The organism is Polaribacter sp. 2405UD43-2, assembly GCF_058147125.1.
Map to the genome: position 1 here is coordinate 1 of NZ_JBYVJX010000013.1, position 57671 is coordinate 57671.

The window sequence follows — 57671 nt, forward strand, 5'->3', positions numbered from 1 at the left end:
AAACAGCTGTTTGTTGAGAGATTTTTATAACTTTAATCCTAATAAAAACTGTAACGGTTATTTAGGACTAGTCAAAAACTTTTGAAACTTTATTTTCACAAAGAAATAAGCCAACTTCGTTATAATGTTAAATATAAGTCACTTGTACTAAACCAGTTTCAGTATTTAAAAACGAAATATATTCAGACCCACATTAAACGAACCTACTCCAAGATTTTTACAAAATCATCAAAAGCAACATAATAAGGTTGATCTTTAAAAACTGGGTTTTCTACACTTTCTGCATTGGCTAAACCAACACCAGCAAACCAAACTTTAGCATTTTGTTTTTTAGCGTGGTTTTTAAAAGTTTCCATCCAAATGGTGTCAAATTCATTGGGGCTTTGTAAATTACTAGTAGCTTTTACCAATACAAAAATGGTAGGTTCTCCTTTTTTAAACAACACAAACTGAGGATATCTTTTTAACTGACTATTTATTGCCTGAAACTCATAACCCATTTTAACAAGCTTTTCTCCTACTATATTCATTGCCAAATTATGCAATTCTTGTTCTGTTAAAACCTGCATTATTTCTTCTTATTTCTACGGTTGTAATTTTTATCTCCTCTTGTTTTAGGCTTCTTATATTTCTTCGCAATTTCTCTTCTATAAGAACCACCCAAATTTACTTTGCTGTTTTTTTCGCTTTTTTCGTGAAAAGCAGGACCAGGCACATATTCTAATTTTGTTCTGTTTTTAGATTGCTCACTATCTTCTTTAGGGCGTTCATCTTCTGTTAATAATTTAGAAATTTCTACTTCCTCAGGAAATTTTAAAACAGGAATTTGATAATCCATTAAAGTTTCAATATTTTCTTTAGCAACTTGTTCTTTTTCTGTTGAAAACAAAATAGTTTTTCCTGCTTTTTCTGCACGCCCAGTTCTACCAATTCTATGCATATAATTTTCAGGAAAATCTGGAGTATCAAAATTGATAACGTGAGAAACTTCATCAAAATCTAAACCACGAGCCATTACATCTGTAGCTACTAAAATTCGATTATTTCCTTCATCAAACTGTTTAATAGAACGAATTCTATAATTCTGTGTTTTGTTAGAATGAATCACACAAGTATCGCTACCAAATACTTCTTCTAAATGTTTAAATAACAAATCTGCACTTCTTTTAAAAGCAACAAAAATTAGTACTTTATGAAACGTTTGTTGATCAACCAACAAATGATTTAACAAATTTACTTTGGTAAAAAAATTAGGAACATTGTAAGAAACTTGCTCTATATTATCTAAAGGGGTTCCACTAACTGCAATCGATATTTTCTTTGGATTTTTAAAATAATCGTAAATCAAAGCATTCACATCTTGGGTCATAGTTGCAGAAAACAAAATGTTTTGTCTTCTTTCAGGAATTACATCAAAAATATTCATCAATTGAAAACGGAATCCTAAATCTAACATTACATCAACTTCATCAATTACCAGTTTCTGAATCGATTTTAGCTTTAAAGTATTGCTCAAAGCCAAATCGTACAAACGCCCAGGAGTTGCCACAATGATATCTTGTCCTTGTAAAATAGCTTGTTTTTGAGTGTTGATGTTGGTGCCACCATAAACTCCTAAAACTCTGGTATTAATATATTTTGATAGTTTTTCAATCTCATCTACCACTTGTATCACTAACTCGCGAGTTGGAACTAAAACCAAAACCCTTGGATGCTGTTGTTTAGAAAACTTTAAATCGCGCAAAATTGGCATCATATATGCAAAGGTTTTTCCTGTTCCTGTTTGCGCAATTCCCACAACATCTTTACCAGACCTAACCACAGAAAATGCTTGTTCTTGAATTGGAGTTGGATTTTCGAAACCCAAATCTTCAATAGCATAATTTAATTGATTAGAAAGGTCTAAATCTTTAAAAGTCATTCTACTAATTTTTTGCAAAGGTACGTTTTATAAAATGTTGTACAATATCACTTTACTTAAAGTAATGAGGTCGTTTAAAAAAAAATTTTTTAGACGACCTCGAACAAAAAATCAAAAAAAGTTAATAAAACTAATCCTTTTTACATAACAAACAACTATATCTTTTCCTTTCTTAAATATACGTTGTATAGTTATTGATTATATTTTTTGGGGAATCTTTTTTATATGTATCTAACATAAAAGTCAACATTTTACATCATTTAATCTCCTATTTATGTATAGTTTGTACTCTTTTCTGTATAGTTTACATAAATTAATATTTTTTTGCTTTAAGCAAACTATATATTCTTAATTTTGTTGATGAAAATCAACTTAAATAATGATTACAGATACGCATACACATTTATATTCTAGTCAGTTTGATGAAGACCAAGCAGCAATGATACAACGTGCTAAAGATGCTGGAGTTTCGCGTTTTTTTATTCCTGCAATCGACTCTACATATACAAATAGAATGATGCAGCTTGAAAAAAATTATCCAGATAATGTGTTTCTAATGATGGGATTGCATCCTACCTCTGTAAAAGAAAATTATTTAGAAGAATTAGCACTCGTAAAAAAATGGATTGATGACCGTAATTTTTATGCCATTGGCGAAATTGGGATTGATTTGTATTGGGATAAAAGTTTTTTAAAACAACAACAAGAAGCTTTTAGAACTCAAATTCAATGGGCAAAAGAAAAAAAATTGCCAATAGTAATTCATTGTAGAGATGCTTTTGATGAAATTTTTGAAGTTTTAGAAACCGAAAAAAATAATGATTTATTCGGAATTTTTCATTGTTTTACAGGAACCAAAGAGCAAGCAGAAAAAGCAATTTCTTACAATATGAAACTAGGAATTGGTGGTGTTGCCACTTTTAAAAATGGTAAGATTGATAAATTTTTAAATAAAATTGATATAAAACATATTGTATTAGAAACTGACGCACCCTATTTGGCTCCAACTCCATATAGAGGCAAAAGAAATGAAAGTGCATACATTACCAATGTTGTTGATAAATTAGCAACTATTTATGAAGTTTCTTTTAAAGAAATTGCAGAAATTACAACTCAGAATTCTAAAGAGACTTTTGGTTTTTAATGCAAAAAATAGGATTAACATACCACAAAACCCCAATTGGCACAACAAAAATTCTGGGTGATAAAAACGGAATTCAATCTATTACTGTTTTAGATGAAGATACTATTGCTGATGAAATTCTTAATCAAGAAACTCCAATTTGTTTACAAGATTGTGTTACACAATTAGATGAATATTTTGCAGGTAAAAGAACCAAATTCGATGTAAAATTAAATCCAAAAGGAACTGATTTTCAGAAAAAAGTTTGGCAAGAATTATTAAACATTCCATTTAATAAAACCAGAACCTATTTAGAACAAAGCAAAGCTTTAGGAAATGTTAAAGCCATAAGAGCAGTAGCATCAGCAAATGGTAAAAACCCAATTTGGATAATTATTCCTTGCCATAGAGTTATTGGTTCTAATGGTTCTTTAACGGGTTATGCTGGCGGAATTTGGCGTAAAAAATGGCTGTTAGCACACGAAAATCCTGTAAAACAACAATCTCTTTTTTAATTTTACGTTAGCTACCTATAGTTTCTAGATGTATAAAAAATATCTTTTTTTCTTCCTTTTATGTATTGGATTTTCTATCCAATCTCAAATAATATCTAAAGATTTTAAAGTAAAAAAAATCTTCGTTAAAAAAGATACTATTCAATTAGATTCAGTTGCAATCAATTCTCAGAAATTTAAAGTTTTAGATCGTTTTTTAAAACCAATTCCATCATCAAAATATACCATTGATTTTAGCAATGCAATCTTAATTATCAATTCAAAAAAATATTCAGAAATTACGGTTGAGTATTTTAAACTCCCCCATTTTATAACCAAAATTTATACGCCTTTTAATGAAAAACTCATACTTCCAAACGAAACAAACACTGGTAAACTTTACAGTTTAACTACCAACAAAAAAGCATCAGAAATTAAATTATTTGATGGTTTACAAACCAAAGGTTTTATTTCTAGAGGAATCACAACAGGAAACAATCAAAACGCAGTTACAAATTCTGCTTTAGATTTAGAAATATCTGGCAAACTTTCTAAAAATGTTACGTTAAGAGCTAATATTTTTGATACAAATATTCCTATTCAACAAAATGGATATTCTCAAAACTTAACCGATTTTGATCGCGTTTTTATTGAAATGTTTACAGATAATTGGCGTGTAAGAGCAGGAGATATTTCGCTTCAAAATCAAGAAAGTTATTTTATGCCAATTAGTAAACAAGTGGCTGGTTTACGAGTAGCAGCCAACATCAATAAAAATTTAAAAGTTGCCGCTTCTGGCGCAGTTGTTAGAGGTAAGTTTAACAGCTATAGAGTTACTGGTAGAGAAGGAAATCAAGGTCCGTATAAAATATATGGCGTAAATAACGAGCCTGCCATTTTAATTATTGAAGGTAGTGAACAAGTGTATATTAATGGTGTTCAAATAAAACGTGGAGCAGACAAAGATTATGTAATTGATTATAACTTGGCAGAAATTAGGTTTAACACAATTTTTCCTATTACAAATGATATGAGAATTGCTGTTGAGTTTCAATATGCAGATAAAAATTACACTCGTTTTTTAACTTATGAAGAAGTAGAATATAAAAGTGATAAATGGAATTTTAGCGGATATTTTTACAGTGAAAACGATGCTAAAAATCAACCTTTGCAACAAAGTTTAACAGAAAATCAAAAACAAATATTAGCAAATGCAGGTAACAATACCGATTTAATGGTTGCCCAAAGTGCGTTTTTAGATCAATTTGATGAAAATAAAATTCTTTATAAAAAAGTACTAAAAGGAGCTGTAGAAACTTTTGAATATTCTAAAAATCCAAAAGATGAGTTGTACTTTGTAACTTTTACCAATGTTGGGCAAAATAAAGGCGATTACAACCTAGATAAAGGTACTGCTGTAGGAAATATTTTTGTGTATGTGGGCGCAAATAAAGGAAGTTACAAACCTATTATAAAATTAACGGCTCCTAATAAATTTCAAACTTTTGTTTTAAAAACAAATTACGATTCTAAAAAAAGAACAAAAATAAATTTAGAAGTGGCTGTTAGTAATAACGATGCCAATTTGTTTTCTACTAAAGATGACGAAAACAATGTTTCGCCAGCTGTAAAACTAGATTGGCAACAAATTTTAATTGATAAAAAATGGCAGTTAAAAAGTAAAATTTCGCACGAGTTTGTGCAGAAAAATTTTAATACAGAATTAGGTTGGGAACCTGTTGAGTTTAACAGAGATTGGAATTTACTAACCAACAATGCTACTAAAAATTATTTTCAGTCAGAAATAGCACTTCAAAATAAAAAAAACAATTTTGTTTTATACAGATTCAATCACCTAAATTACTCGAATTCGTTTCACGGAAACAAACACGAGTTTCAGTCTAAAATGAATATATATAAAACTACTTTCTATGTAAATAGTAGTTTTTTAGAAAACACATCTGCTTTAGAAGACAACTCCTTTTTTAAAGCAAAAGCTAAAATTGAACAAGATTTAAATAAAAAATGGTTGGGTGGTTTTATCAATTTCGAAACCAATAGCAGGCAAAATATTAACACAAAAAAATACATCAATACAAGTCATCGATTTAAAGAATATGAAACCTTTTTTGGTGTTGGAGATTCAACCAAAGTATTTGCAAAATTCGGTTTTAATTACAGAAATAACGACAGTATAAAATCGAACTCTTTTACAGAAATAAATAATAGAAAAACACTTTATTTAAACAGTAAATTAATTAAAAACAGGAACACAAACTTAAGTGTTTTTGCCAATTACAGACTTACAGAAAATAAATTTACTGAAGATGAAAAATCATTAAACTCTAAAGTTATTTTTAATCAAAAATTATTTAAAAATTTTATGAACTTAGCAACAGTTTATGAAACCTCTTCTGGTAATATTGCTAGGCAAGAATACATTTATGTAAAAACAGAACCTGGTTTAGGGTATTATACTTGGATTGATTACAATAAAGACGGTATTCAAGATTTTGATGAATTTGAAATTGCAGCGTTTCAAGACCAAGCAGAATATTTGCGTTTGCCAAAACCTAACCTACGTTTTATTGCTACACAAAGAGCAAAATTTACGCAATCTGTAACGTTAAATCCAAAATTTTTATTTTCAAAAAAAGCAAACCAAAAACTACTTTCTAAACTTTACAACCAAAGTTTTTTGAGTGTTGAAAATGAGCAAGAAAGAATTGGAAATACCTTTAATTTTAATCCTTTTAATTTTGATGAAAAAAAATTAATTGGACTCAGTTTTAATTTAAGAAATACGTTGTATTTTAATAGAAATCTTCAAAATTATAGTGTGGCTTACACGTATGGTAAAAACAGAAATAAGCAACAATATTTTATTGGCAGTCAAGAAAATAACACTAAATTACATCAAGTAGATTTTGCTCATAAATTTAAAATCTTTTGGTTATTTGAGTTGATGGGAAAAACATCTAAAAACAACTTAGAAACTGAGAATTTTAACAGTAGAAACTACACTATTTCTGCTAACGAAATTCAGCCAAAAATTAGTTTTTTATATAATAATAACAATCGATTTACGGCTTTTTATCATTTTAAAAATAAAGAAAATAAGTTACAAAATTTCGAAAAACTACAACAACAAAAATTTGGTTTAGAGTATTTTTACATCAGTAATAAAAAGAACCAAATAACTGCCAATGTAAATGTATTTTTAAATAATTTTACAGGAAACACTAACACCCCAGTGGCTTATCAAATGTTAGAAGGTTTACAAGCAGGAAAAAACTATACTTGGAATGTTTTGTTTCATCAAAAGTTAAATTCTTACTTACACCTAAATTTAAACTACTTGGGCAGAAAAAGCGAAAATGCGAAAATAATTCATACAGGAAGTGTACAATTAAGAGCTGTTTTTTAGTTTTTTGGTTCGTTTTTTGATACGTTTGTATAAACAACCTAAATATTTAAAGATGAAAAGAATTACAGCATTACTTTTATTTAGGACTTGGAAGAAATTTAATTAAAAGTGATTACAATTCTGCTTTTGGTAGAATTGGAGTTTCATTAGGATATAGATTCTAAAATAAACTGTAAAATTAGTATGTTTGCATAATCTTTTACAAGAATAAAATTAGTATTAAAATAAAATAAATGAAAAAATTACTATTCGCTTTTGGGCTTTTAATTAGCTCTTTAAACTACGCACAGCAAGAAATAAAACTAGATATTGCAGATGCTTTAATTATACGAAATTTAGAGTTTTCTTATGAAAATTATCTTTCTGAAGATTCTTCTATTGGTATTTCTGCTCAATTTAATTTAGCAAAACAAGATGTTAGTTTTAGGTATAATGAAAACACAATGATTACACCTTATTACCGTCATTATTTTACCACAAACGAACAATGGAACTTTTTCGGTGAAGGTTTTGTAGGTATAAACTCTGGAAAAAAAGAATCTGACCCCGACACAAAACCAGGTATTTATGATATAAAATATACTGATGGTGCTTTAGGCGTTGCTGTTGGTACAAAATACATTTCATCTGGTGGTTTAGTTATAGATTTATATGGAGGTCTTGGAAGAAATCTATTTGGCACAGACTCACCTACTATTGTTCCTAGATTAGGTTTAAATGTTGGTTGGAGGTTTTAAAAAAACTCATAAAAAATCAAAAAATCCTCATCAAAATTGATGAGGATTTTTTGATTTTAACAAATTTAAGAACGTGAGCAAAGTGCATCCCAAGTTGTCCAAAATTTTGCATTTGCACCACCCAATAATGGTTTTTCATCTGCAACAATACCTACAAATGAAGAACAATTAGAGTTACATCCAATTACATTTTTACTTCCAGCTTGAGCTGGAATGTTAATTCTTGTTGGCGGATTTGTAGAATAATTTAGTTCTGTTACTTCTATATTAAAAGTACCAGAAAGTCCTGGAGTTTTAATTTGTTTTGTTGGGTTTTCTGAAGTAATAGAATCACTCCAATTACCTTGTGTAAATTTTACTGACCATCCTTTTACAACGTTTGCTGTGTTATTTTGAGGTGATAAATAAACCCAAAATTGAGCACCACCACCAAGTTTAATATTGTTTTCTGTGTTTGCTAATCCTAACATTTTAATCTGTTTTAAATTTTTCTTACTCTATTTTTAGGTTTTTCAGATATCACCTTTTATTGATGATAAATCTCTTTAAAAAACAGTTCTAAATTAAGAGTAATTCTACCATTTTATAAAAACAGGTACTTGTACTCAAGAGAAAACCCCATCAAAAAGATGGGGTTTTATACTTAAAATTAAAAAAAATTACATTTTTTGAAGCCAAGTCTTTACATCAACTTCTGCTTTTATAATATCTTTTAGATCTGAAATTGCAACACGTTTTTGTTCCATTGTATCTCTATGTCTCATAGTTACACAATTATCTTCTAAAGTGTTATGATCTACTGTAATACAAAATGGAGTACCTGCTGCATCTTGACGTCTGTAACGTTTACCAACTGCATCTTTTTCATCATAAAAAACATTGAAATCCCATTTTAAATCGTCCATAATTTTTCTAGCAATTGCTGGCAAACCATCTTTTTTAACCAAAGGTAAAACTGCTGCTTTAAATGGTGCTAAAACTGCAGGTAATTTTAAAACGGTTCTTATGGTTCCGTTTTCTAATGCTTCTTCTTGTAAAGAATTAGAAAACACTGCCAAAAACATTCTGTCTAAACCAATAGAAGTTTCTACAACATAAGGCACATAACTTTTGTTTTCTTCGTGATCGAAATATTGTAATTTCTTACCAGAATATTCTTCATGGGCTTTTAAATCGAAATCTGTACGAGAATGAATTCCTTCTAATTCTTTAAATCCGAAAGGAAAATTAAACTCAATATCTGCAGCTGCATCTGCATAATGTGCTAATTTATCGTGATCGTGAAAACGATAATTTTCTGCACCCATTCCTAAACTTAAATGCCATTTTAAACGGGTTTGTTTCCATTGTTCATACCATTCTTTTTGCGTTCCTGGTTTTACAAAAAATTGCATTTCCATTTGTTCAAACTCACGCATTCTAAAAATAAATTGTCTTGCAACAATCTCGTTTCTAAATGCTTTACCAGTTTGTGCAATTCCAAACGGAATTTTCATTCGCCCAGTTTTTTGAACATTTAAAAAGTTTACAAAAATACCTTGAGCAGTTTCTGGACGTAAATAAACTTGTGTAGCATTTTCTGCTGATGCGCCTATTTGTGTTCCAAACATTAAATTGAATTGCTTTACTTCTGTCCAATTTTTAGAACCAGAAACTGGGCAACCAATTCCTAAATCTTCTATTAATTGTTTAAATCCAACTAAATCACTATCTTCTTGAACTCTTGTTAGTTCAGCAGTAATTTCATCAATTTGTTTTTGACGACGAATTACATTTTGATTTGTAGCTCTAAATTCTTCTTCATTAAAAGCATCGCCAAATCGTTTTTTTGCTTTGGTAATATCCTTATCTATTTTCTGATTTATTTTCTCTCTAAAATCTTCAACTAAAACATCTGCTCTATATCTTTTTTTAGAATCTTTATTATCAATTAATGGATCGTTAAAAGCATCTACGTGACCTGAAGCTTTCCAAGTTGTTGGATGCATTAAAATTGCAGCATCTATACCCACAATGTTTTCGTGCATTTGCACCATTGCTTTCCACCAATAATCTCTAATATTTTTCTTTAGCTCAACTCCGTTTTGAGCATAATCGTACACTGCACTTAATCCGTCATAAATTTCTGATGATTGAAATACATAACCATATTCTTTTGCGTGCGATAAAACTTTTTTAAACTGATCTTCTTGTTTTGCCATAATGAGCGCAAAGATACACGTTTAGGCACATTTTTCAATAAAAAATAGTTCTAGTTTTTAGGCTACTATCACAATTGTAAAATATGAAAATTTTTATGTATATTTAAAGTAAAATGCTAAGAAACTATGAAAATTTTAAAAGATTTTTTTGAATTGTTCTATCCAGAATTGTGTGCAAATTGCGAAAATCTACTAACACAAAACGAAAACATATTGTGTACATTTTGCAGACACGATTTGCCCTTAGCTCATTTTTCTAATTATTCTGAAAATAAAATTATAAGATCTTTTTACGGAAAAGTTTTGATTGAAAAAGCAAATGCTTTATTACTCTTTAGAAAAGAAGGAATCACTAAAAAGTTAATGCATCAGCTTAAATATAAAGGAAATGAAAAAATTGGCGTTTTTATTGGCAATTGGTGGGGAGATATTTTAAAGGAGAATAATGAATTTTCAGAAATTGAGGCTATTATACCTGTACCTTTACATCCAAAAAAATTAAGACAAAGAGGTTATAATCAAGTAACAAAGTTTGGAGAATGTTTAAGTTATCACTTAAAAAAACCTTTTATAGAGAATGTTTTGATTAGAACATCCACTTCTAAAACGCAAACTTTTAAAGCTCGTTTTGAGCGTTTTAACAATATTGATACTAAATTTCAGTTAAAAAATGCATCCATCTTAAATAGCAAACACGTTTTATTAATTGATGACGTTATTACAACTGGAGCTACACTAGAGGCTTGCGCCAAAGAATTGCAAAAAGCAGCAGGTGTAAAAGTTAGTGTTTTAACAATGGCGTATACTGAGTAAAATTTATGATTTTAATGTCAAAAATATATTGTTAATTTGTAGAAAATTTACTTTTTGTGAAACTTTTTTTTAGATTTCTTTTTTTTAGTATTTCAGTTTTAATTTTATCAAACTGTGCCAGAACTGGCAATCCAGAAGGTGGTCCAAAAGATGAAGACGCACCTTTGTTTGTAACTTCTAATCCACCTTATGAATCATTAAATTTTGATAAAAAAGAAATAAAACTGAATTTTAATGAGTATATAAAATTAAAAGATTTAAACAAACAGTTAGTGGTTTCTCCTCCTTTAAAAAATCCGTTAGTGATTTCTCCTCAAGGTTCTGCAAGTAAGTTTTTAAATGTTAAAATATTAGACACTTTAGCTAAAAACACAACGTATATTTTTAATTTTGGTGGAGCAATTGAAGATAATAACGAAGGAAATAAATTAGAAAGTTTTAAATATGTTTTTTCTACAGGAAATTACATAGATTCTTTAACCACAAAAGGAAGTATTAAAGATGCTTATCTAAATGAAACTCCCAAAAATGTTAACGTTTTATTGTATAAAATAGATAGTTCTTTTACAGATTCTATCATTTTTAAAAAGAAACCTAATTATGTGGCTAACACATTAGATACAACAAACTTTAATTTTACCAATTTAAAAGGTGGTAAGTATTTAATGATTGCCTTAAAAGAAAGTTCTAGCGATTATATTTTTAATCCAAAATCTGATAAAATTGCTTTTTATTCAGACACTATATCCTTACCAAAAGATAGTATTATACAAAAACCTCTTGTATTATTTAAACAAACTCAAGAGTATAAATTTAGAAGAGGCAAAGAAGTTTCTAAAGGTAAAATTATTTTTGGTTATGAAGGTGATGCAAAAGACCTAAAAGTAAAATTACTATCTAAAGTTACTAAAGATTTTAAAAGTATTTCAAAATTTGAAATGGGTAAAGACACACTGAATTATTGGCACACACCTATAGAAGCAGATTCTTTAAATTTTGAAATTACTACTGCCAATTTTGCTGATACTGTTACTGTTAAACTCCGAAAGAAAAAAATAGACAGTTTGCTTTTAAAGCCTTCTGTTAACGGAACTTTTCATTTAAGAGACACTTTTTATTTAAAATCTAACAACCCTATTATTAAAATTGATACTAGTAAAATTTCTTTGTTTAATAAGGATACAATTCCAGTAAATTTTAAAACCACTGTATTAGAAAAAGAAAATAAAATTGCTTTTTTGTTTGATAAAAAACCTGAACAAAAGTATACTCTTAAAATATTACCTTCTAGTCTTTCAGATATTTTTGAGCATAAAAACGATACCTTAAACTACAATTTAAGAACTAAAGAATTAGAAGATTATGGTAAAATTACTCTCAATGTTATCAATCCTGATGCAAAAAATCTGATTATTGAACTTTTAGAAAACAATAAAAATAAAGCACTAATAGAAAGAAGGTTTATTACCAAAACAGAAACCTTAATTTACAACCTTCTTGAACCTAAAGAATACATTATAAGAGCTATTATAGACAGTAACAAAAACAATAAATGGGATACTGGTAACTACCTAAAAAAAGAACTTCCAGAAAAAATAATTTACTACTCAGAAAAGTTAAAATTAAGAGCAAATTATTACCTCAATCAAACTTTCAATATTAAAAATTGATATAAAATTTTGTCGATAAAATAATTTTACCATATATTTGAAGGACATACTTTAAGACCCCTAATCTTGAAAACCCCTATAACAATTCTTTTTGTAATTGTTTTCTATCTAGATTTGCAGGCACAACATTACACCCATGATATTGGTACTTTTGTTGGCTCAACTAGTTTACAAAGCGATTACGGACAAAGAGGAAACTTTGCGAGTAACTGGAATAACAATGGAATATCATATTCTGTTGCACATTATCTAAGTTTTTATAACCGAACTTTACGTTGGGATCCTCATAATGTATTACACCAACATTTAATGGTTAAAACAGAATTACAATATTTAAGTAATACTGAGTTAGTACACCATGGAAAATGGGCTAAAAAAAAATCAAAGGCTGGTAAAAAACTCAAAGCTATGAAAGGTTCTCTAAGGATGTTAAGTCTTGGTGTAAATCTAGAATACTTTTTACATCCTTTGGGAGAATTTGTGTATCCTTATACAGATTTGTGGTTTAATCCCTTTTTTAATTTTGGTATAAAATATTCATCTTTTACCAATGGATTAAGTTCTGATCTTGGAGATTGGCGAAAAGACATTTCTGTTTTACCTGAAAAATATACTTTAAAAAATGCTCTAGATATAGGAACAACACAAGCATTCTCTCTTGAAGTTGGCTTAGGTGCCAGATTTAAAATAGCACCTAAATTAGACATCGTTACTCAGTTTTCTTATCAATATTTCTTTTCTGATAAAGTTGAAGGTTTACAAGCTGAAGTCTTTGAAAACAAAAATAATGACTGGCTATTAAATATACAGTTTGGGTTGGTTTATCACCTAAACTATAGCACACCATTATTCTATTAAAAACCCCCTAAAAGAATTTAAATAACGTGTGTTCGATATAACATAGAATTATGTTGAGATGCTATGTTTCTTATTATCAGTGTTTTGTCATTTCAAAAGAACGAGTTACGAGTGATGAGAAATCTTAATCTTAATGAGATTCTTCCTCATTCTTCGTCTGAATGACATCTGCGTACCAAAAAAATAACGAACTTATTGATTATCAATAATTAATATCATAGAAGTCACCATATTTATTTTAAACCTAAAAAGCTAAAGAAATCTATAGATTTCTTTAGCTTTTATATAAACTTTAAATAGTTAAACTTATTATTAATTTATTTCCAGAAAGCTGCATAAAGTGCAACTAGAATAATCATTATTGCAAATGAACCAATATTAAATAAAGGAGATGTTTTAAATGTTTGTTTATTTAAAGGTATCCCTTTTGCATCATCAGCTCCTTTGTGCTGTATTAAACTAACAATAATTATAACAATTGCTGTAAGAATTGTTGTATATCCCATTTGATCCATCCAAGGAACGTCTACAAAAAATGAACCTTTAAACCATCCTTTTGGAGCTACTTTAAAGTACATAGCAATTGGTATTGAAGATAAAGCTCCTATAATAGCTGCTTTGTTGGTTGTTTTTTTCCAAAATAAACCTAATAAAAATACAGCTAAAATTCCTGGACTTACAATCCCTGTGTATTCTTGTATAAACTGAAATGCTTGGTCTAAACCACCTAATAACGGCGCCATAATTGCTGCAATTATTAATGCAATACCAGCAGATAATCTACCTACATTAACGGTTGCTTTATCGCTTGCATTTTTATTGATATACTGTTTATAAATATCCATCGTAAAAATGGTTGATGTAGAATTTAACATTGATGCTAAAGATGAAACTATTGCTGCTGTTAATGCCGCAAAAGCTAATCCTTTCATACCTGTTGGTAGTAATTGTAATAACCAAGGATATGCTTTATCTGCTTGCCCCGAAGTTGGCAAATTTTGTTGACCAATTTCTCCTAAATTTGCTAATAACTCAGGATTGTTAACTATTACATAAGCAGCGATTCCTGGAATAACAACAATTAATGGAATTAATAATTTTAAAAATGCTGCTAACAATATTCCTTTTTGAGATTCTTTTAAAGATTTTGCAGCTAAAGTTCTTTGTATAATATATTGATTGAATCCCCAGTAATAAAGATTGGCAACCCAAAGCCCGCCAACTAACACTCCTATTCCTGGTAAATTCTTAAACTCTGGATTCGCTTCGTCTAAAATCATAGCAAATCTATCTGGCGCTGCATCATACACAGTTTTTAAACCCGCTAGAACACCTTCTCCTCCTGAAACAGTGTTTAAAGCTAAGTAGGTTGTTACAAGCCCTCCTAAAATAAGAAATACTACCTGTATAACATCTGTCCAAGCAACTGCAGAAAGTCCACCATACAAAGAATACGCTGCTGCAAATAATGCCAAACCAATAACACCATACGCCATTGGAACTCCTAAAATAGTTTCTAAAGCTAAAGAGCCTAAATAAAGAACAGAAGCTAAGTTTACAAATACATACAAGCCAATCCAAAAAATGGCTAGAATAGTTTTTAAGTTTGTAGAATATCTTTTTTCTACAAATTCAGGAATTGTATACAATCCTTTTTCAATAAAAATAGGCAAAAAATACTTCCCTACAATTATTAATGTTAGTGCAGCCATCCATTCATAAGAAGCTATGGCTAAGCCTAATGCAAAACCAGAACCAGACATTCCTATAAATTGTTCTGCAGAAATATTTGCCGCAATTAATGAGGCTCCAATTGCCCACCAAGGCAAAGATTTACTTGCTAAAAAATAATCTTCAGCGTTTTTTTGATGTCCTTTTTTATCACGAGAAACCCATAAACCTACCCCTAAAATTAGTACAGCGTAGACAATGAATATTAAATAATCAAGAATTTCGAAGTTTGATGACATAATAATATTAGTTTAATTAATTAATTTTTTTAAAGTATTAGCAGCTATTTCTGCGGTAATATCTCTTTGAGGAGAACCAAACATTTCGTAACCCACCATAAATTTCTTAACAGTAGCGCTTCTTAACAATGGAGGATAAAAGCTCATATGCCAATGCCAATGATTGTTTTCTTTTCCGTTTGTTGGTGATTGATGAATACCACTAGAATATGGAAAAGAAGTGTTAAAAAGTTTATCGTACGATTTTGTGATTTTAGAAATAGCATCAGCAAAATTTTTGGCTTCATTATTTGACATAAATGTAATGTTTTTTTGATGCTTTTTAGGAACAATCATAGTTTCATAAGGCCAAATTGCCCAATAAGGAATTAACACTACAAAATCGTTGTTTTCATAAACAATACGTTCTTTTGCTTGTAATTCTTGTTGCAAATAATCTCCTAAAAGACTGCTATTTTTTTTCTTAAAATACTGTAATTGTTGTTGGTCTTTTTTATCAACTTCATTTGGCAAGGTAGATTGACTCCAAATTTGTCCATGAGGATGGGGATTGCTACAACCCATTACTGCACCTTTGTTTTCAAAAATTTGCACATAATTTATACTTTCATTTTTACCTAAAGAAGTATATTCTTTTTGCCAAGTATACACTACTTTTTTAATATCTAAAACATCCATATCTGCTAAACTTTTAGAATGATCTGGACTAAAACAAATTACCTTACAAATACCTGTTTCGCTTTGTGCTTTTAACAATCCGTCATTTACATTAAAAGAAGGTGTGTCTTTTTGAAGTGCAGCAAAATCGTTGGTAAAAACAAAAACATCTTTATAATCAGGGTTTACTTCTCCATTAATTCTTGTATTTGTGGCACACAAATAACATTTTTTATCATAAGTAGGTCTTTTTTCTTTTGATATTTCTTCGTTTTGACCTTGCCAAGGACGTTTTGCTCTATGAGGAGAAACCAAAACCCATTCACCCGTAAGTATATTAAACCTTTTGTGAGAATAATCTTGCAGATTTGTATTTTTCATTTTTATTATTTTGATAAATGTGTACCTTGAGAAAGCTCTATAAAATACACAGAACAATCTTTTTTAAATTTGTTTTTGTAGGCTTTAGAAACCGATTCTGAAAACGGTTGCACTTCACTTCTTCTAATGAGATTAATTGTACAACCTCCAAAGCCACCACCCATCATTCTTGCTCCTAAAACGTGTTTGTTCTTTTTGGCTTGATCTACTAAAAAATCTAGTTCATCACAACTAACTTTATATTGATTTTTTAATCCATTATGAGAGGCATAAATTAAAGCTCCTAATTTTTCTAAATTATTTTCTTCTATGGCTTTTGCTGCTTTTTGAGTTCTCTCTATTTCTTGAATTACATACAATGCTTTTTGATAGTTTTCTGGAGTAACTTTATCAATAATTTTCTCTAAATCGTCTAAAGTTGCATCTCTTAAAGTATCAACTTTTAGCAATTCTGCAATACTTTCGCAAGCAGAACGTCTATCATTATAAGCGCTATCAGACAAACTGTGTTTCACATTTGTATTGATTAATATTAATTGGTAATCTTTAAAGTCAATTTCGTAAGGTTTCGATTCTATGGTTCTACAATCTAATAACAAAGCGTTATTTTTAATGCCAAACATACTTGCGTATTGATCCATAATTCCACATTTTACACCTACATAATTATGTTCTGCTTTTTGTGAAATTAAAATCATTTCGGTTTTAGAAAGTCCTAAATCAAACAATTCATTTAAACCAAAAACAACACTATTTTCTAATGCTGCAGAAGAAGACATACCTGCACCTCCTGGAATATTTCCTCTAAAAATGATATTAAAATCGCCCACTATTAAATTTCTATTCTGAATTTCTGAAACAACACCAAACACATAGTTTTCCCAACTTCCTACTTTTGATGGTTTTAATTTATCAAGTTCAAACGTAATTGTACTATCTAAATCTAAAGCAATTGCAGTACAATTTCCTGTATCGCTTTTTTGAATGGCAGCTGCAATGCCTTTATCTACTGCAGCCGGAAAAACAAAGCCACCATTATAATCTGTGTGTTCTCCAATAATATTTATTCTACCTGGCGAAAAAACAAGTAAAGGTTCTATTTTAAATGTTTTAACAAACTCCTTTTTAACTTCTTTTAATAATGTTAAGCTCATTTTAAATTTTATTTAAGCTGTTTTGATATTTACTTTCCAAGCAACTAAATATTCCTTACCCTGTTCTAAAACTTGTAATCCTATCTTGTTATTAAAACTGTTAGAAATTCCTGTCATTGGTTCTATTGCAATTACAGGTTTATCTTTTGGTGTGTAAACTTGCAGAAAGTTTTCTTTAGTATCTGTTGTTATTTCTAATTGATAATTTGGCGTTGTAAACCCAACTTTATAATCTTCTAAAACAAAACAATTATCAAATTGTTTGTCTTCGATTTTAAGAGGATTTTCGGTAGTAAAATCGATAATTTCTTTTGTGATTAAATTCTTGTCAAACTCAATTTTTTTATCACTTTTAAAAGATAAAAAACTGTTAAAAATATCTTCACTTACAAAATACGGATGCCATCCCAAAGTAAAAGGAAAAGGTTTTGTATCTGTATTTTTTATTTTAACAGCCAATTCTAAACCCTTTTCTGAAAGCGTATATTTTAAAACAACATCATAAGTAAAAGGAAATCCTTTTGATTTATTTTTTTCTTGGTAACGTAATTTTATGGAAGATTTTTTAGCGCTAATATTTTTTTCTATCAATTCAAAAGTTTTATTATAAATTAATCCATGAAGTGCATTTTTTCTTGAAGATTCATTACAATTAAACTGATAATTTTTACCTTTAAAAGAATATTTTCCTTCTTTAATTCTACTTCCAAAAGGAAACAATATTGATGATGCATAAGAATCTGCATATTCAAAATTTGGTTGTTCTTTAATTATAAAGACATTGTCAAGTTTTAAATCACATATTCTTGCGCCTTCATTTAAAGAAATCTTTGCTTTTGTAGATGCATTTGCATTTGAAATTTCTATATAGCTTAAACCTCTGTATTTAGTTTTTTTAATGTTATACATTCATATTGAATTTCTTACAATTAATTTGCTTGGGTTTTCAATTTTTTCTTGCTTATTATTCAAAATCATTTCTGCCAATTTTTGCCCCATCAACTTAAAATCGGTAGAAATGGTGGTAATCCCGTTTTCTACAATTTCTTTTAACATTGTATCATTAAACGAAATAATGCCTATATTTTTTGCTAAAATTAGCTGTTGTTCTTTTATTTTTTTTATAATTCTAATCAGGTTTCTATCATCTAACAATAGGTATATTTCTCCTTTTTGTGGTGTTTTATTATTTAATGTTGATATAACTTGGTTCTGAATTTTATACTGAAAACAAAATTCTTTAAATCCTTTTAAAATTCCTTGAGGTTGTTTTTCTTCGGAAAAATTTAGAATTAGTTTTTTATATTTTTTTAGGGTTGGTAATATTTCTAACAATCCATTAAAAATATCTTTTTCGAAGTTTTGATAAATAGCCGCGTAATTTTTTAATTCTTTTGGTAATTGATCTAAAATATACACCTTTTCAGCTGGTAATTTTTTAATGCTTTTTTCAGTACCCACAAGATTAGCAGGCATAATTACATAATAACTGTAGTTGCCAATATTATCGTTTATTAACTTATTAAAAATATTATTATTAAAGTGATGAAAGAAAATATCTACCTGTACATTATCTCCTAAATTCTGTAAAAATGAATTGTACAAGTCTTCTTTAAACGAATTTAATTCATCGAAAAGTAAAAATATTTTTTGTTCAACTTGTATGTCTTCGCTAGAAACATAATACCCTTTGCCAACTACAGAATGAATAATTCCTCTGTTTTTTAATTCGTTAAAAGCAGCTAAAACAGTATCTCTAGATAATGCATTTTCTTTTTTTATAACATTTAAAGAAGGCAATTTATCTCCTTTTTTTAACACCCCGTTTACAATAGCTTCTTCTATAGAAGCAACAATTTGTTTGTATTTAGGAATTCCAGATTGTTTTTGTAGTGTTAAAATTTCCATTTTACAAATGTATAAAATTTCAACTTAAAAAACAACTAGTACGAACTGGTACGGTTTTAATTATATTTATGAATCTTTATCAAAAAAAAATTGAAAGATAAAAGATTGTTATTATTCTTTGTAGAATGAAGAAAAATATAGTCTGGTTCTGCTTTTTTATTCTGAAATAGAAAGGAAAAAAATGCGTTTTTATTACGGTTATTTTAAATGAGAAATGGTATAAATAATAAAAACAAAAAACTTAGTTAAACAAAAAAAGAGTCAATTTTAAAAAATCGACTCTTTTTATTTCAATCTATAAATCCCCCAACTTATGATTGATTATTTTTAACCTAAACTAATTAATCTCTTGCTATTAATTATATATCAAATTTACATCTGATATAACTATTTTAGAAAAAGTTTCGATAAAAGTGTTTAGAATATCGTTAAAAAGTAATTTTTAACAGATAAATGGTAAGCTAAATTATAACAAGTTTAATCTTTTCATTAATTCACCTTTATTAGACCTACTAATAGGAATTACACTTTTCTGAATTAAAACGCTATTATCTTCTATATCAATAATTTCAGAAATATTAATAATATAAGAGCGATGTATTCTTAAAAATAATGAAGATGGTAATTTATCTTCAATCTTTTTTAATGTAGAATGTACTATATAATTTTTTTGTTCTGTTTTTATGCTAATATAATCTCCTTTTGCTTCAACAAAACAAATGTCAGCAATACTAATTTTAATAAGCCTTCTATCTACACTTACATAAATAAAGCTAGCTTCAGTTTCATTTTTAGAAGTTTTATTACTATTATTAGAAGTGCTTTTTTTATCTAATATAGATAATTTATGTAAAGACTTTTCAAATCTTTCTTTAGTTATAGGTTTTACTAAATAATCTACAACACACTCATATTCAAAAGCTTCTAACGCAAAGTTTTTATCTGAAGTAGTTAATATTATTTTTGGAGGAGATTTTAATGTTTTAATAAAATCGAAGCCAGAAAAGGTTGGCATATGAATGTCTAAAAAAATTAGATCTATATCATTAGAATTCAAATACTTTATGGCATCTATTGCAGAACTAAATTCTTCTTTAACAAATAGTTGCTTAAAGTTGTTACATAACTGATTTACAATTAATCTTGCAGTAGCATCATCATCTATAATTATACAATTCATAGTAATTTAGAGGTAATATTAGCACCCTAAATATACATGAATTTTATTAAGAATTTTAAAAAAATCTGAATATAGTTCTGTATTACCTTTTCTGAGTTGGTTTTCGAAAGCTGAAGCAACTTCTAAACTTTTTGGCATTCCTAATATACTTATCTTATGTTTAATTTTATGAACATTATTTGCAGACTTCTCAAAATTTTTATTTTCAAAATTCTCTTTAAAAAGAGAGGCTTCTTTTGGAAATTCTTTTTTTAAAATATTTATAATACTTTCTTCAAAAACAATATCTCCACCTGAGAGCTCTTGTATATAATTTAAATTGGGGGTTTCCATATTAATTAAATTGGCTTTAAAATTCTACTAACAAATAAGTTCATTTTGATTCCAGTATTTTAATAAAGATTTTACCTTTTTAGAATATTTAGAATATTCTGCGGGTTTGGTAAAATAACCAGAAATTCCGAAATCGTAGCATTTTTTTAATTCGCTATTATCATCTGAATTAGACATTATAATAATAGGAATACTCTTATACTTACGATTTGCTTTTAATTTTTCTAGAAGTTCTAGCCCGTTCATTTCTGGCATATGCAAATCTAAAACAATAATATTGAATATGTTTTTTGGGATAGATAAAAACTTTAAAGCTTGTTTACCATTATTAGCTTCAACAATAGAACAAGTATAACTAAGGTTTTTACAGACTTTTTTAAACTTCATTCTTTCAATTTCATCATCATCAATTAGTAAAATAGAGAGGGATTTCATTTAATCTAATTTATTTTGTTTGATGTTGTAAAAATCAACAAATAAATAATATCAAAAAATTTTGTTAGTCTATTTGCTTAAAAATCTCGTTAAATGGTAAAGTTTTACTGTTTAAATATTTATCATATAAATAATTGTCTATCAATTTGTTGGTTTAGAGAAACAAACGATTCGAATTTAGAGACTCCGTTAATCGTTTTAATTTTAGTATCTAAAACGCTCATTAAATCTTCATTATTTTTACATAACACTTTAATAAATATTGTAAAATTACCAGTTGTATAATGACTTTCTAATATTTCTGGAACCTCTTTTAATCTTTTAATTATTGATAACATTACTGCAGTTTTTTCTAAATATAAACCAACAAAAGCAATGGTAGTATATCCTAAAGACTGTTGGTTTATTTTCATATAATAACCATCTATGAGTTTAGATTTTTCTAATTTCTTTAATCTTTGATGAATTGCAGCTCCAGAAATACCAACTTCTCTGGCAATACTGAGTATTGGTGTTCTTGCATCTTTTACCAAACTTCTGATAATTTTTTTGTCAATTCCGTCAATCTTCATATTTTATTCTTTAACTATAAAGATAAAAAAAATAGAGAACACATATTGTATTCTCTATTTTTATCTAAATTTTAAACTAAACTATTGTTTATTTATTTCATTTCGAAATCTTCCATAAACTTAGTTGTATAATTCCCAGCAACATAATCTGGATGATCCATTAATTGTCTATGAAAAGGTATTGTTGTTTTTACACCTTCTATTACAAACTCGTCTAAAGCACGTTTCATTTTATTAATTGCTTCTTCTCTTGTTTGAGCAGTAGTAATTAATTTAGCAATCATAGAATCGTAATTTGGCGGAATCATATAACCATCATAAACATGGGTATCAATTCTTACTCCATGGCCTCCTGGAGAATGAAAAGTTTCTATTTTACCTGGAGCTGGTCTAAAATTATTATACGGATCTTCTGCATTAATTCTACATTCTATTGAGTGCATCTGTGGGTAATAATTCTTACCAGAAATTGGCACACCTGCAGCTACTAAAATTTGTTCTCTTATTAAATCGTAGTTTACAACTTCTTCAGTTATTGGGTGTTCTACCTGAATACGCGTATTCATTTCCATAAAGTAGAAATTTCTATGCTTATCTACCAAAAACTCAACAGTTCCTGCGCCTTCATATTTAATAAATTCTGCAGCTTTTACAGCTGCCTCTCCCATTCTTTTTCTTAAATCATCAGTCATAAAAGGAGATGGTGTTTCTTCTGTTAGTTTTTGATGACGTCTTTGAACCGAGCAATCTCTTTCAGATAAATGACAAGCTTTGCCAAAAGAATCTCCTACTATTTGAATTTCTATATGTCTTGGCTCTTCAATAAGCTTTTCCATATACATATCATCATTACCAAAAGCTGCTTTAGACTCTTGTCTTGCAGAGTCCCAAGCTTCTTTTAAATCTTCAGGTTTCCAAACAGCACGCATTCCTTTACCACCACCACCAGCAGATGCTTTTAACATAACAGGATATCCTGTTTCTAAAGCAACTTTTTTACAATCTTCAAAATCTACAATTACACCTTCACTTCCAGGAACACAAGGCACTCCAGCAGCAATCATAGTCGATTTTGCATTTGCTTTATCTCCCATTTGGTCAATCATATCTCCAGTTGCTCCAATAAACTTAATTCCATGTTCTTCACACAATCTAGAAAATTTAGCATTTTCAGAAAGAAAACCATAACCAGGGTGAATTGCATCTGCATTTGTAATTTCTGCTGCTGCAATTATATTCGGCATTTTTAAGTAAGATTCAGAACTAGGTGCTGGACCAATACAAACTGCTTCGTCTGCAAATCTAACATGCAGACTTTCTTCATCTGCAGTAGAATAAACAGCCACCGTTTTAATGCCCATTTCTCTACAGGTTCTAATAACACGTAATGCTATTTCGCCTCTATTGGCAATTAATATTTTTTTAAACATAGTATAAAAATTATGAATTATAAATTGTGAATTACGAGTTTTAAAATTCGTAATTCATAATTCGTAATTATTTATGATGGGTCTACTAAAAATAAAGGTTGATCAAATTCTACAGGAGTAGCATCATCAACTAAAATTTTAACTATTTTACCTGATACTTCAGATTCTATCTCATTAAATAATTTCATTGCTTCTATAACACAAACTGTATCTCCTACAGAAATTTCTGAACCTACATCAACAAAATTTGGTTTATCTGGTGCTGGTTTTCTGTAAAACGTTCCTATAATTGGAGATTTTACTGTGATGTATTTAGAATCATCACTTTCAGCTTTTGGAGCTGCATCTTCAGGTGCAGCAGGTTGTGCTGCAATAGGCGCAGCAACTTGCGGAACTCCAGCCATTGGTGCAGCTTGTACAATAGTTGTTTCTGTTTTTGCAGAACCCGTTCTAATAGTAATTTTTACATCTTCCATTTCTAACTTTACCTCGCTTGCGCCAGATTTAGCTACAAATCTTATAAGATTTTGAATTTCTTTAATATCCATACTTCTTATTGTTTAGTTGTTGTTATTATGAATTATACGCCCATTTTACAAAAGCAGCTCCCCATGTGAAACCGCCACCAAATGCAGCAAAGATTAGATTATCTCCTTTTTTTAATTCTCTTTCATAGTCTGCTAATAAAAGCGGTAAAGTAGCTGATGTTGTATTGCCATATCTATGAATGTTCATCATTACTTTTTCTGATGATACTCCTACTCTATTAGCTGTAGCCTCAATAATTCTTTTATTTGCTTGGTGTGCAACTAGCCATTGTATATCTTTTTCTGTAAGATGGTTTCTAGTTAGCATTTTTTCTGCTACATCTGCCATATTAGAAACAGCATATTTAAATACAGTTTTTCCTTCTTGATACACAAAGTGTTTATTCTGCGCAACAGTTTCTTTGGTGGGTGGCATTATAGAACCACCTGCTTCTATTCTAAGAAAGTCTCTTCCTATTCCATCACTTCTTAAAAACTCATCTTGTAATCCTAAACCTTCTGTATTTGGTTCTAATAACGTAGCTCCTGCACCATCACCAAAAATAATACAAGTTGCTCTGTCTGAGTAATCTATAATTGAAGACATTTTATCTGCTCCAATTAAAAGCACTTTTTTATATCTACCTGACTCTATATAACTAGATGCTGTAGACATACCATATAAAAAACTAGAGCAAGCTGCTTGTAAATCGTAAGCAAATGCATTTATAGCTCCTATTTCTGTTGCTACATAAGCTGCTGTGGCAGCAACTGGTAAATCTGGTGTAGCTGTTGCTACAATTACTAAATCTATTTCTTCTGGATTAGAGTTTGATTTTTGCAATAAATCTTCTGCTGCTTTTATTGCCATAAAAGAAGTACCTAAGCCTTTTCCTTTAAGTATTCTTCTTTCTTTAATACCTGTTCTTGAGGTAATCCAATCATCATTTGTATCTACAAGCGTTTCTAACTCTTTGTTTGTTAATACATACTCAGGAACATATTTTCCAACTGCTGTAATTGCTGCAGTAATTTTTGCCATAATTTTAGTTGTTTTCCATATAGTTAGGAGAATCAAAAGTAATGAATTTTATTACACTTTTTCAGTTAAAATTCATCAAAAAAGAGAACTTTTAACTAAAAAAAGCAAAAAAACCCTCAATAATGAGGGTTTTTAAAAAACTTTTGATTCTTTTTTATGCTTCTGCAGCAGCAGATTCTAATACTACTTGACCTCTGTAGTATAGTTTACCTTCATGCCAATGTGCTCTGTGATATAAATGTGCTTCACCAGTTGTTGGGTCTGTAGCAATTTGTTGAGCAACTGCTTTATAATGTGTTCTCCTTTTGTCTCTTCTAGTTTTAGATATTTTTCTTTTAGGATGTGCCATTTTATGTCTTTTTTTCTGTTATTAAATTCTTTAATTTATCCCACCTTGGGTCTGTTTTTTCAACAGTATTTACTTCTTTTATTTCTAATTCTTTTAACTTATTTAACGTTTCTGATTGCATTGTACCATCTAAAACTTTTGGATGAACTCTTTTATTTGGAACTGATAAAATTATCATTTCATAAATAAACTGAGCAACATTAAATTCATACGCTTCGTGTGGTAAAATTAATATTTCCTCATTATCATCGTTAAATTCTGGACCAAATTTTACCACTATTGGCAAAGTAGATGTTATTTCTTGATTGAATAACTCACTTGTAACATCACAAGGAACTTCTACAAAACCTTTTGCTTTAAAAGTTAACTCAAATAAAGTACTTTTTTTTACAAAATCTAATGATACTTTGATTGATGAGTTATTATATTCATCAAAATTATAAGCTTCAAAGAACGTGTTGTCAATTTCGTATTCAAATAAATGTTTTCCTTCTTTTAATCCTACAAACTGTATGTTGAATTGTTTTAAGTCTTTCATTACCAAACATCAATTGAGCGTGCAAAGATATAAAAAAATATTATTTTACAATCTTTTCTTTAAAAAGAATTTTTCTTTACTAAAAGAGGGTTTTTCGATAACTCATTATACTCTTTTCTTGTTTTAAAAACCTGAATAGCAGTAAATAATGCTTCTTTAAAAGAAGAAGGGTTTGCTAAGTTTTTTCCTGCAATATCAAAACCAGTTCCATGATCTGGAGAGGTTCTAATTTTGTTTAATCCTGCTGTATAATTAACTCCATTACCAAAAGACAATGCTTTAAAAGGAGCTAAACCTTGGTCATGGTAGGTTGCTAAAACACCATCAAATTGCTTATACGTTTCTGAGCCAAAAAAACCGTCTGCAGCATAAGGACCAAAAACTAATTTGCCTGATTCTTTAATTTCATTAATTGTAGGTCTTATGATTTCATCATCTTCTTTACCAATTACACCTTTATCTCCACAATGTGGATTTAAAGATAAAACCGCAATTTTAGGTTTGCTAATTCCAAAATCTTTAACCAAAGAATTAGACATCGTATCAACTTTTTCTTTAATTAATTCTGGAGTAATGGTTTCTGCCACTTTAGAAATAGGAATATGCCCAGTAATAAGCCCTATTCTTAATTCATCTGTCATTAAAATCATTAAACTTTTACCGTCTAAATTTGCCTCTAAATATTCTGTATGTCCTGGAAAATTAAATTCGTCAGATTGAACTGTATCTTTATTGATTGGTGCAGTTAATAAAACATCAATTTTACTTTCTTTAAGCTCTTTTACAGCAGCAGACAAAGACTTTGCGGCATAACTACCAGATTCTTTGGTAGCTTTTCCTAATTCAATTGCAACTTCTTCTTTCCAAATATTTAACACATTCATTTTAGTGTGATTTATCTGATTTAAAGAAGTAATTCCTTGAACAGGGACTTCTAATTTAAGTGCTTTTTTATGATAAGAAACAACTTTAGAACTTGCAAAAATTACTGGAGTACAAAAATCTAGCATTCTCTTATCTCTAAAGGTTTTTAGAATTACTTCTACACCAATTCCATTTAAATCTCCAATCGAAATTCCAACTATAATTTTATCAGATTTATCCATAGTAACTCTTGTTTTATTCCTATTTTTGAACATACAAAAGTAACTAAAATTTACAGATATGTTTACAGGTATTATTGAAACTCTTGGCACCATTACAAACCTTGTTAAAGAACAAGAAAACATCCACATAACCGTTAAAAGTAGTTTTACTAATGAATTAAAAGTTGATCAAAGTGTAGCACATAATGGTGTTTGCTTAACTGTAATTAACATTCATAAAGATGAATATACTGTTACCGCAATTAAAGAAACTTTAGATAAAACAAACCTTGGTGACTTATCTGTTTCTGATACTGTTAACTTAGAAAGAGGTATGAAATTAGGAGATAGATTAGATGGACATATTGTACAGGGACATGTAGATCAAAAAGGAATATGTACAAATATAAAAACAGCAAAGGGCAGTACTGTATTTACCTTTTCTTACGATTCTACAAATGGTAATATTACTATAGAAAAAGGATCTATAACAATAAATGGAGTGAGTTTAACTGTTGTAAACTCTAAACAAAAAGAATTTAGTGTTGCAATTATACCTTATACTTTAGAGAACACTACTTTTAAAAACATCTACTTAGGAGATTTTGTAAACCTAGAATTTGATGTAATTGGTAAATATGTTAGTAAATTAACTAACTCTTAATTTTTTTTACTCCGAAAATAATACCAGAAATAATTAAAAAAACTAAACCTCCATCTAAAGGAAGTCCAGGTGGTGGTGGTGGTGGCACAGGTGGTGGCACCACTTGTCCGCTAATAGCGAAACTAAATAAAAGCATTATAAGCAATAATGCTAAATGTATTTTTTTCTTCATTTTATCCCCCCAGATTAAAACTTTGAAACTATTTAAATTTTTTATTTAATTACAAATATACCATTTTATACATAATTATGAGTAAAAAAATAAAAGTGGTCCCACTTGGGCTCGAACCAAGGACCCTCTGATTATGAGTCAGATGCTCTAACCAACTGAGCTATGGGACCAATTATGTGGCTGCAAATGTACTATTAATTTATAGATATTTAAAAAAGAAAATTAAAAAATTCTACACTGACCTATTCATTAACCATAAGCCAAAATTCTTTAACTCTTTTTTTCTAATATTATTGATATTTAAAGTAGCTAAAGTTTTAAAAGATTTCTCTGTATAATTTTTAATCTGCTCTTTTATTAAATCAGGAATATCATTTAACTCAAAAATTCGTTTTACTTCTGTTATTTTTATTGAATTATCGCTCAATTTTTGCTTGTAAAAATATTGTAATTTCTTTTTATCATCTTCATTTGCAACTTCTAAAGCTTTTAGATACAAAAATGTTTTTTTATTTTCAATGATATCTCCACCAACTTGTTTTCCAAAAGTTTTTGAGTCTCCAAAAGTATCTAAATAATCATCTTGTAGTTGAAATGCTATTCCTAAATTTAATCCAAAGTTATAAATTAAATCTTCATTTTCTTTTGATGTTTCTGCAACAATAGCTCCCATTTTTAAAGCTGCAGCTACTAATACAGATGTTTTTAAACGAATCATATTAATGTATTCATTTATAGTAACATCATTTCTTGTTTCAAAATCTACATCTAATTGTTGACCATCACAAACTTCTAAAGCAGTTTTGCTAAAAAGCTGAGCTAATTTTTGAAAAACAATAGGTTTATAGTTTTCAAAATATTGATATGCTAAAATCAACATTGCATCACCAGAAAGAATTCCTGTATTAATATTCCACTTTTCATGAACAGTTTCATTGCCTCTTCTTAAAGGTGCATCATCCATAATATCGTCATGAACTAATGTAAAATTATGAAAAACCTCTACAGCTAAAGCAGCTGGCATTGCTTTTTGATAATTGTCAGAAAAAATATCAGCCGCCATTAATGTTAAAATAGGACGCATTCTTTTGCCTCCTAACTTTATTATATAATCTATAGGCTCGTATAAGTTTCTAGGCTCTCTAACCCATTTTTTAGATTCTAAATAAGTAATAAAATCTTTTTGATAGTGTAAAATATTCAAATCTGTAATTTTTGGTAAAAATAATGTAAACATTTTTTTTATTTCTACTGAAATGTTAAAATTTCATCAAAACTTTGGAAACTTTTTTTGTTTCTAAAGTTTCCTTCTGTATATTTGCACTCAAATTATGAAAGAAAAAATAATACAAAAATCTAACGAACTCTTCTTAAATCTAGGTTTTAAGAGTGTTACTATGGATGAAATTGCAAGCTCTCTAGGAGTATCCAAAAAAACAATTTACAAACATTTTAGAAATAAAACAGAACTTGTAGGTGCCGTTACAAATTATATGTTTGATATTGTTAGTTGTGGTATAGATGGTATTTGCGACCAAAAAAAGAATCCTATTGATGAAATTTTCTCAATAAAAAGATATGTTCTAGAACTTTTAAAGAATGAAAAATCATCACCTCAATACCAGCTTCAAAAATATTATCCAAAGATATATGCATCTTTAAAGCAAAAACAGTTTCATATTATGCAAGACTGTGTTATTGAAAATTTAAAAAACGGAATTAAATCTGGATTATATAGAGACACCATTGATTTAGAATTTATTTCTAGAATTTACTTTAATGGAATTACTGGCATTAAAGACAAAGATCTTTTTCCACTTAACAACTATTCTATGAGCACTTTAATGAACTATTATTTAGAATACCATTTAAGAGGAATCTGTACTGAAAAAGGAGTTGAACAATTAGAAAACCAATTAAAACAGCAATAAAACATTATGAAAAAAATAATTCTGGTATGTTTAGTTACTAGTTTTTTCTTGGCAACAAATGCACAAGAAAAAACAATAAAACTTTCTCTTAAAGAAGCCATTAATTTTGCGATAGAGAATAGTTATAATACCAAAACTGCTAAAAACGATATTAAATCTGCCAAGAAAAAAGTTTGGGAAACAACCTCAATAGGATTGCCTCAAATTAATGGTAAAGTAGAATATCAAAACTTTTTAAAACAACCTGTATCTTTATTACCAGCTGCTGCTTTTGACAATACTGATGCTGTTATTAAAACTGTTGAAGACTTTTTTGGTTTGAAAGCCACTGGAAAACCAACACCACCTGAAGGCTTTTTTCCCTTAACTTTTGGTACAAAACAAAATATGAATGCATCTATAACATTAAGTCAATTATTATTTGATGGTTCTTATTTAGTAGGTTTACAAGCTTCTAGAACTTTTTTAAAAATTTCTAAACAAGCTAACGAAAAAACAGAATTATTGACAAGAGAAGCTGTTATAAATGCTTATGGAAATGTTTTGGTTACAGAAAACAGCATTTCTATTTTAGAAGGAAATATTAAAATCTTAAAGAAAAATTTAAATGATGCAAAAAAAATCTACGAAAACGGATTTAACGAAGAAGAAGATATAGAGCAACTAGAAATTACTTTAGGCAACTTAAAAAGTCAATTAAATAGTGTAAAAAGAATGAAAGCAATTGCATACCAAATGCTAAATCTTTCGCTTGGAAACTCTATTAATACCAAGTTAATTCTAACTGATTCTTTAAGTTCGTTGGCAGAAAACAACATCAACTTAAAACTGGTTTCTGATACTTTTAACTTCACAAATCATATTGATTATAAAATTGCTGAAAATGATAGAGAATCTAAACGTTTATTAATGCGTTTAGAACAAAGTAAAGCTTTACCAAGTTTGAGCGCATTTTTAAATTATGGGGCTCAAGCCAATTCTAATACTTTTACGTTCTTAAACAGCAAACAACAATGGTTTGATTCTTCAATATTAGGAGTTAATTTAAACATCCCAATATTTAGTAGTTTTGGGAGAAAGGCAAAAGCTGCACAAGCAAAAATAGCTTTAGAAACCGCAGATTTACGTTTAGAAGAAACCAAACAAAGGTTAAACCTACAAGCAAAAAAAGCTAAAAGCGATTATCAATTTAGTATCGAAAATTACAACACCGCAAAGAAAAATGTTGGTTTGGCAGAACGCATAGAAAAAAAGCAACGCATTAAATTCTTTGAAGGAATTTCATCTAGTTTCGATTTATTACAAGCTCAAAATCAATTATACACACAGCAACAAAACTATATACAATCTATGTTAGATGTAATTGCTAAAAAAGCAGCATTAGAAAACGCATTAAACTTACCAATCAAATAAATATCAAGCAATGAGAAAAATATATACATTATTAGCTATTACTATACTTTTAGTTTCTTGTGGCAAAAAAGAAAAAGTTTCTAAAGATTTACAAACTCTTTTTAACCAAAAAATAGCTTTAAAAAAGCAAATAGACAGTTTAAATACAAAACTAAAATTTGTTGAATCTGAAATTTCTAAACTAGACACTCTAAAGAAATTAATTACAGTAACTATATTTAAACCTGAAATTACAGAATTTAAACATTACATAGAAGTTCAAGGAACTGTAAAAGCAGATAAAAGTGTTGAAATAAATCCTGAAATGGGAGGAACTGTATCAAAAATATTTGCTAAAGAAGGACAAAACATTAAAAAGGGTACTATTTTAGCTCAATTAGATGCATCTATTATAAACAGTAATATTGCTCAAATTCAAACACAATTAGATTTAGCAACTACTACTTTTGAAAGACAAAAACGCTTATGGAATCAAAAAATTGGAAGCGAAATGGAATTTTTACAAGCAAAAGCGCAAAAAGAAGGTCTTGAAAATAATATGAAAGCATTAAAAGCTCAGGCTAAAAAAATGAAAATTATTGCTCCTTTCTCAGGAACAATAGACCAAGTTTTTGCTAAAGTTGGTCAATTGGCTTCACCTCAAATGCCTTTTTTAAGAATCGTAAATCTTGACAAAGTTTATATAGAAAGCGAAATTACAGAGTCTTATTTAAAAGATATTAAAAAAGGAACAGAAGTTATTGTTAGCTTTCCTAGTTTAAACAAAGAATTTAACTCTAAAATTGCTCAAGTAGGTAATTTTATCAACCCTAACAACAGAAGTTTTAAAACAAGGATTGATATGCAAAATAAATCAAGAGAATTAAAAACAAACTTATTTGCAGACATTAAAATAAATGATTTTTCTGCTAAAGGAATTGTTATTCCTTCAAAAGTTATAAAAAAAGACAGTAAAGGAAACAATTTTGTTTATACCACTGTTACCAAAGATAATGTAACAACCGTAAAAAAGTCTTTAGTAAACATTGGCAAAGAATTTAACAACCAATCTTACATTTCTGAAGGATTAACAGAAAAATCTTTAATCGTAAATAAAGGAGCGTCCCTTATTAAAAGTAATGAAGAAGTAATTATTGCAAACAAAAAATAATTATGGGTACAGAAAAAATAAAAGAATTTAAACTGTCTAGTTGGGCAGTTTCAAATAGGGCAACTGTTGCTGTTATAACCTTCATTATAGTCTTAAGTGGTTTACTTTCTTATATGAGTATGCCAAGAGAAAATTTCCCTGAAATTGTTGTTCCGCAAATTTATATTGCAACTCCATACCCAGGAAATTCAGCTTTAGATGTAGAAAAATTAATTACAAAACCTTTAGAAAAAGAAATCAATTCTATTACAGGAGTAGATAAAATAACATCAAACTCCATTCAAGGTTTTTCTAGTATTCAAGTAGAATTTACGTTTGATATTTCTCCATCAGAAGCATTACAAAAAGTAAAAGACAAAGTAGATATTGCAATGTCTGACAGTGATTTTCCTACAGATTTACCTACAGACCCAAGTGTATCTGAAATGAATTTTTCTGAAATGATGCCAATAATGAATATCAATCTTTCTGGTGAATTCTCTATGGATCAGCTTAAAGAATATGCAGAATATTTAGAAGAAGAAATAGAAGAATTACCAGAAATTTCTAATGTAGATATAAGAGGAGTACAAGAAAAAGAAATAGAAGTTGCTATAGATTTATACAAATTAGAATCTTCTAAAATAAGTTTTACAGATGTAGAAAATGCTATTGCATTTGAAAATATGAGTATTTCAAGTGGAGATATTTTACAAAACGGTGTTCGAAGAAATGTTAGAGTAATTGGTGAATTTTCTGATCCAAAAGAGATAAAAAATATCATTGTAAAACAAGAAAAAGGAAATATTGTGTACTTAAGAGATATTGCAGATGTTTCTTTTAAAGAACAAAAAAGCGAAAGCTACGCAAGAGAATATTTACAGCCTGTAGTTATGTTAGATGTAAAAAAACGAGGTGGAGAAAACCTGTTAAATGCATCCAAAAAAATTGATAGAATTATTGCAAATGCTAAAGCAAACGTTTTTCCTAAAAACTTAGTTATTTCTAAAACAAACGACCAATCTAACGATACTAAAACAATGGTTTCCGACCTAGAAAACAGTATCATTTTAGGGGTAATTTTAGTAGTATTAGTGCTTTATTTCTTTTTAGGATTTAGAAATGCATTGTTTGTAGGAATCGCCATTCCTTTATCTATGTTCTTATCTTTTACCATATTAAGCTTTATGGGAGTAACTTTAAACACAATGGTACTATTCTCTCTCGTTATTGCTCTTGGAATGTTAGTTGATAATGGAATTGTGGTCGTAGAAAATGTCTATCGTTTAATGGATGAAGGTTATTCTAGAATACAAGCTACAAAATTGGGTGTAGGTGAAGTTGCAATGCCAATTATTGCGTCTACTGCAACAACATTGGCTGCATTTTTTCCTTTAATGCTTTGGGAAGGAATTATGGGAGAGTTTATGAAATGGCTGCCAATTACTTTAATTATTGTATTAAGTTCTTCACTTTTTATGGCATTAATAATCAATCCAATGCTAATTTCTCTTTATATGAAAATAGCACCCAAAAAAGAAGGTCGAGTAAGTCCACTTAACAAATTAGAAAACAAATACGAACAAACTTTAAACTATGTTTTAAAAGGGTTTAAACCTTATTTGGTTGTAATTGGCACCTTCTTCTTACTTGCTTTGGCAGGAATATTAATGAATGTTTTCCCTCCAAAAACGTTATTCTTTCCAAACACACAAGCAAAACAAGTATTTGTATTTTTAGAATATCCTATTGGCACAGACATTGAACAGACCAATGCTGTTTCTAAAGAAATCGAAGGTAAAATTGAAAATCACTTAAAGAAATATGAAGTAAATGGAAATAATTTCTTAATTACCTCAGTTATTGGTCAAGTAGGTGCAGGAACATCAGACCCATCACAAGGGCAACAAGGAGGTACAACACCTAACAAAGCAAGAATTACTGTCGATTTTGTAAAATTTCAAGACAGACAAGGAATTAGTACAGAACAAGTATTAATGGATATTAGAAAATTACTAAAAGGATATCCTGGTTTAACAATTGTTGTTGATAAACCTGCAGACGGACCTCCAACTGGCGCACCTATAAACATAGAAATATCTGGTGATGATTATGATCTGATTCTAAATACAGCCAACAACTTAAAAAACTTTATAAATAAAGCTAGTATTGGCGGGATTGAAGAATTAAAACTAGACATTGACCAAGGAAAACCTGAAATGCTTATTAATGTCGACAGACAAAAAGCGAGAAGATTAGGTGTTTCTACTGGTCAAATTGGTACAACTTTAAGAACTGCTCTATATGGTAAAGAAATATCAACATATAAAGATATTAATGATGATTACCCTATAAATATTCGTCTAAAAGAAAAATATAGATACAGCAAAGATGCTTTGTTAAATCAGAAAATTACATTTAGAGACCAAGGTTCTGGTCAAATTAAGCAAGTCCCTATTTCTGCCATTGCCAAAACTCAAAATTCTTCAACTTTTAGCGCGGTAAAAAGACTTGATTTAGAAAGAGTTGTTACCCTATACTCTAATGTTTTGAATGATTACAATCCGACTTTAGTAAATGATGATATAAGAAATAAAGTAAAAGATTTTACAGTACCTAAAGGCATATCTATAAGCTTTACAGGAGAACAAGAAGAACAAGCTAAAGAAATGGCTTTCTTAAGTAAAGCTTTGTTAATAGCTGTAATTCTAATCTTTTTAATAATGGTTGCTCAATTTAATTCTGCTACGACTCCAATTATCATCTCAATTTCAGTATTATTAAGTTTAATAGGTGTTTTATTTGGATTGTTAATTTTTAGAATGGATTTTGTTATTCTTATGACTATGATTGGTATTATTTCTTTAGCAGGAATTGTAGTAAATAATGCCATTGTTTTAATAGACTATATTAACCTAATAATGAGTAGAAAAAAACGTGAATCTAATATGGAAAAAGATAAATATTTATCTAAAAAACAAATTTTAGAAAGTGTTATTGAAGGAGGTAAAACACGTTTAAGACCAGTGCTTTTAACAGCTATTACTACCATATTAGGATTATTACCTTTAGCTTTAGGAATAAATATTAATTTTAAAACCTTATTTACAGAATTTGATCCTAATTTTTATATTGGTGGAGAAAATGTAGCCTTTTGGGGGCCAATGGGATGGGCAATTGTTTTTGGATTAACCTTTGCAACATTTTTAACTCTAATAGTTGTACCTATATTATTCTACATATTTACTACTGTTAAATTATGGTTACATAATAGAAAAACAGCAAATAAAAAGTTGGCTTAAAAATTGATTTAATTTTTCAGAAAAAAAGGGTTGGGATTATAATAATTTCAACCCTTTTTATTAGACAATAATTAGTTTTTATAAATTTTCTTTATATGTATCTTTCCGTTTTCTAAAATAGTTTTAACTACAAGAATAGAACTCGAATTTATTATAGATGAATTTATTTTTAATGTAGCTAAATTATTATTTTTAGAAATAAGTCTTTTACCCAACAAATTATAAATTACAACATTTTTAATAATAGTATTATTTACAGATTTTATAATTAGATTATTATTATCCTCTTTAATAACTATTTCATTAAATAACTGATTTTTATCAATATTTAAAATAGAAGCATCAGTATCTATAATCAAATTAAAACGGTTGTTAAAATTTCCTGTTTTATCGGTTGTAAAAATATAGTCAGAATGCTTTAAATTATGTTTTATACTCAAGAGTTGATCCTCTAAATAAATAGTAGAATTTTCTAACTTACCTTCAAAATTGTTTATTGAAATTTTAAACTCACCCATTTTATTAGAAGAAAAACCTAATGGTATTATTTCTTTTTCTTTTAAATTAGATTTTCCTTGAATACCATAATGTTTGTCATTTAAAATAGAGTAAAAATTTAAACTTGTTTTACCTAAAAATCGAACACCATCATACTTACTGTCTTCATTATCAGTAGCATCATCAAAAAAACCAATTAAAATTTGACTAAAAGACTTCTTGTTTGTCATATTTAACCAAATTCTATCTCTTTTCTTTTTTTCTTTTTTGGCTCCTTTAAAAAAGGATGTATTATTACCAGAAATTCGCATAGAATTTGTAAAAAAATCACCTACTGTACTACTAGAAAGTGCTTGTACAAAAAAACCTTGAGCAGATGCAATATTGCCATCTGGAGCAGCCCCTCCTGTAGTTGCAGCAGTTCCCCCACTAGAATTGTACATTGCATAATCATCTTCTGTATTATCTGCTGTACCATCTTCAACTGTATTATGCGTCCAAAAATAAATTGTACCACCAATTGAGCTATTATTATCAGTCAAAAAAGTATTTGCAGAAATTGCTGATGGATATGGATTTCCTACCAAATTCCAGTCATTATCTGCATCTCCATCAGAACTAAAACTTAATGCCACAGAAATATTTCCGTTATTAAAAGGAGCTCCATCAAAAGTTGCAGTTTGCGCTCCAGGATATGAAGCTCCAGAATTTGGACCTTCTAACGAATACCCTAAACCTGGACTCATAGAAGTTGCGGAATTTCCTAAAACCCAACTTTGAGTACCTGCATTAAAAGAATAATATAAGTGTGCATCTGAAGCAACTGCTGAAAAAGATTCTGAAGTTAATGGAGAAGACCAATAAGTAAAAACGTGTCTAGAAGACTGAGAAGTTGTTGTTCTTTTTACAGTATAATCTGTGCCCGAATTTACTCCGTTTTTAGATACTTGTACCACAGAACCTCCACTCTCTACAACTATAGATCCGTTATTGGTAATGTTGTCTTTAACAGTTACTGTTCCTCCTGAACCAATAGTTAAGGTTTGAGAAGCATTTACTGTACAATTACAAGTGGTAAAATTTCCGTTAGAAGAAGTATTATAACCTCCATTTATTATTGCTGTAAAATAATCTGCTCCTGCAATACTCCAAGAACTTCCATCCCAAGTTGAAGATGAATTAAAAGTTCCCGTAAAGTTTTGGGTAGTACTATTACTACTAGTTGCAGTAGAACCACTATTCCAATTAGCTTTATTACAAATATTAGAAAGAATTGTGGATCTAGAACCAGACAATGAACCTGAATAAACCACATTATCTACTTCTTGTATTGCAACTGCATTTGTACCATTGGTAAGACTAGAAGGCAAGCCTGAGTTTCTTGCTGAAGTTGCACTAGCTTGCCACACACCTGCTCCGTCGTTATTTATAGCAAAAATAAATGTTGGCGAAGCTGCTGTACCTTGATAAGCAAAAATTTGATCTCCATTACCACCAAGATTAAAATCTGCAGTAGGTATACTTACTGTAATTATATCTCCGCAAGAAACGGCGCTTCCTGCGGTCCAAGTGTGAGGTACATCTGCTTCTCCTGTTCTAAAAGCTGGGGTGCCTGTTGTAACCCAACCATTGTCTGTAAAATTAATAGTTGTACCAGGTTCCATACTTGTTAAAGCTAAAAATTTTAATACTTCTGGATCTCCATCAGAATTATACTGAATAATTGCAATGTCTCCTGCCGATAAAGTTGTTTGTGAAAGCATTATATTTGATATAAAAATGCTTAGAAAAAGTATTTTTTTCATAATAAGGGGGAATTTTATTAAAGATACAAAAAAAATATTAGCTTAATAAAAATTTATGTTTTTTAAAAAAAGTTTAACTATTTCAGAGATTAAACACAAATTAGAGCAATATTGTGTTTATCAAGATAGATGCCATAAAGAAGTGGAGCAAAAAATGAAGGAATATAATCTTATTCCTGAAGCTAAAGAAATAATATTATTAAGTTTATTAAATAATAATTTTTTAAACGAAGAGCGTTTTGCTAAAAGTTTTGCGCGTGGAAAATTCAGAATAAAAAATTGGGGAAAACAACGCATTGTAAGAGAGTTAAAGTTTAGAGATATTTCTGCTTACAATATTAAAACTGCTTTAAAAGAAATTGACGAAGAAGAATATTTAAAAAAAATTTACAGCATTACAGAAAAAAGAAATGAGGTTATTAAAGAATCAAATATTTATAGAAGAAAGAAAAAATTAATCAATTTTTTAATGCGAAAAGGTTATGAAACTGAGTTAATTTATAAAACTATAAATGAGGTTCTTTCTTAAAAGTTAGCAAATAAGTTTAGCCCTGATTGAGCGGTTTGTTTGAGCTCTTTTGAGGAACGAAAAAAGCGAGTAGCGAAAGCAGGAAATAGCTGCAAAAAAAAACTACTTCTTAATCTTACTTAAAAATATAGAATCGTTTTTCTTTTTGACTTTAATAACTGCCTGAACATCGTTATTTGGTATTTCTATAGACAACACATAATGTTTAATTTTCCAAGATTTGTTTTTGTTTTCTAAAACTCCAGAACCTCTACAAGTTCCCATCCAAGTTGTTAACAACTCATCAAACCAAACAAAATTTTTAGATTCACTTACATAAATACTTCTCTCTAAAGCTTTAAAGTTCCAAGCTTTACCTCTATCAAAATAAGGTTTGCTAAATTCAGAAAACTCTTTCTTGGTCCAGTTTTCTGATGCATCTGTACCTATGTAAACAGAAAGGCTATCCATTTTACCAAAATAATCCTTGTAATTTGCATCTGATGCAGCTTTATGCCAATCATTTAATAAAGTATTTACTTCCGTTTTTATTTCTGAAACATCTTTAGTGATTATTTTATCTTTTTTACAAGAAAATGTACTGATTAAAACTAAGAGTAAAACAATTATTTTTTTCATTGATTGGGTTTTAACAGTTTTTTTCTAGGTTTTCTAAGAAAACCATTCTTCTTTTTTAATATTTCTTCTTCTTCAAGTTTTTTGCCAATAGATTTTTTAGTAATGCTATCTATTTTTGTAGAATCTAAACCAATAAAATTAAAATCTACATCAACCTCTTCTTCAAATTTCTTTTTTAAGAGAATTGTATTAATTTTAGAATTAATAGAAGAAAATGTTGTAATTGTTTTATCTATTTGTAGATTTATTTCATCTGCAGTTGCTGCAGGAATTAATGTAATGTCTGCAAGACGTAAAGCTTCGTTATAAAACACATTTATTCTTGCATTTAAAGATGGCATATCAAATAATTTTGGCTTTACACTATCTTTTAAATTTTTTGTTAAGTCTCTTAATTCTAAAGCATTTGTTAATGCTTCTTTAGGTGATACGTTTTCGAACTTTTGTAAAAATGAGTTTATTGTTTTTAGCTCTTCCCAATCTTTTATTTCGTTCTTAAAAGTTGCAGAAACTGGCGCTATTGTTCTATGTTTTTTTACAACACTTAACAATGGTTTTTCAACTTTAGTTTTGCCTAAATTATCTTGATTCTTTTTTCCACAAGAAAAAATACAAGTTAAAATTAACAGTAAATAGATGCTTTTTTTCACAGTATAAATAAAAGGTAAAAATACATAATTTAACAGGACTTCTTATCATTTTAAGAAAACACTAACAAAAATCACTTTTTAAAACCTTTTTTTAAAAAATATTTATTTAAAAGATTTTATTTTACGAATACTAAAATTAAGTACATTTGTTTTTATTAATAATACAATTTTATTAAAATGAAAGAAACGCTTTTAATTTTAGGCGCAAGCGGACAAATTGGTAACGAACTTACTCAGAAACTCCGCGAAATTTATGGTAGTAAAAATGTAATAGCTTCTGATATTAGAGAAGGAAACAAAGAAATGATGCTTTCTGGTCCTTTCGAAATTATTGATGCCACAAATAAAGAAGCTGTTTTAACAGTGATAAAAAAGTACAATGTTACTCAGATATATTTATTAGCAGCAATGTTATCTGCTACTGCAGAAAAATATCCACAAAAAGCTTGGGATTTAAATATGACTTCTCTTTTAGCAGTTCTAGATTTGGCTAAAGAAAAACATATAAAACAAGTTTATTGGGCAAGTTCCATCGCTGTTTTTGGACCAACAACTCCTAAAGAAAACACACCTCAAAAAACCATAATGGAACCTACTACCGTTTACGGAATAAGTAAACTTTCTGGCGAATTTTGGTGTAATTATTATCACGAAAAATTTGGAGTAGATGTAAGAAGTTTGCGCTATCCTGGAATTATTTCTTGGAAATCTAAACCTGGTGGTGGCACCACAGATTATGCCGTAGATATTTTCTTTAAAGCCTTAGAAAAAGGTGAATACGAATGTTTTTTATCAGAAAACACCTGCTTGCCAATGATGTATATGAATGACGCTGTAAAAGCAACAATCGATTTAATGCAAGCAGATAAAAATAAAATAAAAGTTAGAACCAGTTATAATTTGAGTGCTATAAGTTTTACGCCACAAGAAATTGCATCAGAAATAAAAAAACACATTCCAAATTTTAAAATTTCTTACCAACCAGATTTTAGACAAACCATTGCAGATAGTTGGCCAAAATCTATCAACGATTCTCAAGCTAGAAAAGACTGGAATTGGCAACATCATTTTAACTTATCTTCTATGGCAGAAGACATCATTAAAAACTTAAAAAAGCACTCTTAAAAGCAGATTTGTAAGTTTACTATTTTACTTCGTCTATTCAAGTATTAAAATCACTTTTGTAACAAAAGTTACTACGAATTTTAATTACTAAAATTATCTTTGCATAAAATAATAAATGATGAAAAAAATTATAGAAAAAAGCTTAGAAAAAGCCATTACATATATAGAATATAGAGCGTTGGTTAGTAATTTATTAAACCAAGGAAAATCTACAGGACCCAATCAATCTGAAGATTTAACAAACTTTAGTATGTTAAATGACAGAAGAATGAAACGCTTAGATAAAACTATTAAATTATCTGATGAAACAATTGCTGAAATTCAATCTATAAAAGAGCCACAAACTTGGTTATTGCTAACAGAAGGTTGGTGTGGAGACGCAGCTCAAAACACACCTGTAATTAACAAAATTGCAGAGACCAACAATCTTATCGATTTAAAATTGGTTTTAAGAGATGAAAATGAAGAACTAATGGATTTATTTTTAACAAATGGTGGTAAAGCAATTCCTAAATTAATAGCTTTAGATGCTGATAATAATGTAATAGATACTTGGGGGCCAAGACCCACAACTGCTACTAAAATGGTGGCAGATTACAAAGCAAAACACGGAGGTTTAGATGCTCAGTTTAAACAAGATTTACAAGTTTGGTACAATAAAAACAAAGGTAAAGATGTACAAAAAGACTTTGTAGAACTCGTTAAAAAAAGCGAAGCTAAAACAGTCTAATTCATCCTTTTGTAAAATATAAAACCGTAAGCTGAATTCAGCTTACGGTTTTTCTTTTCTGTATATTTGCCACGAAAATAAAAGTAAATGTTTGTAGATTATTCCTTAATTTCTGATGATGCCAAAGTTTGGATTTATCCTTCTAGTAGAAAATTTTATCCTAATGAAATTGAAACGCTAGAAAACAAAATAAAAAGTTTTATAGAAACTTGGAAAACGGATGATGAAAATTTTAAAGCTTCGTATCAATTTCTTTATCACAGATTTATTGTTCTTTTTGCTGATGACGAAAAACTGCCTTTAACCAACTTAGATATTGATGCTTCTGTTTCTTTTATTTTAGAATTACAACAACAATATAAAGTTGAATTGTTAGACAAAATGAATGTTTGTTTTAAACAAGGAAAATATGTGCAGTACAAAGAATTAAAAGATTTTAAAAAGCTTTTAAAAAATAAAGCAGTAACTGCTAAAACCATCATTTTCGACAATTTAATTACTACCAAACAAGATTTTGAAAACTTTTGGGAAACTCCAATAGCAAACAGTTGGTATCGTCGTTTTTTATAACTTTATTAACACAATAGTTGAAACATTTTCATCTTTTTAAAACAGATATTTCTAAAGAAACGTACCCAAAAAAATTTACGTTTCCTTTTTATTATGAGCCACATTCTTTGGCTTTAATTGCAGCCAAAGAATTGCAAGAATATTTAGAAAATCAAACTGATTTTAAGCATAATTTTGGACTAAAAAATAAAAGTGATGAGCCGCCAATTGGTAAAATGTTTGGGGTTTTAGTGGTTAAAAATAAAAAAGGTGAAATTGGCTATTTAGCAGCATTTTCTGGAAAATTATCTGACAATAGTTTTCCTAAAAAATTTGTTCCTCCTGTTTTTAATATGAGAACAAAAGGTAGTTTTTTTTTGAAAGGTGAAGCAGAAATTGACCAAATTAACCATCAACTAAATGCAATAAAAAAAGACAAAAACTATACAGCTTTAAAAGAATCTAGAAAACAACTGAAAAAAGAAATTGATGAAGATTTAAAAAATCAGAAAAAGAAATTAAAACTCTATAAAGCTGAAAGAAAAATTAGAAAAAAAAATGCTGAAAAAGTGTTAACTAAAATAGAACTTATAGAATTTCTTAAAAAATTAGAACAAGAGAGTTATAATGATCAGTTTTATATCAAAGAATTGCAAGAATATTACAAAACTAAAATTGATAAACTTTGCCGTAAAATTCTTTTTTTTGAAGAAAAAATAACATCCTTAGAAAAAGAAAGAAAAGAAAAATCGAATTATTTACAACAAACTTTATTTAGTAAATACGCGTTTTTAAATCAACAAAAAGAACAAAAAAGTTTGTTAGACATTTTTAACAATCCTGCTATAAAACCACCAGCTGGTTCTGGTGAATGTTCTGCTCCTAAATTATTAAATTATGCTTTTGCGAATGATTTACAGCCAATTACAATGGCAGAATTTTGGTGGGGAATTTCGCCAAATTCAGAAATTAGAAAGCATAAAAACTTTTATCCTTCTTGCCAAAGTAGATGTAAACCTATTTTAACACATATGCTAAAAGGTATAGAAATAGACGATAATTTATTACTAGAAAATTTATCGGAAAAGCAAAAACTCACTATTGTTTATGAAGATGATGTTTTAATTGTGGTAAACAAACCTGCTGAGTTTTTATCTGTGCCTGGCAAAGAAATTAAAGATGCCGTTTATACCAGAATTAAAGAGCTGTACCCAAATGCAACAGGACCTTTAATTGTTCACAGACTAGATATGTCTACCTCAGGAATTTTGTTACTTACAAAAACGAAAGAAGCGAATAAAATGCTTCAAAATCAGTTTATAAAAAGAACCATAAAAAAACGATATGTTGCTTTATTAGATGGTATTTTAACCAAAAAAAGCGGCACAATAAACCTTCCTTTAAGGGTTGATTTAGATGACAGACCTAAACAATTAGTAGATTTTAAATATGGAAAATCTGCCAAAACAAAATGGGAAATCGTTAAAATTGAGAATGATAAAACACGTGTGCATTTTTATCCTATTACAGGCAGAACCCACCAATTAAGAGTACATGCTGCTCATAAAGACGGATTAAACACCCCTATTTTAGGTGATGATTTGTACGGAAAAAAAGAAAACAGATTGCATTTACATGCAGAATTTATAGCGTTTTTACATCCATCTACAAAAGAAAAAATGAGTTTTACTGTTGATGCAGAATTTTAATTTAGAAAAAAGAAAAACCAATTCCTAAAGAAACACTATCTAATCTGTTGTTTTCGAAACCTAAAATGGCTTTTCTATGAAATTCTAATTTTACAACGGTATTCCATCTTCCATCACCTGCAGCTTGCGTTCCAATTCCGAAACTATAATATTTACCATCTGCATATTTAGGAGACAATCTCCACATTTTTCCATAACTTCCTTCAACAAAAAAAGTATCTCCTTCGTCTTCAGTAATGTTAAATCGTAAAGATCCATAAATAGGAAAAGCGCTAACTGCATAGTTCCAATGATAATCAAAACCACTATTTACGCTAATGGCAACTCGTTTTTTAAACTCGTAACCAAAGCCGGCTCTTAAAAATATGGCAGTTGGATTTAGCAAATATTCACCATCATCTGGTTCGAATAAAACATAGTTTTCATTAATTGCAAAGGTTAAATTTGCTGAACCTGTAAAAAAAGGTTTTCCTAATTTTTCTTGTGAAAATGAAGTTTGAATTACACAAAAAAACGAAATTAATAGTAGTATTTTTTTCATACTGTAGTTTTGGGTTGCTACAATTGAATCAAAAATTATTCCGTTTCTACGTTTTTAATAAAATCATTTACAGAAATTGCATTATCAACAGAAAAATTACCAATTTTAGTTCTTCTTAAGGCAGATAAATGCGCACCTGAATTTAACGCCAATCCAAAATCATATGCCAAAGAACGAATGTAAGTTCCTTTGCTACAGACAACTCTAAAATCTATTTTATTGCCATCAATATTTGTAATATCAAATTCAGAAATAGTAACTGTTCTTGCATTTATTTCTGTAGTTTCTCCTTTTCTAGCCAACTCATACAAACGTTTTCCGTCTTTTTTAATTGCAGAAAAAATAGGTGGTTTTTGCTGAATATCGCCTATAAATTGTTTGGTGGTTTCTTTTAAGATTTGTTCAGAAATATGTGTTGTAGAATAGGTTTTATCAATCGCTGTTTCTAAATCGTAACTTGGTGTTGTTGCGCCAATTGTAAAAGTGCCTGTATATTCTTTTATTTGCCCTTGATAAATATTTATTTCTTTAGTTTGCTTACCTGTACAAATAATTAACAAGCCTGTTGCTAAAGGATCTAAAGTACCTGCATGACCCACTTTTATTTTTTTTATTTTAAAGCGTTGTTTTATGTGCCAACGGATTTTATTAACTGCCTGAAAAGAAGTCCATTTTAGTGGTTTATCAATCAATAAAACTTTACCGTTTTTATAATCCTCTAGAGTCATCTTAATTTAAAAGTGCATAACCAATTGCAATACAACCAACTATTGCACAGTATATTGAAAAATAGGATAATTTACTTTTTTTAACCAAAGCAATCATCCATTTACAAGCTAATAACCCAGAAACAAATGCGGCTATAAATCCGATAGAAATAGGAAGTATTTCTGAAGATTGAAAATTAATATCTCCGCTTAAAACATCTTTTGCTATTTTACCAAAAATTAAAGGGACTACCATTAAGAAAGAAAATCTAGCTGCTCTTGTTCTGTCTATTCCTAACAAAACTGATGTAGAAATTGTTGCTCCAGATCTTGATATTCCTGGCAACATTGCTATTGCCTGAGAAACGCCAATAATTACTGAATTAAAAAAAGAAACTTCTTTGTTTGTGTTTTTTGCTTTGTCTGCAAGCAACAATAAAAGTGCAGTAACTAAAAGCATAACTCCTACTAATAATATTTTTCCGCCAAAAAAAGATTCTAATTGTTTTTCAAAAAGTAACCCAACTACCACTGCTGGAATCATTGAGATTACTATTTTTAGAGAAAATTTAAATTCATCATTCCACTTAAATTGTAGTAAACCTTTTATTATTTCAGCTACTTCTTTTCTAAAAATTACAAGTGTACTTAGTGCTGTTGCAAAATGTAAAACTACTGTAAAAGTTAAACTTTCTTCTGGTACAGAAGTATCGCCTAAAATTGCTTTTGCTAATTCTAAATGACCACTAGAAGAAACAGGTAAAAATTCTGTTAAACCTTGAATAATTCCTAAAACTATTGATTCTAAAATATTCATCTTACTTTTTAGGATTTAAAAGAATAGCATAAATTTCTATTCCTAGACCAATAATTACTAATGTTGGTGCTAGTCTAATGCGTTGCCAATTGTAAATTTCTTGGTTAAAAACTTCAGGATCATCACTACCACCACCTGCCATAAAAATAAATCCTAAGGCAATTATTATTAAACCTACAACCATTATGATGTAATTCTTTTTTCCGAATAAAAATTCTGGTTTTGGTGTTTTTTCGTTTTTCATAATCATTAATAATAAAGTTCTTCTGTGCGTAAATTTAAAAAACGTTGGGTGGCAAAAAATGTACTGAGCCAAGTTATTATAAATGCCGATAGTAAAACTCCGCCAACCAAATAACCTAAAGAAAAATAATCTTTTGCCAATTCTAAAGCAGGAATGTATTTATCTACATAATAAATTACAAATGCCAAGCCAACAAGTGCAAAAATGGCTCCTAACATTCCTAATTTAATGCTTTGCCAAATAAACGGTTTTCGAATAAAACTTTTTGTGGCACCCACCATTTGCATTGTTTTTATGTTAAATCTTTTAGAATAAATAGATAATCTAATAGAACTGTTAATTAAAATCATTGCTACAACGCCTAAAAATCCACTTAAAATTAACAACCAAAAACTTATTCTTTTTATGTTTTTTGTTAACAATTCGATTAAAGGTTTATCGTAAGAAACATCAGCAACAAAAGCATTTTTTAAAAATTTTGTCTCTAATTCTTCTATTTTTTTTGGGGTCACAAAAGCTGCATTTAAGTAAATATCTATTCCGTTTTTTAAAGGATTTTCTCCTAAAAAATTTAAAAAATCTTCACCAATTTCTTTGCTATATTTTTTTGCTGCATTTTCTTTGCTTACATATAAAACCTTTTTTGCATAGGCTTCTTTTTTTAAGACTTCTTTAAAAGCAAAAATTTTTTCGTTACTAACCTCATCTTTTAAAAATAAAGTGATGGCAACTTTTTCTTTAAAATGATTGGCAACTTTTGTCGATTTTAATAAAACTAAACCTAAAACACCTACCATAAAAAGCACCAAAGCAATGCTAACTACTACAGAAATGTAAGAAGATTGCAGACGTCTTTTTTGATAAGATTCAAATTTTGATGACATTATTTACTGTTCATTTTTAACGCTCGCAAGATAATAATTAGTAACTAGTAAATTGTATCTGTTAGCAGTATTTTAACTATTCAATTTCTTGACACAATTCTATAAGAACTCCATTGGTTGTTTTAGGGTGTAAAAAAGCCACTAGTTTATTATCTGCTCCTTTTTTTGGAGTTTCATTTAAAACCGTAAAACCTTCTTTTTGTAAACGTTTTATTTCTGATTTTATATCTGAAACTGCAAATGCAATATGATGAATTCCTTCTCCTTTTTTCTCTATAAATTTTGCAATAGGACTTTCTGGTTTTGTTGCTTCTAAGAGTTCAATTTTGTTGGGGCCGTTTTTAAAAAATGAGGTTTTTACGCCTTCAGATTTTACTTCTTCTACTTTATAATGAGCTTTGCCAAAAAGCGATGCAAATAACTCATTAGACTTTTCTAAGTCTTTAACTGCTATACCAATGTGTTCTATTTTTTTCATTTAGTAAAGATAAAAAAAACACCCAACTCTTAAAAAAGATAAGGTGTTTAAAAGCAATTCTCCCTAAAGGTAAAACAAATTATAACAAACTCGTTTACTTTGCAAATCTGCAAGTTAAATAATTGACATACAACAGTTAAATCCTTAAAAATCTTACAGGAAAAACACCCTTTTTTTAAAGAAAAACCCTTTTTAACTTACAAAAAAAATGTCTTACTTATTGATTTACAATCACTTGAAAATATTCCAAAAATCTTCCTAAAATATCAAAAGAATTAAAATTGTATTTTGGCTACTATTAACCTTAAAATTTAATTTATGAAATCAATGAACAAAAAACTACTAATTTTAATGTCTTGTATCCTTGTTTTTGTCTCTTGCAGCGAAGATCAAAATTCTGATAAACCAAGTAAAACTATTAGTTATGAAAAAGCTAAAAAGCTACAAAAGAACTATATAGAAACAAGAGCACGTTTTTTGAATAAACATTTAATAAGTTCTGGGCAAATTAAAACGGAAGATGTAAGAGATGTTACCTACAATTTTAATGAAATAAAACAATACTTAGCTTATGTAGAAAAAGAGGCTAAGAAAAAAGGTATTTCAGCTCAAGATTTAAGAATAAGAGTGTATTTAGGTAGCTACTCTAAAGATGAAAAAGGAATTGCTAAAAGCGAATTAGGTTACACCACTATGTTTTTTATGCCTGCTAAAAGAAAAGTTGTAAATGGTTCTAGTTTCTTTTATAATGATGATGATGAAATTATAGATGGAGTTGATGGGTTAAATATGGGTAATGGAGGAAAACCGCCAAAAGATTTAAATTAAGTTTTTAGAAATGGGGAACATTATTCATCTATTCGAACTTATTGCAGCTATTTTAGCTACTTATCATTTTAAAAAGTATAGCAAATCTACAGAAAAATATTTTTTACATTTTTTATGGTTTGTGATATTTATAGATTTAGGCGTAGGTGGATATGTTGGTACTATTTTAAAAAAAGACAATAACTGGGTTTATAATATCTATTTTCTAATTAGTTTTCTGTTTTACTTTGTTTGGTATTATAAAATCATTCAAAAAAAAATATTTAAACAAATTATTTTAGTTTTTTCAATTCTTTTTATTGTTTTAGATGTTTATTGTTTTGTGGTTGATGGTAATAAAGAATACCACATTAAGGCATTTGTTTTTGGAGCTATTATAACTTTAATAGCAACTCTTTTATATTTCTCTGAATTGTTAGCAAGTAAAATAGTTATTCATATAAAATACAAATTAAGTTTTTGGATTGCTACAGCGCTACTCCTCTTTAATGTTGGTATGATTCCTTTTATCATATTTACAGAAGACATTATAAGATCAGATCAAAATTTGTATACTGTATTACTTATTAGTTTTAATCTAATTTTATATACTTGTTATTCAATTGGTTTTATATGGAGCAAGAAGGAGTACAATCAGCATTAATTTTTACATCATTATTAATTTTATTAATGACGATAACTGTTATTGTTCTATTTGGTGTTTTTCAACGAAGAAAAAACAAATTACTACAAGAACAAAAAGATGCAAAAAAACGTTTTGAACGTGAGATTGCAGAAACTCAAATTGAAATTAGAGAAGAAACTTTGCGTAATATTAGTTGGGAGTTGCATGACAATATTGGTCAGTTATTAACCTTGGCAAAAATTCAATTACAAAGCACAACCAAAGAAAATATAGGTGAAGTTTCTTCAACTATTTCTAAAGGATTGAATGAAGTTAGAGCTTTGTCTAAATTAATAAACCCAGAAGCCATTAAAAACATAGAATTAAAGGACGCTATACTGTTAGAAATTGATAGATTTAATCGTTTAAATTTTATTGATGCAAGCATAGAAGTTACTGGAAATGAACAGAAAATTGATGAAAAAGCGAGCATTATTATTTTTAGGATTTTACAAGAATTTTTTTCAAATACTATAAAACACTCTAAAGCATCAACTTTAAAAGTTGTTTTAAATTTTAACTCAGAAAGTTTATTGGTAACTGCTTCTGACAACGGAATTGGGTTTTCATCAACAGAAAAATCTAATAACGGAATTGGATTATTAAACATAAAAAACAGAGCTAAATTAATTGGAGCCGAAGCTAACTTTTCATCAGAAAAAGAAAAAGGAACATCACTTTCTATAAATTATAAATTATGATAAAATATTCAGTAGTAATTGTAGATGACCATACACTTTTATCACAAGCAATTGCAGGTATGGTTAACACTTTTGATAAATTTAAAGTTTTACATACTTATAAAAATGGACAAGAGTTAATTGATAAATTTTCTGATTCGCCAAAAAACATTCCAGATGTGGTTTTAATGGATATAAATATGCCAATAATGAACGGCATAGAAACCACAGAATGGCTAACCGCAAATCATCCTTCTGTAGATGTAATGGCGCTTTCTGTAGAAGATGCAGATGCAACAATTCTTAAAATGTTAAAAGCTGGTGCTATAGGGTATTTGTTAAAAGATACAGAAAAATCTGTGCTAGAAAATGCGCTTTTAGAAGTTGTTGAAAATGGTTTTTTTCATACAAAAAATGTGACTAACTTATTAATGCAATCTTTATCTGGCAATGTAAAAAATTCGCTCACTTTTAAAGAAAGAGAACTTACTTTTATGAAATATGCTTGCACAGAATTAACCTATAAAGAAATTGCTGATAAAATGTGTTTAAGCCCTAAAACTATTGATGGTTATAGAGATTCATTATTCACAAAATTAAGTATAAAAAACAGGGTTGGTTTAGTAATGTATGCTATAAAAAATAAGATTTATACTCCGTAGAATTTATTGTTATTAACGTGAGTGAGTTCGACCTAAGAAATAGCATTATTAAGGATTTTAATAGAAATTTTTTTAGGTAAAAATAAGCGATTAATCTAGATTGAACCTTGAGCAAAACTTAAAACAGGCTAATTTTTCAACTCTTTTTTACCAACAAAAAAAAAGAAAAACCTAACTCTCTATCGACAACAAAACCATTCTTAATTCCATATAAGTAAAAGATTTGTCTACTTTTTCTTTCAGTTCTGTAAGGTTTTTAAACTCTACTTTTTCTATTTGGTTGATGAGTTTCTTATACTTTTTAAGCGGAATTAATTCTAAAATATCTACATCGCCAGAAGGAATAAAACTCATTAAATGACTCTGAATTGTGTTTAATGTTAAACTACGTTCTTTGGCAATTTCTTTGGCAGATAAACCCGATTTAAACAACTCTAAAGTAATTTGTTTTGAGCTTTTTTTATCTTCCTTTTTTTGTTCATTAAATTTATTAATTCCGTTTTCTTTGCAATAGGTTTCTATAACTTCTAAAATTTCTTCTCCGTATTTATTTACACGGATTTTTCCCATTCCTTTTACTTTTAACAACTCTTTTTCTGTTCTTGGCAAAGCATCGCACAAAGCATATAAAGTTTCTTGCGTAAAAATTTGAAAAGCAGCTATGTTTTCTGCAATTCTAATTTCATCTCGTAATTCGCGTAATTTTAAGGCTAACAAAGGATCTTTTCTAGTAGAGAGTTTCTTTTTCTTTTTAGGCTCCGTTTTTTGCAAAACAGCATCTGCTCTAACTTTTAAATATACTTGAGTTTTAAAACCATCCGTCATTTTTTTTAAAGCAAATACTTTTTCTGATAACTTTTCTTGCAAATTATCAAAATGTTTCAAGAAATCTTTTTTGACAGCTTTGTTATCAGATGAAAATGAAATTTTAGAGAGCGGTTGTACAATTTTATTGATAGTTTCTGATAAAAAATAATCCACTCCTTTTGTAAAACGCTCTTGTATTTGAGAACTGTTTTCTGGGAGAATATTTCCTTCAGAAAGATTAAGTAACTGATTTTTAAATCCGTTAGCAACTTTTAGCAAAGCTACAACTCCATCATCTTTTATAGTTTGTAAATGGTCTATTACATCACCATTAATAGAAGTTTGATTCTTGTAAAAAACATCAATCATTCTTGTAGTTGGATATAAAAACTGCTGATAATCAAATAATTCTGAAATTAAATTCAGTTGAAATTGTTTTTCAGATTCGTTTAAAATAGTTTCATCAGGATGATTTTTTGCTACACTTTCATTAAAAATACTTACGGTTTTATCGTTAATAATTGCATTGCTAGAAATTGGCGTTTTTAAAACTAACCCTTCTAAAGATGTGCATCTACTTAAAGCCACATACGTTTGCCCGTGCGCAAAAGAAGCCTCTGCATCAATAATTGCTTTATCAAAAGTTAAACCTTGACTTTTATGAATGGTAATTGCCCAAGCCAAACGCAATGGAATCTGCGAAAAAGAACCAATAATATCTTCTTTAATCTCTTTGGTTTCTTGGTTGATAGAATAATTTACATTGTCCCACATTTCTCTTTCTGTAACAATTTCATCAATTTCGTTAGCACATTGTACAGTTACATTTTCTCTAGAAATATCGGTAATAATTCCTATTTTACCATTAAAATATCTTTTTTCTGGCGATGAATCATTTTTGATAAACATTACTTGTGCACCTACTTTTAACTCTAATTTTTCATCATTAGGAAAAGCATTTTCATTAAATTTTCCAGAAACATCTGCTTCAAAAAAGTAGCTTTTACTTTTGAGTTTATTTAATTCAGATTCGTTAATTGTATTAGCTCTTTTATTATGCGTAGTTAAAGTAATATAGCCTTCTTCTTTTTTAGGTTGAAACGTTGGATTGTATCTAGAATTTAAAATTTTAGCAGAATTCTCTGATAGTTTATCGTTTCTGATTTCATTTAAAATTTTGATGAATTTTTCGTTTTTCTGACGATAAATATGTTTCAGTTCAATAGAAACTACATTTGCTTCTTGATAGGCTTTAGAGCTAAAAAAATAAACAGTTTCGTAATAACTTCTTAATAAACTCCATTCATTTGGTCTAACCACTGGCGCTAATTGTTGCAAATCTCCAATCATTAAAACTTGTGCGCCACCAAATACTTTGTTTCTGTTTTTGTAGCGTCTCATTACTTGGTCTATTCCATCCAATAAATCTGCGCGAACCATAGAAATTTCATCTATAATTATTAAATCTAACGATTTTATAATATCGATTTTAGTTTTAGAAAACTTGCGTTGCTGATTTGTATTTGCAATCTGATTGGGTAAAATAGGACCAAAAGGCATTTGAAAAAAAGAATGAATAGTTACCCCTTTTGCATTAATGGCAGCCACACCAGTTGGCGCCACAATAACCATTCTTTTTAAAGATTCGTTTTTAATTTGATGTAAAAAAGTAGTTTTTCCTGTACCTGCTTTTCCTGTGATAAATAGATTTCTATCTGTTTTATCAATAAAATTTATGGCAAGTTCTAATTCAGGGTTTTTGGGCATTTTTACTTTTTAATGCAAGGTAAATAATTAAAAATTATTTTATAAAAAAAAGTAATTATTTTGAAAATTTGCTAGTGTGTTTGTGTTATGGAAAATTGCAGTTTTGTGTGCAAGGATTTTTTTATACACGTACGTTGTTACCCAACGTTTTTTATTTTCCCATTTATTTCTTTCGTTATCAATTCTGCTGAATTCTTCAAACTTGGTTTAAAATATTTTATAATCAGTCTGAATATTTTCAATCCTAACATTGTAATTCCGAATATTACTATTGGTATTAAATAGTGAAAAAAGTCAGTTGATTTATTGGAAGCAATAATTATTAATGCGATAACTAAAAAGATAATTATAAAAGTATTCGCAATAGTAGAATAATTTGGGCTACAGTCTGATATTGTCATATTTATAAATGTCTTTTTCTCTTTTTGAGAAATATTTCCTTTAATTGTAATATACACGTTATAATTTGTTGAACCATAAAAGGTGTCATTTTTCATTGAGCCAATAAATTTTCCTTTCAGAAAACTATTTCTTTCACTAAACATTTTGTTCACTATATCTCGAACTTTCTTTATATCAAATTCAGTTTCTATATTATATTTTTCTGAATATTCAGACATTTTATTGATTTGAGTGGCTTGTGTTGGATAATGTAAACACGTTTATGCAACGTTTTAATCTTTTTAAACGTAGTTAGCGAAGTTCGGTATTTTTATTTTAAAAGTCAATAAGTAAAAACACTTGTTTCTAGGAGAATAAATAAGCCAGCAAACAAGTTTAGCCCAGATTGAAACGGCATCCTTTTTTGAGGAACGAAAAAAAAGATATAGTGAAAAGCTGGAAATAGCTACAAATAAAAAAAATCCCAAGCAAAAAGCTCAGGATTTTCAATATCTAAAAATCTAAATTTCTAATAATCAAGAAATCTAAACTACATTTCTAAGGCTTTTGTAGGATTATTATCCATCAATAACTCAACAGGATTTTCTAAAGCTTCTTTAACAGCCACTAAGAAACCAACAGATTCTCTACCATCAATAATTCTGTGATCGTAAGATAAAGCCACATACATAATTGGTTGTATTACTACTTGTCCATCTACTGCCATTGGTCTGTTTACAATATTGTGCATTCCTAAAATTCCACTTTGTGGAGGGTTTATAATTGGTGTTGATAACATAGAACCAAACACACCACCGTTAGTAATTGTAAAAGTTCCTCCTGTCATTTCATCAATAGTAATTTGCCCATCCCTAGCTCTAATTGCCAAACGTTTTACTTCAGATTCTACACCTCTAAAAGATAAGTTTTCTGCGTTTCTAATTACAGGAACCATTAAGCCTTTTGGTCCAGAAACGGCAATAGAAATATCTTGAAAATCGTGTTTTATTTGAAAATCTCCATCAATCATTGAGTTTACATCAGGATACATTTTTAAAGCTCTAACCACAGCCAACGTAAAGAAAGACATAAACCCTAAACCAACACCGTGTTTTGCTTTAAAGTCTTCTTTAAATTGTTTTCTTAAATCGAAAATTGGCTGCATATTCACTTCGTTAAATGTAGTTAACATTGCTGTTTCGCTTTTTACAGCAACCAAACGTTGCGCAACTTTTCTACGCAACATAGACATTTTTTTACGCGCTGTTGTACGAGATCCATTTGCAGGTTGAGTTCCCATAGAAGGTACTGCTTTTACAGCATCGTCTTTGGTAATTCTACCATCTTTTCCTGTGCCTTTTATGGTTGATGCGTCTATTCCTTTTTCTGCCAATACTTTTTTAGCGGCAGGAGAAGCAGTTCCTGTTGCGTAAGTATCTGCTTTTGGAGCTGCGGCAACTTCAACTTTCTTTTCTTCTTTTGGTGCTTCTTCTTTTTTAGGAGCAGCAGCACCTTCTGGTTTCTCAGCATCCATATCAATTAAACAAACTACAGCTCCCACTTCTACAGCATCCCCTTCTTCTGCTTTTAGCGTGATAATACCACTTTCTTCAGCAGGTAATTCTAAGGTTGCTTTGTCTGAGTCTACTTCTGCAATAGGCTGATCTTTTTCTACATAATCTCCATCTTCAACTAACCAAGTTGCAATTTCTACTTCTGTAATTGATTCTCCTGGTGAAGGAACTTTCATTTCTAAAACACTCATGTTTCCTTATTTTATATTTTGGATTTTATCGTTTTTTATTGGAATGTAATCTTTCTTTACATTTCCATTTACTTTTATTTTATCAAAAAATAATTTACCTCCTGTTGCTATCTTTTTATCAGCAACATTTTGTAAACTTAAATGCAAATGTGGTTCTGAAGAATTACCAGAATTACCACAGAGACCTAATAAATCTCCTTGATTAACTTTTTGATTTCTATTAACTTTAATTGAGTTTTCTTTAAAATGAGAAAACACAATAAATTCATTATTATCTGTTTTTAGAACCACTGTGTTTCCATAAGGTATTGTCTTATTCATTTCTCCTGGAACATTATCTTTTACTCCTCTAAAAACGTGAACAATTGTACCATTACAAGGAGCTATTATTTCTTTACCAAAAGCATAAAAATTTTCATTTATACTTTTATTCTTTTTAAAAGATTTCCCGTTTTTAGTAATTACAATGTCATAGGCATATTTTTGATTTGAATAAGCCATATGGTAATTATCTTTAACAGTTGTACCTCCCCAAAAAACAGTCCATTCTTCATTAAAAGGAAGCTTCATTTTTGTGGAGTTTCTATCAATAACTGGTAAGTTTTTTGGCACATAAGGCTTTATGTATAAGCCATTTATTTTATTCTCGTTGTCTAAAGAAATTAAAACATCTAAAACTGCTTGTTCAAAAGTAGTTTTATAAATATGTGATGTAAGTTTTACTTCATAAAATTCCATTTTTTGAATTTTACCAGCAGGTGCAACTTTGTATTGAAAAAATGCTAATGCTTTTTCTTTAGGCAAAGCTTTTTTCATATTATCATCAAACATATTAAAAATTGCTGTATAATCTTTAGCATTAAAAAAACTCAAAAATTCTTGAGAAATTTTTGCGTAGTTTTCTTTTTCTTGTTGAGAAAACCCAACAAAAGAAATCAATAGTAATATATAAAAAAAACTTTTTTTCAAAACTTAACTGTTAAAAACACTATCAATAACAGCTTTATGACGTTTTTTAAATCGTGTGCTAGAACCTGCTGCTGGAACTGCATAATATTTACGCGAACAAACACTTAAGTTTTTTAACTCAAATCGTTGTAACATATAACTCCAAGCGCCCATATTTCTGGGTTCTTCTTGTGCCCAAACATACTCTGTTACGTTTGGATATTTATCTATAATATTTTGAATTTTTTCTTGATGTAAAGGAAATAATTGTTCAATTCTAATTAAAGCAACATCTTCTCTTTGGTTTTCTTCTCTTTCTGCTAATAAATCATAATAAAATTTACCCATACAGAATACCATTTTTTTAACTCCATCTACATTTACAGTATCATCTATAACTTCTTGGAATTCTCCGTTTGCTAATTCTTCTATAGTATTTACAGCCTTTGGATGACGTAATAAACTCTTGGGTGTAAATACAATTAATGGCTTTCTGTAATTGCGTTTCATTTGTCTACGCAATAAATGATAGAAATTTGCTGGAGTTGTACAATTGGCAACTGTCATATTATCTACTGCACATAATTGTAAATAACGCTCTATTCTTGCAGATGAATGTTCAGAACCTTGCCCTTCATATCCGTGAGGCAACAATACAACAATTCCGTTTTGCATTTTCCATTTATCTTCGGCAGCAGAAATGTATTGGTCGAACATTATTTGAGCTCCATTAGAAAAATCTCCAAACTGAGCTTCCCAAATAGTTAATGTATTAGGATTTCCCATTGCATAACCATAATCAAAACCTAGTACACCGTATTCAGATAATAACGAGTTGTAAATCGTCATTTGTCCTTTATTATTTGGGTTTGTGTTTAATAAGTTGATTCTTTCTTCAGAAACTTCATCACGTAAAATAGCGTGTCTATGAGAAAATGTACCTCTTTCTACATCCTGACCAGAAATTCTTACATTAAATCCTTCTTCCATTAAAGAACCGTAAGCAAGGTTTTCTGCCATTCCCCAATCTAATTGATTGGTTTCAAAAGTCATTTTTTCTCTTCCCTTTAAAATGCGTTCTGCTTTTCTAACAAATTTTACGTTTTCTGGAACAGTAGAAACTACTTTTGCAATATTTTTTAATTTCTCAACATCATATTTTGTATCCTCTGCAAGTAACATTGCGTCTAAATGTTGGCGTTCAAAACCTTTCCAAGTAGATTTCATAAACTCTCTTACTTTAGAAGTTTTGACTTTCTTAGCTTCATTAAATTCTTTTTCGAGCATTTCTTTAAACTCAGTTGTTACTTCGTTTAAAAAGGTTTGATTTATTGAGCCTTCTGTAAGTAATTTATTGGCATAAATTTGCTTAACATTTTGATGTTTAGAAATTGCTTTGTATAATTTTGGTTGTGTAAAACGAGGCTCATCACCTTCATTATGACCGTATTTTCTGTATCCTAATAAATCTATAAAAATATCTGCTTTAAACTTCATTCTGAATTCTAAAGCCATTTGCATTGCGTGGCAAACTGCTTCTGTATCATCTGCATTTACGTGTAAAACAGGTGATAAGGTTACTTTACCAACATCTGTACAATAGGTGCTTGAACGCGCATCTAAATAATTAGTTGTAAATCCTATTTGATTGTTTACAACTAAATGTATGGTTCCTCCTGTTTTATAGCCATTTAGTTTTGCCATTTGTACTACCTCATAAGCAATTCCTTGACCTGCAATTGCAGCGTCTCCGTGAATTACAATGGGCAGTATTTTGCTAGAGTCACCATTATATTTTCTATCAATTTTGGCTCTGGTAATTCCTTCTGCAACAGCGGCAACTGTTTCTAAGTGAGATGGGTTTGGCAC

56 protein-coding genes and 1 tRNA gene (1 of these 57 running past the window's edge) are annotated in these 57671 nt (G+C 29.0%); 21 read left to right on the plus strand and 36 right to left on the minus strand.

Annotation, left to right across the window (positions count from 1 at the left end):
* Positions 1–203 precede the first annotated feature (203 nt).
* Positions 204–569, minus strand: coding sequence for a DUF8840 domain-containing protein (locus ACY2RX_RS13365; protein ID WP_490104482.1), 366 nt, complete (start codon positions 567–569; stop codon positions 204–206).
* The gene (locus tag ACY2RX_RS13370; RefSeq protein ID WP_490104483.1) at positions 569–1921 is read right to left on the minus strand and encodes a DEAD/DEAH box helicase; all 1353 of its coding nucleotides are present in this window, start codon (positions 1919–1921) and stop codon (positions 569–571) included. The genes ACY2RX_RS13365 and ACY2RX_RS13370 overlap by 1 nt, the downstream gene beginning before the upstream one ends.
* A 379-nt stretch (positions 1922–2300) precedes the next feature.
* Between ACY2RX_RS13370 and ACY2RX_RS13375 the strand changes: the two genes are divergently transcribed.
* The 4 genes from ACY2RX_RS13375 (at position 2301) to ACY2RX_RS13390 (ending at position 7702) form a co-directional block, all read left to right on the plus strand.
* Positions 2301–3065: a TatD family hydrolase gene (locus tag ACY2RX_RS13375; RefSeq protein WP_490104484.1), complete on the plus strand. Its 765-nt coding sequence runs from the start codon at positions 2301–2303 to the stop codon at positions 3063–3065.
* Positions 3065–3559: a methylated-DNA--[protein]-cysteine S-methyltransferase gene (locus tag ACY2RX_RS13380; protein WP_490104485.1), complete on the plus strand. Its 495-nt coding sequence runs from the start codon at positions 3065–3067 to the stop codon at positions 3557–3559. The genes ACY2RX_RS13375 and ACY2RX_RS13380 overlap by 1 nt, the downstream gene beginning before the upstream one ends.
* Positions 3560–3587: 28 nt before the next feature.
* Positions 3588–6965 carry a DUF8818 domain-containing protein gene (locus tag ACY2RX_RS13385; RefSeq protein ID WP_490104486.1) on the plus strand — a complete coding sequence of 1126 codons (3378 nt, stop codon included), beginning with the start codon at positions 3588–3590 and terminating at the stop codon, positions 6963–6965.
* Between the two features lie 233 nt (positions 6966–7198).
* A complete protein-coding gene (locus tag ACY2RX_RS13390) occupies positions 7199–7702 on the plus strand; it encodes a hypothetical protein (protein WP_490104487.1) in 504 nt (167 codons plus the stop codon).
* 65 nt (positions 7703–7767) lie between these two features.
* On the opposite strand, the gene ACY2RX_RS13395 is transcribed toward ACY2RX_RS13390, so the two are convergent.
* Together ACY2RX_RS13395 and ACY2RX_RS13400 are read right to left on the minus strand one after the other, a co-directional pair.
* Entirely contained in the window at positions 7768–8172 is a 405-nt protein-coding gene (locus tag ACY2RX_RS13395) for a hypothetical protein (RefSeq protein ID WP_490104488.1), read from the minus strand.
* A gap of 189 nt (positions 8173–8361) precedes the next feature.
* Entirely contained in the window at positions 8362–9903 is a 1542-nt protein-coding gene (locus tag ACY2RX_RS13400; RefSeq protein WP_490104489.1) for a glycine--tRNA ligase, read from the minus strand.
* Positions 9904–10029: 126 nt separating this feature from the next.
* Here ACY2RX_RS13400 and ACY2RX_RS13405 point away from each other — a divergent pair, with 126 nt between their 5' ends.
* The 3 genes from ACY2RX_RS13405 to ACY2RX_RS13415 all read left to right on the plus strand — a co-directional run bounded on the left by ACY2RX_RS13405 (position 10030) and on the right by ACY2RX_RS13415 (position 13244).
* Positions 10030–10716: a ComF family protein gene (locus ACY2RX_RS13405; protein WP_490104490.1), complete on the plus strand. Its 687-nt coding sequence runs from the start codon at positions 10030–10032 to the stop codon at positions 10714–10716.
* 56 nt (positions 10717–10772) lie between these two features.
* The gene (locus ACY2RX_RS13410; RefSeq protein ID WP_490104491.1) at positions 10773–12386 is read left to right on the plus strand and encodes an Ig-like domain-containing domain; all 1614 of its coding nucleotides are present in this window, start codon (positions 10773–10775) and stop codon (positions 12384–12386) included.
* 66 nt (positions 12387–12452) lie between these two features.
* Positions 12453–13244: a THC0290_0291 family protein gene (locus tag ACY2RX_RS13415; protein WP_490104492.1), complete on the plus strand. Its 792-nt coding sequence runs from the start codon at positions 12453–12455 to the stop codon at positions 13242–13244.
* A 317-nt stretch (positions 13245–13561) separates the two neighbouring features.
* On the opposite strand, the gene ACY2RX_RS13420 is transcribed toward ACY2RX_RS13415, so the two are convergent.
* The 15 genes from ACY2RX_RS13420 to pdxA all read right to left on the minus strand — a co-directional run bounded on the left by ACY2RX_RS13420 (position 13562) and on the right by pdxA (position 26826).
* Positions 13562–15214, minus strand: a complete 1653-nt coding sequence (locus ACY2RX_RS13420) for a sodium/sugar symporter (RefSeq protein ID WP_490104493.1) — start codon at positions 15212–15214, stop codon at positions 13562–13564.
* A 12-nt stretch (positions 15215–15226) separates the two neighbouring features.
* Positions 15227–16252 carry a UDP-glucose--hexose-1-phosphate uridylyltransferase gene (locus ACY2RX_RS13425; RefSeq protein WP_490104494.1) on the minus strand — a complete coding sequence of 342 codons (1026 nt, stop codon included), beginning with the start codon at positions 16250–16252 and terminating at the stop codon, positions 15227–15229.
* A gap of 5 nt (positions 16253–16257) precedes the next feature.
* Positions 16258–17406, minus strand: coding sequence for a galactokinase (galK, locus tag ACY2RX_RS13430; RefSeq protein WP_490104495.1), 1149 nt, complete (start codon positions 17404–17406; stop codon positions 16258–16260).
* Positions 17407–17418: 12 nt separating this feature from the next.
* Entirely contained in the window at positions 17419–18315 is an 897-nt protein-coding gene (locus ACY2RX_RS13435; protein ID WP_490104496.1) for an aldose 1-epimerase, read from the minus strand.
* Positions 18316–19314 carry a GntR family transcriptional regulator gene (locus ACY2RX_RS13440; protein ID WP_490104497.1) on the minus strand — a complete coding sequence of 333 codons (999 nt, stop codon included), beginning with the start codon at positions 19312–19314 and terminating at the stop codon, positions 18316–18318.
* A 466-nt stretch (positions 19315–19780) separates the two neighbouring features.
* Positions 19781–20494: a LytR/AlgR family response regulator transcription factor gene (locus tag ACY2RX_RS13445; protein ID WP_490104498.1), complete on the minus strand. Its 714-nt coding sequence runs from the start codon at positions 20492–20494 to the stop codon at positions 19781–19783.
* A gap of 18 nt (positions 20495–20512) precedes the next feature.
* Complete coding sequence (locus ACY2RX_RS13450; protein WP_490104499.1) at positions 20513–20827, minus strand: Hpt domain-containing protein; 315 nt, start codon at positions 20825–20827, stop codon at positions 20513–20515.
* A 27-nt stretch (positions 20828–20854) separates the two neighbouring features.
* Entirely contained in the window at positions 20855–21262 is a 408-nt protein-coding gene (locus ACY2RX_RS13455; protein ID WP_490104500.1) for a response regulator, read from the minus strand.
* A 122-nt stretch (positions 21263–21384) separates the two neighbouring features.
* The gene (locus ACY2RX_RS13460) at positions 21385–21834 is read right to left on the minus strand and encodes an Lrp/AsnC family transcriptional regulator (protein WP_490104501.1); all 450 of its coding nucleotides are present in this window, start codon (positions 21832–21834) and stop codon (positions 21385–21387) included.
* Positions 21835–21926: 92 nt separating this feature from the next.
* Entirely contained in the window at positions 21927–23264 is a 1338-nt protein-coding gene (accC, locus tag ACY2RX_RS13465; RefSeq protein ID WP_490104502.1) for an acetyl-CoA carboxylase biotin carboxylase subunit, read from the minus strand.
* A 71-nt stretch (positions 23265–23335) separates the two neighbouring features.
* Complete coding sequence (gene accB / locus ACY2RX_RS13470; protein ID WP_490104503.1) at positions 23336–23812, minus strand: acetyl-CoA carboxylase biotin carboxyl carrier protein; 477 nt, start codon at positions 23810–23812, stop codon at positions 23336–23338.
* Positions 23813–23837: 25 nt separating this feature from the next.
* Complete coding sequence (locus ACY2RX_RS13475) at positions 23838–24833, minus strand: beta-ketoacyl-ACP synthase III (RefSeq protein WP_490104504.1); 996 nt, start codon at positions 24831–24833, stop codon at positions 23838–23840.
* A gap of 154 nt (positions 24834–24987) precedes the next feature.
* On the minus strand, positions 24988–25182 hold the full coding sequence (gene rpmF, locus ACY2RX_RS13480; protein ID WP_490104505.1) for a 50S ribosomal protein L32: 195 nt from the start codon (positions 25180–25182) through the stop codon (positions 24988–24990).
* Between the two features lies 1 nt (position 25183).
* Positions 25184–25720 (minus strand): YceD family protein, encoded by a 537-nt coding sequence (locus tag ACY2RX_RS13485; RefSeq protein WP_490104506.1) that lies wholly within the window; start codon positions 25718–25720, stop codon positions 25184–25186.
* A 59-nt stretch (positions 25721–25779) separates the two neighbouring features.
* On the minus strand, positions 25780–26826 hold the full coding sequence (pdxA, locus tag ACY2RX_RS13490; protein ID WP_490104507.1) for a 4-hydroxythreonine-4-phosphate dehydrogenase PdxA: 1047 nt from the start codon (positions 26824–26826) through the stop codon (positions 25780–25782).
* A gap of 58 nt (positions 26827–26884) precedes the next feature.
* Here pdxA and ACY2RX_RS13495 point away from each other — a divergent pair, with 58 nt between their 5' ends.
* Positions 26885–27469, plus strand: a complete 585-nt coding sequence (locus ACY2RX_RS13495) for a riboflavin synthase (protein ID WP_490104508.1) — start codon at positions 26885–26887, stop codon at positions 27467–27469.
* Here the strand turns inward: ACY2RX_RS13495 and ACY2RX_RS13500 are convergent.
* The 3 genes from ACY2RX_RS13500 to ACY2RX_RS13510 form a co-directional block, all read right to left on the minus strand.
* Positions 27459–27641, minus strand: a complete 183-nt coding sequence (locus tag ACY2RX_RS13500) for a PID-CTERM protein-sorting domain-containing protein (protein ID WP_490104509.1) — start codon at positions 27639–27641, stop codon at positions 27459–27461. The two genes, ACY2RX_RS13495 and ACY2RX_RS13500, sit on opposite strands and share 11 nt — an antisense overlap.
* Before the next feature lie 96 nt (positions 27642–27737).
* A tRNA-Ile gene (locus tag ACY2RX_RS13505) sits at positions 27738–27811 on the minus strand.
* 62 nt (positions 27812–27873) lie between these two features.
* Positions 27874–28878, minus strand: a complete 1005-nt coding sequence (locus ACY2RX_RS13510; RefSeq protein WP_490104510.1) for a polyprenyl synthetase family protein — start codon at positions 28876–28878, stop codon at positions 27874–27876.
* Positions 28879–28972: 94 nt separating this feature from the next.
* Here ACY2RX_RS13510 and ACY2RX_RS13515 point away from each other — a divergent pair, with 94 nt between their 5' ends.
* From ACY2RX_RS13515 to ACY2RX_RS13530, 4 genes are read left to right on the plus strand one after another with little or no spacing between them, the layout of a single operon-like run.
* Complete coding sequence (locus ACY2RX_RS13515) at positions 28973–29572, plus strand: TetR/AcrR family transcriptional regulator (RefSeq protein WP_490104511.1); 600 nt, start codon at positions 28973–28975, stop codon at positions 29570–29572.
* Positions 29573–29578: 6 nt separating this feature from the next.
* Positions 29579–30985 carry a TolC family protein gene (locus ACY2RX_RS13520; RefSeq protein WP_490104512.1) on the plus strand — a complete coding sequence of 469 codons (1407 nt, stop codon included), beginning with the start codon at positions 29579–29581 and terminating at the stop codon, positions 30983–30985.
* A 10-nt stretch (positions 30986–30995) separates the two neighbouring features.
* Entirely contained in the window at positions 30996–32135 is a 1140-nt protein-coding gene (locus ACY2RX_RS13525; protein ID WP_490104513.1) for an efflux RND transporter periplasmic adaptor subunit, read from the plus strand.
* Positions 32136–32137: 2 nt separating this feature from the next.
* The gene (locus ACY2RX_RS13530; protein WP_490104514.1) at positions 32138–35416 is read left to right on the plus strand and encodes an efflux RND transporter permease subunit; all 3279 of its coding nucleotides are present in this window, start codon (positions 32138–32140) and stop codon (positions 35414–35416) included.
* A gap of 71 nt (positions 35417–35487) precedes the next feature.
* Here the strand turns inward: ACY2RX_RS13530 and ACY2RX_RS13535 are convergent, their stop codons facing one another.
* Complete coding sequence (locus ACY2RX_RS13535; RefSeq protein ID WP_490104515.1) at positions 35488–37719, minus strand: DUF8693 domain-containing protein; 2232 nt, start codon at positions 37717–37719, stop codon at positions 35488–35490.
* Positions 37720–37774: 55 nt separating this feature from the next.
* Here ACY2RX_RS13535 and ACY2RX_RS13540 point away from each other — a divergent pair, with 55 nt between their 5' ends.
* On the plus strand, positions 37775–38248 hold the full coding sequence (locus ACY2RX_RS13540) for a regulatory protein RecX (protein ID WP_490104516.1): 474 nt from the start codon (positions 37775–37777) through the stop codon (positions 38246–38248).
* A 102-nt stretch (positions 38249–38350) separates the two neighbouring features.
* Here the strand turns inward: ACY2RX_RS13540 and ACY2RX_RS13545 are convergent, their stop codons facing one another.
* Both ACY2RX_RS13545 and ACY2RX_RS13550 read right to left on the minus strand, forming a co-directional pair.
* Positions 38351–38866: a nuclear transport factor 2 family protein gene (locus tag ACY2RX_RS13545; protein ID WP_490104517.1), complete on the minus strand. Its 516-nt coding sequence runs from the start codon at positions 38864–38866 to the stop codon at positions 38351–38353.
* Positions 38863–39516 (minus strand): hypothetical protein, encoded by a 654-nt coding sequence (locus tag ACY2RX_RS13550; protein WP_490104518.1) that lies wholly within the window; start codon positions 39514–39516, stop codon positions 38863–38865. Before ACY2RX_RS13550 ends, ACY2RX_RS13545 begins: the two co-directional genes overlap by 4 nt.
* 177 nt (positions 39517–39693) lie before the next feature.
* Here ACY2RX_RS13550 and ACY2RX_RS13555 point away from each other — a divergent pair, with 177 nt between their 5' ends.
* From ACY2RX_RS13555 to ACY2RX_RS13570, 4 genes are all read left to right on the plus strand, one after another.
* Complete coding sequence (locus ACY2RX_RS13555; protein ID WP_490104519.1) at positions 39694–40641, plus strand: NAD-dependent epimerase/dehydratase family protein; 948 nt, start codon at positions 39694–39696, stop codon at positions 40639–40641.
* Positions 40642–40759: 118 nt separating this feature from the next.
* Positions 40760–41371, plus strand: a complete 612-nt coding sequence (locus ACY2RX_RS13560; protein WP_490104520.1) for a thioredoxin family protein — start codon at positions 40760–40762, stop codon at positions 41369–41371.
* A gap of 87 nt (positions 41372–41458) precedes the next feature.
* Positions 41459–41941 carry an ABC transporter ATPase gene (locus ACY2RX_RS13565; RefSeq protein ID WP_490104521.1) on the plus strand — a complete coding sequence of 161 codons (483 nt, stop codon included), beginning with the start codon at positions 41459–41461 and terminating at the stop codon, positions 41939–41941.
* 17 nt (positions 41942–41958) lie between these two features.
* A complete protein-coding gene (locus ACY2RX_RS13570) occupies positions 41959–43629 on the plus strand; it encodes an RluA family pseudouridine synthase (protein WP_490104522.1) in 1671 nt (556 codons plus the stop codon).
* A gap of 1 nt (position 43630) precedes the next feature.
* Here the strand turns inward: ACY2RX_RS13570 and ACY2RX_RS13575 are convergent, their stop codons facing one another.
* The 6 genes from ACY2RX_RS13575 to mce all read right to left on the minus strand — a co-directional run bounded on the left by ACY2RX_RS13575 (position 43631) and on the right by mce (position 47300).
* Positions 43631–44170 carry a hypothetical protein gene (locus ACY2RX_RS13575; RefSeq protein ID WP_490104523.1) on the minus strand — a complete coding sequence of 180 codons (540 nt, stop codon included), beginning with the start codon at positions 44168–44170 and terminating at the stop codon, positions 43631–43633.
* A gap of 35 nt (positions 44171–44205) precedes the next feature.
* Positions 44206–44898, minus strand: a complete 693-nt coding sequence (gene truB / locus ACY2RX_RS13580) for a tRNA pseudouridine(55) synthase TruB (protein WP_490104524.1) — start codon at positions 44896–44898, stop codon at positions 44206–44208.
* Position 44899: 1 nt separating this feature from the next.
* Entirely contained in the window at positions 44900–45694 is a 795-nt protein-coding gene (locus ACY2RX_RS13585; RefSeq protein WP_490104525.1) for an undecaprenyl-diphosphate phosphatase, read from the minus strand.
* 1 nt (position 45695) lies between these two features.
* Positions 45696–45938: a DUF3098 domain-containing protein gene (locus tag ACY2RX_RS13590; protein WP_490104526.1), complete on the minus strand. Its 243-nt coding sequence runs from the start codon at positions 45936–45938 to the stop codon at positions 45696–45698.
* A 5-nt stretch (positions 45939–45943) separates the two neighbouring features.
* Positions 45944–46822 (minus strand): cell division protein FtsX, encoded by an 879-nt coding sequence (locus ACY2RX_RS13595; RefSeq protein WP_490104527.1) that lies wholly within the window; start codon positions 46820–46822, stop codon positions 45944–45946.
* Between the two features lie 76 nt (positions 46823–46898).
* Positions 46899–47300 (minus strand): methylmalonyl-CoA epimerase, encoded by a 402-nt coding sequence (mce, locus tag ACY2RX_RS13600; RefSeq protein ID WP_490104528.1) that lies wholly within the window; start codon positions 47298–47300, stop codon positions 46899–46901.
* A 318-nt stretch (positions 47301–47618) separates the two neighbouring features.
* Here mce and ACY2RX_RS13605 point away from each other — a divergent pair, with 318 nt between their 5' ends.
* The 4 genes from ACY2RX_RS13605 to ACY2RX_RS13620 are packed head-to-tail and all read left to right on the plus strand — an operon-like array spanning position 47619 to position 50134.
* On the plus strand, positions 47619–48128 hold the full coding sequence (locus tag ACY2RX_RS13605; RefSeq protein ID WP_490104529.1) for a hypothetical protein: 510 nt from the start codon (positions 47619–47621) through the stop codon (positions 48126–48128).
* A 10-nt stretch (positions 48129–48138) separates the two neighbouring features.
* Positions 48139–48771 carry a hypothetical protein gene (locus tag ACY2RX_RS13610; RefSeq protein WP_490104530.1) on the plus strand — a complete coding sequence of 211 codons (633 nt, stop codon included), beginning with the start codon at positions 48139–48141 and terminating at the stop codon, positions 48769–48771.
* Positions 48741–49493 carry a sensor histidine kinase gene (locus ACY2RX_RS13615; RefSeq protein WP_490104531.1) on the plus strand — a complete coding sequence of 251 codons (753 nt, stop codon included), beginning with the start codon at positions 48741–48743 and terminating at the stop codon, positions 49491–49493. The genes ACY2RX_RS13610 and ACY2RX_RS13615 overlap by 31 nt, the downstream gene beginning before the upstream one ends.
* The gene (locus tag ACY2RX_RS13620; RefSeq protein WP_490104532.1) at positions 49490–50134 is read left to right on the plus strand and encodes a response regulator transcription factor; all 645 of its coding nucleotides are present in this window, start codon (positions 49490–49492) and stop codon (positions 50132–50134) included. The genes ACY2RX_RS13615 and ACY2RX_RS13620 overlap by 4 nt, the downstream gene beginning before the upstream one ends.
* A 171-nt stretch (positions 50135–50305) precedes the next feature.
* Here the strand turns inward: ACY2RX_RS13620 and ACY2RX_RS13625 are convergent, their stop codons facing one another.
* From ACY2RX_RS13625 to ACY2RX_RS13645, 5 genes are all read right to left on the minus strand, one after another.
* Positions 50306–52708, minus strand: coding sequence for a helix-turn-helix domain-containing protein (locus ACY2RX_RS13625; protein ID WP_490104533.1), 2403 nt, complete (start codon positions 52706–52708; stop codon positions 50306–50308).
* Positions 52709–52845: 137 nt separating this feature from the next.
* Positions 52846–53328 carry a hypothetical protein gene (locus ACY2RX_RS13630; RefSeq protein ID WP_490104534.1) on the minus strand — a complete coding sequence of 161 codons (483 nt, stop codon included), beginning with the start codon at positions 53326–53328 and terminating at the stop codon, positions 52846–52848.
* A gap of 311 nt (positions 53329–53639) precedes the next feature.
* On the minus strand, positions 53640–54854 hold the full coding sequence (gene odhB, locus ACY2RX_RS13635) for a 2-oxoglutarate dehydrogenase complex dihydrolipoyllysine-residue succinyltransferase (RefSeq protein ID WP_490104535.1): 1215 nt from the start codon (positions 54852–54854) through the stop codon (positions 53640–53642).
* A gap of 6 nt (positions 54855–54860) precedes the next feature.
* Complete coding sequence (locus tag ACY2RX_RS13640) at positions 54861–55823, minus strand: DUF3887 domain-containing protein (RefSeq protein WP_490104536.1); 963 nt, start codon at positions 55821–55823, stop codon at positions 54861–54863.
* A gap of 3 nt (positions 55824–55826) precedes the next feature.
* A protein-coding gene (locus ACY2RX_RS13645) for a 2-oxoglutarate dehydrogenase E1 component (protein WP_490104537.1) crosses the window boundary here: on the minus strand, positions 55827–57671 show its 3' portion. It continues 885 nt past the right edge of the window; 1845 of the gene's 2730 nt are visible here — the last part of the coding sequence; its start codon lies beyond the right edge, outside the window; its stop codon occupies positions 55827–55829.

What these genes read in the sequence shown, in the direction of transcription:
- ACY2RX_RS13485 (WP_490104506.1), bottom strand. Translation starts at nt 25,720, where the DNA reads ATGAAAGACTTAAAACAATTCAACATACAGTTTGTAGGATTAAAAGAA.
- ACY2RX_RS13535 (WP_490104515.1), bottom strand. Translation starts at nt 37,719, where the DNA reads ATGAAAAAAATACTTTTTCTAAGCATTTTTATATCAAATATAATGCTT.
- accC (WP_490104502.1), bottom strand. Translation starts at nt 23,264, where the DNA reads ATGTTTAAAAAAATATTAATTGCCAATAGAGGCGAAATAGCATTACGT.
- ACY2RX_RS13560 (WP_490104520.1), top strand. Translation starts at nt 40,760, where the DNA reads ATGAAAAAAATTATAGAAAAAAGCTTAGAAAAAGCCATTACATATATA.
- ACY2RX_RS13395 (WP_490104488.1), bottom strand. Translation starts at nt 8,172, where the DNA reads ATGTTAGGATTAGCAAACACAGAAAACAATATTAAACTTGGTGGTGGT.
- mce (WP_490104528.1), bottom strand. Translation starts at nt 47,300, where the DNA reads ATGAAAAAAATAGAACACATTGGTATAGCAGTTAAAGACTTAGAAAAG.
- ACY2RX_RS13370 (WP_490104483.1), bottom strand. Translation starts at nt 1,921, where the DNA reads ATGACTTTTAAAGATTTAGACCTTTCTAATCAATTAAATTATGCTATT.
- rpmF (WP_490104505.1), bottom strand. Translation starts at nt 25,182, where the DNA reads ATGGCACATCCTAAAAGAAAAATATCTAAAACTAGAAGAGACAAAAGG.
- ACY2RX_RS13630 (WP_490104534.1), bottom strand. Translation starts at nt 53,328, where the DNA reads ATGTCTGAATATTCAGAAAAATATAATATAGAAACTGAATTTGATATA.
- truB (WP_490104524.1), bottom strand. Translation starts at nt 44,898, where the DNA reads ATGACTCTAGAGGATTATAAAAACGGTAAAGTTTTATTGATTGATAAA.
- ACY2RX_RS13365 (WP_490104482.1), bottom strand. Translation starts at nt 569, where the DNA reads ATGCAGGTTTTAACAGAACAAGAATTGCATAATTTGGCAATGAATATA.
- ACY2RX_RS13530 (WP_490104514.1), top strand. Translation starts at nt 32,138, where the DNA reads ATGGGTACAGAAAAAATAAAAGAATTTAAACTGTCTAGTTGGGCAGTT.
- ACY2RX_RS13455 (WP_490104500.1), bottom strand. Translation starts at nt 21,262, where the DNA reads ATGAAATCCCTCTCTATTTTACTAATTGATGATGATGAAATTGAAAGA.
- ACY2RX_RS13445 (WP_490104498.1), bottom strand. Translation starts at nt 20,494, where the DNA reads ATGAATTGTATAATTATAGATGATGATGCTACTGCAAGATTAATTGTA.
- ACY2RX_RS13595 (WP_490104527.1), bottom strand. Translation starts at nt 46,822, where the DNA reads ATGTCATCAAAATTTGAATCTTATCAAAAAAGACGTCTGCAATCTTCT.
- accB (WP_490104503.1), bottom strand. Translation starts at nt 23,812, where the DNA reads ATGGATATTAAAGAAATTCAAAATCTTATAAGATTTGTAGCTAAATCT.
- ACY2RX_RS13620 (WP_490104532.1), top strand. Translation starts at nt 49,490, where the DNA reads ATGATAAAATATTCAGTAGTAATTGTAGATGACCATACACTTTTATCA.
- ACY2RX_RS13450 (WP_490104499.1), bottom strand. Translation starts at nt 20,827, where the DNA reads ATGGAAACCCCCAATTTAAATTATATACAAGAGCTCTCAGGTGGAGAT.
- ACY2RX_RS13475 (WP_490104504.1), bottom strand. Translation starts at nt 24,833, where the DNA reads ATGGCAAAAATTACTGCAGCAATTACAGCAGTTGGAAAATATGTTCCT.
- ACY2RX_RS13605 (WP_490104529.1), top strand. Translation starts at nt 47,619, where the DNA reads ATGAAATCAATGAACAAAAAACTACTAATTTTAATGTCTTGTATCCTT.
- ACY2RX_RS13500 (WP_490104509.1), bottom strand. Translation starts at nt 27,641, where the DNA reads ATGAAGAAAAAAATACATTTAGCATTATTGCTTATAATGCTTTTATTT.
- ACY2RX_RS13555 (WP_490104519.1), top strand. Translation starts at nt 39,694, where the DNA reads ATGAAAGAAACGCTTTTAATTTTAGGCGCAAGCGGACAAATTGGTAAC.
- pdxA (WP_490104507.1), bottom strand. Translation starts at nt 26,826, where the DNA reads ATGGATAAATCTGATAAAATTATAGTTGGAATTTCGATTGGAGATTTA.
- ACY2RX_RS13575 (WP_490104523.1), bottom strand. Translation starts at nt 44,170, where the DNA reads ATGAAAAAAATACTACTATTAATTTCGTTTTTTTGTGTAATTCAAACT.
- ACY2RX_RS13545 (WP_490104517.1), bottom strand. Translation starts at nt 38,866, where the DNA reads ATGAAAAAAATAATTGTTTTACTCTTAGTTTTAATCAGTACATTTTCT.
- ACY2RX_RS13400 (WP_490104489.1), bottom strand. Translation starts at nt 9,903, where the DNA reads ATGGCAAAACAAGAAGATCAGTTTAAAAAAGTTTTATCGCACGCAAAA.
- ACY2RX_RS13385 (WP_490104486.1), top strand. Translation starts at nt 3,588, where the DNA reads ATGTATAAAAAATATCTTTTTTTCTTCCTTTTATGTATTGGATTTTCT.
- ACY2RX_RS13440 (WP_490104497.1), bottom strand. Translation starts at nt 19,314, where the DNA reads ATGGAAATTTTAACACTACAAAAACAATCTGGAATTCCTAAATACAAA.
- odhB (WP_490104535.1), bottom strand. Translation starts at nt 54,854, where the DNA reads ATGAGTGTTTTAGAAATGAAAGTTCCTTCACCAGGAGAATCAATTACA.
- galK (WP_490104495.1), bottom strand. Translation starts at nt 17,406, where the DNA reads ATGAGCTTAACATTATTAAAAGAAGTTAAAAAGGAGTTTGTTAAAACA.
- ACY2RX_RS13390 (WP_490104487.1), top strand. Translation starts at nt 7,199, where the DNA reads ATGAAAAAATTACTATTCGCTTTTGGGCTTTTAATTAGCTCTTTAAAC.
- ACY2RX_RS13515 (WP_490104511.1), top strand. Translation starts at nt 28,973, where the DNA reads ATGAAAGAAAAAATAATACAAAAATCTAACGAACTCTTCTTAAATCTA.
- ACY2RX_RS13460 (WP_490104501.1), bottom strand. Translation starts at nt 21,834, where the DNA reads ATGAAGATTGACGGAATTGACAAAAAAATTATCAGAAGTTTGGTAAAA.
- ACY2RX_RS13590 (WP_490104526.1), bottom strand. Translation starts at nt 45,938, where the DNA reads ATGAAAAACGAAAAAACACCAAAACCAGAATTTTTATTCGGAAAAAAG.
- ACY2RX_RS13420 (WP_490104493.1), bottom strand. Translation starts at nt 15,214, where the DNA reads ATGTCATCAAACTTCGAAATTCTTGATTATTTAATATTCATTGTCTAC.
- ACY2RX_RS13510 (WP_490104510.1), bottom strand. Translation starts at nt 28,878, where the DNA reads ATGTTTACATTATTTTTACCAAAAATTACAGATTTGAATATTTTACAC.
- ACY2RX_RS13615 (WP_490104531.1), top strand. Translation starts at nt 48,741, where the DNA reads ATGGAGCAAGAAGGAGTACAATCAGCATTAATTTTTACATCATTATTA.
- ACY2RX_RS13435 (WP_490104496.1), bottom strand. Translation starts at nt 18,315, where the DNA reads ATGTATAACATTAAAAAAACTAAATACAGAGGTTTAAGCTATATAGAA.
- ACY2RX_RS13375 (WP_490104484.1), top strand. Translation starts at nt 2,301, where the DNA reads ATGATTACAGATACGCATACACATTTATATTCTAGTCAGTTTGATGAA.
- ACY2RX_RS13405 (WP_490104490.1), top strand. Translation starts at nt 10,030, where the DNA reads ATGAAAATTTTAAAAGATTTTTTTGAATTGTTCTATCCAGAATTGTGT.
- ACY2RX_RS13585 (WP_490104525.1), bottom strand. Translation starts at nt 45,694, where the DNA reads ATGAATATTTTAGAATCAATAGTTTTAGGAATTATTCAAGGTTTAACA.
- ACY2RX_RS13610 (WP_490104530.1), top strand. Translation starts at nt 48,139, where the DNA reads ATGGGGAACATTATTCATCTATTCGAACTTATTGCAGCTATTTTAGCT.
- ACY2RX_RS13525 (WP_490104513.1), top strand. Translation starts at nt 30,996, where the DNA reads ATGAGAAAAATATATACATTATTAGCTATTACTATACTTTTAGTTTCT.
- ACY2RX_RS13625 (WP_490104533.1), bottom strand. Translation starts at nt 52,708, where the DNA reads ATGCCCAAAAACCCTGAATTAGAACTTGCCATAAATTTTATTGATAAA.
- ACY2RX_RS13425 (WP_490104494.1), bottom strand. Translation starts at nt 16,252, where the DNA reads ATGAAAAATACAAATCTGCAAGATTATTCTCACAAAAGGTTTAATATA.
- ACY2RX_RS13565 (WP_490104521.1), top strand. Translation starts at nt 41,459, where the DNA reads ATGTTTGTAGATTATTCCTTAATTTCTGATGATGCCAAAGTTTGGATT.
- ACY2RX_RS13495 (WP_490104508.1), top strand. Translation starts at nt 26,885, where the DNA reads ATGTTTACAGGTATTATTGAAACTCTTGGCACCATTACAAACCTTGTT.
- ACY2RX_RS13380 (WP_490104485.1), top strand. Translation starts at nt 3,065, where the DNA reads ATGCAAAAAATAGGATTAACATACCACAAAACCCCAATTGGCACAACA.
- ACY2RX_RS13520 (WP_490104512.1), top strand. Translation starts at nt 29,579, where the DNA reads ATGAAAAAAATAATTCTGGTATGTTTAGTTACTAGTTTTTTCTTGGCA.
- ACY2RX_RS13540 (WP_490104516.1), top strand. Translation starts at nt 37,775, where the DNA reads ATGTTTTTTAAAAAAAGTTTAACTATTTCAGAGATTAAACACAAATTA.